The sequence below is a fragment of the Scytonema hankhaensis NUACC26 genome (assembly GCF_045865695.1).
In the GTDB taxonomy this organism is placed as follows: domain Bacteria; phylum Cyanobacteriota; class Cyanobacteriia; order Cyanobacteriales; family Nostocaceae; genus Scytonema.
The window spans coordinates 1-57,671 of sequence record NZ_BAACAP010000188.1; the positions used below are offsets into that span (position 1 = coordinate 1).

The following is a 57,671-nucleotide window of genomic DNA, read 5'->3' on the forward strand; positions in this document are numbered from 1 at the left end:
TATTGCCTTCACCGTTCAGGGAAACCAACTGTCTATTGGTAGTACCGAATTAGGTGATGTTAGAGTTGCACAATCTTTTTAGAGATGTGAGACTTAAAAGTAGCACAGGACTTTCATGATATATTAAGAAAGTCAGTACAAGACTTGAAAACCTACTCCCGGACTGGGAGAAAGTAGACGCCTGAAACAACCTTGAGGAGATATCACTACGCTCTATGAGCAAACGTGGTGAGCCTAGGAACCCCTGATGGGGATATTAAGACTGAAAAGTCTTAAGAATCTCTGACCGTTTACGGCAGAGAGTGTCAAAGAAGGAGTTGTCTACGTGACATCGCCCTTGCGCTTTGAATCCATGCCGAACCGCATGGCGATTTGATTGGTTGGTTGTGGAATTACAAAATTGCAACTCCAGGTGTTAGACTAGGCGATAATCATACTGTACGTCTGGATTTAGAGAATCAACCACAACCTGATGCAGTCCTACTTATTGATTCAACCTTGGGAGGACTATTTTTCTTGACCTGTAGACGATGATAGTGTAATACGAAGTCGAGTGTTTCCTGGTTTATGGCTAGCTGTGAATGATTTGTTAGCAGGCAACATGACACAAGTTTTGACAGTTTTACAGGAAGGACTGGCTTCTTGCGATCGGGCTGCATTTTTAGCGCGTTTGCATGGGGAAACCAAGCAATGACATTAGACCGAGTAAGAATCATCTTAGTAGAGCCATCAGGACCTATGAATGTGGGATCGGTGGCGCGAGTCATGAAAAATTTTGGGTTTCATCATCTAGTGTTGGTCAATCCTCAATGCGATCCGCTTTCACTAGAAGCACTGCATATGGCGGTTCATGCCAAAGATATTTTACAATCATCTCAAACCGTAGCAACTCTACCAGAAGCTTTACGGGGATGTCAGCGAGCGATCGCAACAACTGCTCGCGTGCGTGACTGGGGAACACCTATGGAGAATCCTCGCGTAGCGTTACCTTGGTTGCTTGAAAACCCACAACATTCAGCAGCGCTTATCTTTGGTAGAGAAGATCGGGGTTTAAGCAATGAAGAACTGAACTACGCTCAACGATTTGTTCGCATTCCTACAAGTTCCACTTATCCATCCCTCAACTTGGCAACTGCTGTTTCTCTATGTTGTTACGAATTGGCAATTTTTAATACTGAAAATCAAGAGAATACGGAGAGCGAACAACTCATCGCGTCAAAAAATGTCTCGGATGACCTTGCTTCTTTGGATGTTGTGGAAACATATTACCAAGAACTAAAATCCCTTCTTCTCAAGATTGGTTATCTTTATGCCCATACATCATCGAGTCGCATGGAAAAGTTCCGACAATTGTACAATCGCGCTCGACTACAAACTAAAGAAGTTGCTATGTTGCGAGGTATTTTAAGGCAGGTAGAATGGGCTATTGGGAACCTTCACAACCGTGAAAAATCATAATTCATTATGTTTAGGAGACTGACACGTAAAAAAAATCTTTTTTGCTTGTAATTAGGGATTAGTATGTAATTGCAAGCCTGCTGTAGCGTTTACCTTTTATAAAAGCCAATTATAATATAAAATCTTATCATTATTATATATTATGAATACAAGAACTCGTATAAAAGTTATCCCACAGCGTCAGTCTCCTCCTCGTCGTCCCGATTTACGAAAAGTCCAAAAGCTTCCACTGAATAAGGCGGTGGCACGTAACCAGCAACGTCCTCCCCAAAAAAAACCAACATCGACAAGTGTAAAAGTTATTCCACCATTAAAACCTGCCACTGTACCTAGAAGGCAACCAAAAAAAGTTGCACCACCTCAGCACTCTGCTACTTTTAAAGGAAGAATTCCTCCTTATAACCCCAACGTTGTACAGTTAAAAACTGCTCATTTGCAAAAGCATCCGGTGATGAAACGACCTTCTCGAAAAACGCGGTTAAAGCCGATGGCAAGAACAATTTTGTATGCCATGCGGTTGTTAATTGTTGGAGTTGGTATAGGTGCGATCGTAGGTACTATTTTATCTGTGTTAGATCCCGCTACTCGTCTTGCTACACCACCAGGTGCATCACCCGATACAACTGTCGAACAACAAGCACAATCTCAACCAACTCCAACACCAATACAGACAGCTTCTAACGTGTCACTATCCCAAGAAAATGTTCCCCTAAAGTCGGCTATACAAAGTTTGGCAGCATCAAATCCAAATTTGACGCCGGGAGTTTTCTTAATCGATCTAGATAACGGTGGTTATGTAGATTTGAATGGGGCTGCAAGTTTTGCTGCTGCTAGTACAATTAAGATTCCAATTCTGGTTGCTTTCTTTCAAGATGTCGATGCACAAAAAATTCGTCTTGATGAAAGTCTAACTCTGTCCAAGGAAATGGTAGCAGGCGGTTCTGGGAATATACAGTATAAATCCGTAGGAACCCAGTTTACAGCGCTTGAAGTTGCTACGAAAATGATGACAATCAGCGATAACACAGCAACTAATATGCTGATTGCTCGCTTGGGTGGTATTGACGCCCTCAATCAACGGTTTCAGAGCTGGGGATTAACAACGACTGCAATTCGCAACCTTTTACCAGATTTGGGAGGTACGAACACAACCAGTCCCAAAGAGTTGGGTACTGTGATGGCAATGGTAGGGAAAGGAAATTTGGTAAGTATGAGATCGCGCGATCGCATCTTGGATATCATGCGCCGAACTGTGAGAAATCAGTTGTTACCAGCTGGTTTGGGTTCGGGAGCCACCATTGCCCACAAAACTGGTAATATTGGGACAATACTGGGAGATGCAGGTTTAGTGGATGTGCTCAGTGGCAAGCGTTATGTTATTGCTGTAATGGTGCAACGTCCAAGAAACGACCCCAGTGCTGAAACACTGATTGTCTCCATTTCTCGCCTTGCTTACCAACACCTCAGCCAAAGTGCTCCCGTTCCTAACAATACGGGAAGCAGCATACCAACCACAAGCTATCAGCAGCCACCAGTTATAAGTCCGCCACCAGCCATAAATCAACCGTTCCCTAATGGCACGAGCAACATACCACCAACTGGATACCAACCTCCAGTGATGAATCCACCCTTACCCAATGGTCTCAGTACTAACGTACCGCAAACTGGGTATCAAGCACCTGCGATCGCTCCACAAGTAGCACCGCAATACTACTACAATCCATACCAAAGATAGTTTTCCAATTCCATGACATCTAAAACACCATCAATTCAATTTTTTTCTGGCGTTTTTGAAGAACTGAACAACGTCAGCTTGCGCCGTAACCTTCGTTCTGGTAACCGTATTATTGTGATGCTTTTTAAGCAAGTGAAAGCTTTAAACGGATTGAATAGCTTCACAAAACAATCTTTGAATTCCATGCTATTAACCGATGAAGAAGGAGAAATTCGCGTTACACCATCTTCGACTCAATTTATTTTTGGAGGTGCAGAAGGAGATGAACTGCAGAGAGTAGAATGTAAATTTGAAATTGAGCAAGACGACCAGTGGCAAAGATTCATGCGTTTTATGCAGCGATATGCTGAAGCTAACGGTCTAGCCTATGGAGAATCATAAATTATTAACCTATAGGTAAATGAGCAATGATTTAGAGATGATTGCTTGCCAACCTTACCCTGTTAACAGCAATGGTTTTAATACTGATGATGTCTAACTGGGTATATCAAAGTCCACAGTTACCATAGCGTTAGTTGTAAATCTTGAATTTGTTGTTTTGGAGTTTCTAAAGCAATTAGTTTAGGAATAGCAGTATGGCTCATCTCATAATACTCTAAATTCCGCTCAATTCCTATGCAGCAAACGCCTACAGCTTCCGCTGCTGCTACTGTCGAACCAGAACCCATAAAAGGATCTATAACTACGCCCTCACCTAAAGGCAATGCTGCATAAACAATCTGTCAAAGAAAAGACTGCGGTTTAAGACTTGGATGATTAGCAATAGCTCGTTCTTTTTGAGAAGTTCGTTCGCTAGGAATAACATCACCCAAGGCTGTACCATCTGGGTTTCGTCTTAACCCACCAGTTTGGAATTGTCGGAGACAGTCACTTAGCTTCATTCCTGAAGGTATGGGCGATCTAAAAACACCCCAAGGTTCATAACAACCTCGTAACATAGAGGAAACATAGGGAAATTCATCTTCAGCATTTTTGGGTCGATCCCCACCGCGAAGTGTTCTCACAAGGCGAATTAATTCCCCACGAAATTCTAATCCTCCTTCAACTAAAGCAGAGAAAACTTGCTGGGAAAGAAAAGCATTACTTGCTATTAAAACATGACCACCGGGACGAAGTACGCGAACTATTAACTTTGCCCATTCTACGAAAAAATCTTTTAATACTAGACGCTCTTTTGCAGTCAGTGCTGTAAATCGTGGCAAAGGTGAGCGTTGATGCCCATCAAATGATGGTGGGATTCTCCAAATACCTCCATTTCCGTTTGCTCTTTTTTGTAACTGGTTAAAATCATACTCTTTCACACCATAAGGTGGATCTGTAACGACTGCATGAATGCTATTTTCAGAAATCCTGCTCAACCACTCAAAACAATCTGCATATAAGATAACAGATTTACCAATTTTTTCAAAATTATATTCATAGGTAAATTTCATCACGATTTTCAGCGATTTATTTTACGATCTAAATTACAATTTACTGCTTGAGTATAGCAATTTTAAATTAAATGGTGATACCGCATTCCAGGAAGTTGTGAAACTAAACCCATTAATTCCAACTGTAGTAAAGCACTAGATACTAAACCAGCAGTCATACCAGTTTGTCGAACAATAAAATCGAAGGGTAATGCTTCTGAAGAAAGTACCTTCATAACTTGTTCGAGTTCTAGGGGTAAATCGGGTAAAGTTAATTGCTGTGGTGGAGAGACGGCTTCAACAGAATCAAGTTCTGGTATTGCTCCTAGCATTTTGAGGAGTTCGTCTAATTCTCTGAGAATGGGAACAGCGCCTTGGCTAATCAATTTTAAACATCCTTGGGAAGGGTAGTCATCCAACCTTCCTGGTAATGCATAAATATCTCGCCCAAATTCATTAGCATAACTAGCAGTAATCAAAGCACCCGATTTAATTGGTGCTTCTAATACTAATACGGCGCGACTCAAACCAGCTATTATCCGATTGCGACGGGGAAAGTGAGTGCGATCTGGTGGAGTTTTTGAGGGGTATTCACTCAAAACTAATCCATTAGGCAAAATCTGTTTGTAAAGTTCTTTATTTTTAGATGGATAAACAACATCTACCCCTGTACCAAGGACTGCGAGTGTACGTCCTCCTGCTTTAATAGTGGCGCTATGGCTTTCCGTATCAATCCCGTCTGCTAAACCAGAAACAACTGTAAAACCATTTTTAGCTAAAGCTATACTAATTTGACGAGTCCAACGCAAACCATACTCTGAGGGTTGGCGCGTTCCGACAATACCAACCGTTGGTTTGTGTCCGATATTTTCTCGCAAATCGACTTCGCCGCGATAGTACAAAACAGGAGGTGGGCTGGGAATCTCTAGCAGCAACCGAGGATACTCTGGATCGGCTGGCGTCCAAAACTGAGGGTTTTGTTGTTGGTGTTGTTGGAAAAATTCTTCTGGATGCAAACGCGATCGCTGTTGTATAACCTTAGATAATGTTTGAAAACCAAAACCTTCCACCTCTTTCAACTGAGCCTCGGTTGCTTGCCAAGCTGCTGCTAGCGTGCCAAAATGCTGTTGTAATCGTCCTAACAAGATAGGACCCACTCCCGAAATTTGCGACCACGCTACCCAATACGCACGTTCTTTTCCCACCAATTGCCCATCCTCTGTATCTCTCTGGGTTTATTGTTCCCAAATTGCAAGAGGTTAGGAATAAAAAACCGGGAGTTTTTCATCTAAGAGGACGTTTGAAAAGCCATGATTGATTTATCAAATATTTTTACCCCACCCTAACCCTCCCCTTATCAAGGGGCTAAGGTGTACACACATCTTTCAAGATCCCCCTAAATCCCCCTTAAAAAGGGGGACTTTCAAGATTTTCCCCCCTTTTTAAGGGGGGCTAGGGGGGATCGAAAATGCAAGAAAGCACTTTTAGAAGACTTGTGTGTACACCGTAGTTATCAAGGGGAGGGAACTAGATTTTTCTTATTTCCCCCCAATACATCGGGGGGATAATGGGGGGTAATAATGTGATTCAAATGAGAGCCAGCTACTTTTCAAACATCCTCTAAAATAATGTAAACTTGAATTATACTCACTGGTGATTTAGTCAATAAAATATCAAAAATCAAAAATTTAGCTTTACAGATTTATGCAAATACAAACCTCAAAAAAAATTACACCTGAAGAATATCTAGTGCTTGAGGAAAAAGCAGAATATAAAAGTGAATATAGAGATGGACAAATTGTACCTATGGCTGGTGGAACAACAAATCATAATGAAATAGCAGGTAATTTTTATTCCAATTTAAAACCAGCAATTAAAAAATGCAATTACCGCGTTTTTATGGGGGATGTACGTTTGTGGATACCTCGTTATCGGCAATATACATATCCTGATGTTATGGTTATTCAGGGTCTGCCTGTATACACGGGAACTAATACTACTACAATCATGAATCCTCTGTTAATAGTTGAAGTTTTATCTAAGTCAACTAAAAACTATGACCAAGGAGATAAATTTCTCTTTTATCGCTCAATTCCTGAATTTCAAGAATATCTTTTAATAGATCGATACCAATATCATGTCATGCAGTACGTTAAGACCGCTGAAGGTAAATGGCTCTTGACTGAATATGAATCAGAGAATTCTAAATTAACGCTCCAGTCGGTAGAATTTGAAATTGCCTTTAGCGATCTTTACGAGAATGTCAATTTTGCAGAGAGTGAAGAATAAAATATCTTTAATCTCTAGCTATGCCAAAAAATAAAAAATTACGTTGCTTGCCTAGTCTTTAAATACTCAAACACAGACTTATCTCCGATATCTGGAGGAATTGCTTGCACTGCTTTCCGCACGGCAAAGATCGCAAAAAGAACTGCCCAAAGTCCTAATAAAACTTTTTCCCCTTGAATTGGTAACACTCCAACTAAATGTCCTAGCAAAAGCAAAGGAACTATGGGTGTAAGAAGTTTAGTCTCAAAGCGATTGAAACAAAATGCTTCTTTAAAATAGATCCCAGTCAACGCTGCAAAAGTAAATCCTATCCCTAGTAAAGTCAGAGGTTGAGTATAAACAGTCATAGCTAATGGTTCGCTACTATACAACGCCAACACTATTGCACTTACACTGCCAATTACCCAAAAAACTTGCAACAGTCGGTGCAGCACTGCCATATAGATATGAATCGTGAGTAAACTAACACCCAAAGCTATACTAAAACAAGCATATAAAAGTGTAAGCACCGAGAAAATTTCTGGATTCTGGTTAAACAAAACCAAAGCAGTACCCGTAGCAAAGCTAAGTGCAGCCACCATAAGCCCTGTACGGTAAACAATAACACCCTTGCGATCGCTTTGAGTAATCGTAAACTCCCCAAATTGACCTTGATAAACTTCCGGTGCAGATAAAATTTGCTGAGCCATAGCAATCAAAATCCAAAAATAAATATTATCCTTCCAACCCTATTCTATCCGCGTGCATCCGCGTGAAGGGTGAGGTTCCATTCCTCATTCAAAATAAATGACAACCCGATCCCCCAACTCCATCTGCAACTGCGATCGCGCACTCCCATTGTTAACCGCAACTTCCACCCAACCGTGACTGCCAATCAGAGCGATCGCCTCACCAATTTTAACATCGCTATAAGTTCCACAGTAGGGAATAGTAACTCCCGCAACTTCCACACTCCAGCTTTTACCCAACACATCGCATCCTGGAATATTCGTCACCAAATTACCAAAGCGATCGATATATTGAACGTTGCCAACTATACCAGTTTCTGTCGTCGTACATTCAGCAATCTCCAACTGTACCAGAGATGTCACATCGATAGAGACACCCAACTGTTTGAGAGAAACACCACTAGAAAGATAAGCTGCAACGGGTGCAAAAATGTCCCTTCCGTGGAAAGTGCTGCTAGGTTGAGGAGTCCTCCAATACTTGGGGTTTGTCAGTTCCACTGCTGCAAGCGCCGGATTTTCACTCAAAACCCCACTAAATATACCGTTATCAGGTCCCACCAAGTAACCCCTAGCAAATTCTACGGCGATCGCTCGTCGCGTACTACCCACACCTGGATCGACAACAGCTAGATGCACTGTACCAATCGGAAAATAGAGGTAAGCATCCATCAAGCAGAACCTAGCAACCGCAACGTCTTGCGGTGGAACCTCATGTGTCAAGTCTACTACTGTCAGTTTTGGGTTGATTTGGGCGATCGCTCCCTTCATCACCCCAACGTAAACATCACGGGTTCCAAAATCAGTCAGCAAGGTAAGCATGGGGTTGTAAAGCTTCCACAGCAAGATATTGCCGCATAATAATATATATTAAGTTTATTTTTTCTGTAGCAAAAGTTACGAAATATTTGCTATGTTAGGAAAGTAAGACATTTATATGAATAAATTCAAGAGGCAAATTGTTAAAATGGGCAGAAATCGATTAGAATCCGTGAAACAGGCACGGGAAACCCACAGACTAAATATTAGAAGAACTCTAGAACATCGCTTGAAAGTCGCCAGAGAAAAAGGCGATGAAAGTTTAGTTCGCCAATTGGAAGCTGAAATGAACTATTTCAGTTAAAAATAAAGTTTTATTGTTTTAGTTCATAGTTTTGTTGTGTGTTAACCCGCCTTGGCGGGTTTTCGTGTTTTAACGCTTATGATTTAGGCTTGAAAGTTGAAGCAACGTGCAACTCTTTAAGCTGCTTTGCATCCACTGTTGAAGGTGCATCTGTTAACAAGCAACGTGCTTGTTGAGTTTTTGGAAAAGCAATCACATCGCGAATAGATTCTTCTTGAGAAAGTAACATCACCAAGCGATCTAAACCGTAAGCAATTCCACCATGAGGTGGAGTCCCATATTCAAAAGCATCCAAGAGAAAACCAAATTTATTGTGGGCTTCTTCTGGAGAAAGTCCAACTGCCTCAAAAACTTGCTCCTGCACTTCGCGTTGGTAAATCCGCAAGCTACCACCACCAATTTCAAAACCATTTAACACCAAGTCGTATGCTTGTGCTCGTGCAGTTTTTAAATCGCTAATATCTTCTGGATTGGGTGCGGTGAATGGGTGATGTAACGCTTCTAGACGTTTTTCATCAGCATTCCATTCAAACATCGGAAATTCTGTTATCCAAAGTAAGTTAATTTTCTCTGGATTTATCAGTCCAAATTCTTTAGCAACAACTTGTCTCAATCTGTCTAGGGTTTTGTTGACAGTGGCAGTATCCCCCGCACCAAATAGTAATAAATGACCGGGTTTTGCATTTGTACGACGTAAAATTTCCTGTTTTTGTTCTTCAGTGAGGTTAGTTTTGATGGCGTTGATCGTGTCGATGTCACCATCTTCTCGGACTCGAATGTAAGCTAAACCTTGAGCACCTGCATCAGCTGCTTCTTTAAAAACATCCCCGCCCGGTTTAATTCGCACATTTGAGATAATATCTCCGTTGGGAATCGGCAGAATTTTCACGACTCCACCATTGGCTACAGCGTCCTTAAAAACTTTAAAACCACAGCCTTTCAAAATATCAGAGACATTTACAAGTTCTAAACCGTATCGCGTATCTGGTTTGTCACTACCGTAACGTTCCATCGCCTCTGCATACGTCAGACGTGGGAAAGGACGTTGTACCTCAAAATTTTTAACCGTTTCGAAGATGTGACAAACTAACTTTTCATTGAGTTCGATAATTTCCTCATGGGACATGAAGCTCATTTCCATATCCAACTGAGTAAATTCCGGTTGTCTGTCAGCACGCAAGTCTTCATCTCGGAAGCAACGAGCAATTTGATAGTATCTGTCAAATCCAGATACCATTAATAATTGTTTAAAAAGTTGAGGTGATTGTGGTAAAGCAAACCATTCACCAGGGTTAGCCCGACTCGGTACGAGATAATCCCGCGCACCTTCAGGTGTAGAACGAGTCAATACGGGAGTTTCGATTTCTACAAAACCTTCCACATCTTCTAAGTAACGACGAATGGCTTTGACAACTTGATGTCGTAATTGTAAGTTGTTTGCCATGCGATCGCGTCGCAAATCCAAGTAACGATACTTCAACCTTAATTCTTCCCGTACCGGATCTGCATCTGCGGTAGAAACTTGGAAAGGCAGTTGTTTGCGGACAGCATTGAGCAGTTTAATATTATCGGCGTATATTTCAACTTTGCCTGTAGGTATGCGAGAATTGAGAGATTCTTCGGGACGTTGCGTAACCCTACCCTTAATTTCTACTACATACTCATTTCTGAGTGTATTTGCATCTTCGTAGGAATCAGGAGTGCGTTGAGGATCGCTAACAATTTGAACTGTGCCACTGCGATCGCGTAAATCTATAAATATCACGCCTCCGTGATCGCGGCGACGGTCTACCCATCCGTACAAGGTAACAGTTTCTCCAATATGTTCTTTTCGGAGTTCGCCGCAATAGTAAGTTCGCATAATGAATTATAGAGCTAGGGAGTCAAAGTTAATGTTAAAGCTTTTCCATTATCTAGCATCTCTAGCAATTCTAGTAATTCGCTTCAAAAAAATCATCCAAAGCCAAGTCAGTGCTTCAGCTAAGGATTTTTTCAATTAAACAACATTTATGATTTTGCTTTGTGGGACAGGCATCTTGCCTGTCCTAATATAACGGGCAGGATGCCCGTTCCACAACTTAGCATCCACTAATAGGGATAATTCCCCAAAGTTTACTAAGAACGAGGGCGAGGAGCGTTAAAAGCATCCCATGCTGCTTTTGCAGCATCTTGGAAACGATCGCCCAGTTCGGCAAACTGCTTCCAAAACTCATGCCAGTTTCTCTCAGCATCCTGTTGAAGTATTGTAAATGCGTTTTCTATGCGATCGCGCTCTATGAGTGTTTCACCTTCAATGGCTTGTCTTGCACGCCGGACTGCATCTAGAAAAGTTTCCCGCGTTAGAGTCCCTGCTGATTCTGCTTCTGCTTGAGCGCGTCTTCTGAGGGCTTCAATCAATGCTTTAGTTTCATGCTTAATTTCATCGGTTTCGCCCGCCATCTCGGTTTCTACCATTTCATTAGTTTGAGGGCTAACTCGTACCACAACTACGTTGTCTTCACCGTTTGCATTGTATGTCATTGTTTTTCCTCCTTGTTAGGAATTAGGGGTTAGGGGTTAGGGATTAGGAATTGGAAACTTTCTTCCCAGTCGCCAGTGGCTAATCCCCAGTCCCTTTAACGAAATGAGAGTTCAGAACTTCTAGATGATGGTTGTTGTTCTAACTTTAGCAACGCCTCTATTCTTGCTTCAGTAGGCGGGTGACTGGAGAACAGGCTGCTCAGGAACTGTCCGGAAAACCCATTGGTAATTAAAAGTGGTTCAAAAGCAGGATTAGCATTTAGAGGTAATTCCCTTGCAGTAGCTTCCAAACGTTGTAATGCACGGGCTAAAGCACGAGGATTACCTGTCAGTCTTGCAGAACCAGCATCGGCTGCAAACTCTCGCGTCCTCGATATTGCTAGTTGAATAATTGTTGCAGAAATTGGAGCAAGCAGTATTGTTAATAATAAACCTATGGGATTTAGACCGTTTTCGCGATCGCTCCTTTGATAGGGTGCATACCAAACGCTGTAACTGACAATTTGGGCTAGAAAAGAGATGGCTCCAGCAATTGTAGCTGCAACCGCTTGTGTCAGGGTGTCGCGATTAGCGACGTGAGTTAATTCGTGAGCGATGACACCCTCAAGTTCGTCTTCTGGCAGTGAATTTAGAATTCCTTCTGTGACTGCAACTGCAGCGTGTTCTGGATCGCGTCCCGTAGCAAAAGCGTTAGCGGCTTGTTGGGGAACTATATATATACTGGGCATTGGTAGACTAGCGCGATCGCACAATCGCTGCACCATCATATATAACCCCGGTGCTTCTTGTGCTGACACCGGCTGAGCGCGATATGCAGCTAAAGCAATCTTATCTGATTGATACCATGAAAATAGATTGGTTAGTGCCGCGATCGCAATCCCCATTAATATTCCACTGGTTCCGCCTATAATCCAGTAGCTTATAGTGATTAAAATTGCACTTAATAAAGCCAGTAAAGCTACAGTTTTTAGTTGATTTCTCATGTTTTGGTCTCCTTATAATACTGCACTTTCAAGTCCAAAGCTTGTTCATAACAGCATTACTTAAACCACAATTTGATTTTATCAACCCGAACATAGATTTTCGAGGTAGAAATTTACGCCTTTTGATTACGGTTTTCTCACTTCCTCTTTCTTACTTCATCCGACCTCTTAAATACTTCTTCCTTGAGATTGATTTAACCTTGGTATGCGAGGTAATCTGTGTCCTAAAAGTAGGAAAGGTAAGAAAGGCAATTTCTATTTACTCTTATTTTTCTGCTTAGTAGGTAAAGTAGGAGAATTAAAGCAAAAAATAGGAAAATAGCTAAAAAATAGTATTATATATCTAAAGATTAATAACAAGATTTAATTTTATAATTTTTGCAATAATGTATACAATTATCCTTATATAGCAATCCTACCTGATTTGTGAAAAAATCTAATTATCGTAGTAGGGTGGGTAATGCCCACCCCCAAAAGCTTTATGTAGTGGGCAATGCTCACCCTACTACGGTACTAGAAGTGTTTACAAATGATTTAGAACTGCTACAAGAGTAATTTTTAAAATTCAACAGCGAATTTTTTACAAAATTACTCATTATTAAGTAGAGTTTCTAGTTGCGGGGTCAACATCTCTGAGGAGAAATCTAATGGCACAGAATATAAACAGAACAAGTTTGTTACAGAAGGTTATAAAAAGCTTACAGGAAGTTGCAGAGTTTATTTTCAGCCCTTGGTTACATCGTACATCTGTTAAATCATTGCAACGACGAGTCGAATACTTAGAAAAAAGAGTCTTTGAAGGTGTACCTAATACAGAAGAATGGCTAGACTTGCTAATTCAGCATTGGCAACACCAGTTCGACTTACTGCAAAATCAAGCAAAAAACCAGTTAGATAAGCTTGTAGAATACGATATGCGTCAACAAGTACTAGAAGTACTCAAAGAGCAGACACATACAATCGTTCAAACAATAAAACCTAGTATAGAAGATTTAGTATACGAGATTGAAAGGAAAAAAAATTTAGAAGACAATGAAAGCTCGGCGAACATTCAAGCAAAACAACAAAAGCTACAAGAATCTTTAGCACAAATTCAACAATTAAGTGCTTTGTTACCACATATAGAAGCACAGACAGCAGCTAGCCTAGAAGCTGGACACTGGCTGCTAGCTACTAAAGAAGAATTGGCACAAGACATAGCATACGAGTTATTGGATTGGCAACATCCTCAGATAGAAGTATTTCGTACCCAGTTGAGTAGATACTTCAAGCTCCTAGGCAGTTGTTTGGAAAATAGCATCGAACCTCGTTTGTTGTATCAGGGAATTATTAGCCACGACCAACCATCAACTGAAATTTACCTAGAAGCATTTAATATCATTAAAGCTCGGTATATACCGGAGTGGGAACACGCATCACGAATTTCCCCAAAAGCGGCTGAGGAGTTGAAGAAGTATTTCAATTACTTGACAGACTACCTAGTTACAGCTTTGCTATGAACTGAAACATCTACCCTCATAGCTGCTCTCCAAGTATGTTACAAAACCTTAACCTTCGCAATCCAATGGCTGTAAGTTTGGGTGCTGTAGCAGGAGCGCTATGTCGATACTACATTACACTGTGGTTTGCACAACGCTTTGGTCTGAATTTTCCCTATGGGACTTTCTTCATTAATATAAGTGGCTGCTTCGCTATGGGTTTTTTTACAACTCTAGCTCTCAATAAAGTAGCTCTTATTTCTTCAGAAGTCAGGTTATTAGTAGCCACAGGGTTTTTAGGAGCTTACACAACTTTTTCCACTTACGGTTTAGATGCGATCGCCTTGTTGAATCGTGGCAATTTGTTAAAAGTTAGTTTCTACTGGGCAGGCAGTGCAATACTAGGTGTTGTTAGCGTTCAGTTAGGAACAGTTCTAGCCAGATTATGGAGGTAAAGAGTTGTTATGGCAGTTTGGAAACAACTCACAATATACATTGGCAAATCAGATCGGTGGTACGGTCAACCATTGTATACAGCTTTAGTTGGACTTGCGAGAAAGCGAGGAATAGTTGGTGCAACAGTGACACAAGCAATAACAGGGTTTGGGAAACAAACCTCTTGCCATACGTGTGAATTATGGGAGTTGTCCTCTGATGTACCGATGGTAGTAACGATGATAGACCGAGAGGGTGCTCTCTTGGAAATATTGCCATATATTAAGGAAATGGTAAGAGATGGGTTAGTGACTATTCAAAACGTTGAAGTTCTTCACCACGCACCGAGCGCATCAAGCTATCACTCTCTCAATTGAGTGCTACTTGCTTTGAGTATTAAAATGAGTGAATTAGAAATTTGCTCTACTACTTTAAAATCAATGACTATTTCTAAAGTTGAAGCAAAGCAGTTGCTAGAACGATTAATTTTTGAGGATACACCTTCTCAAGAGTGGGTGCAGGATGTTTGGGAATTCAGTCCAACCCTGGGAGAGGGTGCAGCAAAGTTGTTAGAGGTGTACGAAGCATTGATTGATTGCTGTTCGGAAGAGCAGTTGGATAATTTGCTGCAAAGCTACTATCAACAACGGCTTGAATGAACTGTTATAAAGTGTTAATATAGGTAAAAAATAATGTTTGGAGAGGTGGCAGAGCGGTTGAATGCGGCGCACTCGAAATGCGTTTTAGGGTGACCTAACGGGGGTTCGAATCCCCCCCTCTCCGTTTTCATACTACACAAGGCTTTCAGCTATGCTTAGCTTCCTAGAAATAGTTGAAGTTATGGTTAGAAAGCTGGTTTTTGAGATATACTAACGCCATATTTTGAGGAGTGCAACTATGGTAAGCCAGCGCTTGGGCAAACTGTGGTCTTTTGGCTTTATCAGTTTGTGTTTCTGCTTGGGTATTAGTATAGGATTATTCATTCGCTTTGGACAATTACAGCGATCGCAAGCCGCAACAACCACAGATACATTACCTTTCTCCGTACCAGATTTCTCAACATCAGATACAATCCTCATCCAAGCTGTTGGAGACATTATTCCCGGAACAAACTATCCTAACTACAGGTTACCAAGCGATCGCGACCAACTGCTGCCAAAATCCGTGCGAGCATACTTACAAAGAGCAGACATTCTCTTTGGTAACTTTGAAACTAGCTTAACCAACCACCCCTATAGCGCCAAAGACATCAGTCGAGGACAAGTTTTTGCCTTTCGTTCTCCACCCTCCTACGCTCAATTATTTGCTGATGTTGGATTTGATGTAATGAACATAGCCAACAATCATGCGCGAGATTTTGGTTTAATAGGATTCCGAGACACAGTTAGGCACCTTAAAGAAGTTGGCATAGACACATTAGGGCATAAAAATCAAATTCTTGTATTAGAACTTGATAATATTCGAGTCGCAATGATTGGTTTTGCTCCCTACGAACATTACAATTCCATTCACGACCTAGATACAGCTAAAGCACTCGTAGGAGAAGCCAAAAGAAATGCCAACGTAGTTATTGTGTCAATGCATGCGGGTGCAGAGGGAACAAATGCATTACACCTCAAAAACAAAACAGAGTATTTCTACGGAGAAAATCGAGGAAATTCCATTCAGTTTGCGCGAACAATGATTGATGCAGGAGCAGATTTAGTCTTCGGACACGGCCCCCACGTTCCGCGAGCAATGGAAATTTATAATGATAAACTCATAGCATACTCTTTAGGAAATTTTTTGGGATATCGAACGCTATCCACAGTAGCCCAAACAGGGTACTCCATGATTTTAGAAGTCAAGCTTAATTCTCAAGGAGATTTGGTAGGAAGTAAAATTATCCCCGTTCGTTTAGATCGGCAAGGAATTCCCCGGATTGACCAGCGCTTCCGTACTGTAGGGCTTTTACGTCATTTAATTAGTAAAGATTTTTCCAACCAACAAGTCAAGATTAATAAGAAAGGCGAAATTGTTGTAGAAAATGGCGATTTAGTGGCAGAAAAAGAATAATCCAATTTGGGATTTTAGATGGTGTGTAGGTTGGGTTGAGGAACGAAACCCAACATCCATAAGTTGCGGAACGATCTTGTGGAACATTAATAATGTTTTGTGGAACGGGCGTCCCGCCCGTTTTACGCAGGCGAGGACGCCTACCCCACAAGAATTGAATTGACTAAGGCTGTGTAAGTTATGAACTTATCAGCTTACCTGTTGTAAAAGCTCTCGATTTAACACCTGATTTAACTTTCCACTGCGAAAACCTTCCAAATCAAGAGTGACGTACAAAAAACCAAATCCTTGAAAAGTAGACACTAGTGACTGCAAATCTGTCTTCACAACAAATTCTTTAATTTCTTCTGGTGGTAACTCTATCCGTGCTGTGTCTCCTTCAGAACGAACACGTAAGCTGTTGTAACCCAACTTTCTTAAATATATTTCTGCCCTCCCGACTCGTTGCAGCTTAGCTACAGTTATCTCTTCACCGTATGGAAAGCGAGAACTAAGGCAAGGTTGTGCGGGTTTATCCCACCAAGGTAAACCAAGTTCTTGGGAAAGTTGCCGCACTTGGGCTTTCGTAATACCAACTTCTGCTAGAGGAGAACGTGCGCCTCTTTCCTTTGCAGCCTGAATTCCCGGACGGTAATCACGTAAATCATCGGCATTCACTCCATCCACGACATAAGGATATCCCAATGCAGTCGCAAGCGGTTTGAGCGTATCGTGCAGTTCGCTTTTACAAAAATAGCATCGGTTGACGGGGTTAGAAGTGTAATTGGGATTTTCCATTTCGTGTGTCTGGACAATTTTATGAGAAATCCCAATAGTTGCCGCTTGAATTTTAGCGTCCTCCAACTCCTCTGGTAACAGTGAAGGGGAAACTGCTGTGACAGCTAAAGCACGTTCACCCAAAACATCACAGGCAACTTTAGCTACCAAAGTACTATCAACGCCACCAGAGTAGGCAATCAATGCCTTTTCCATCTCTAGAAATATGCTTTTTAATGTCTCAAGTTTTTCTGCAAGCATTTTGTTCGACATCCCCCAAGGTAGCACCTAATAAATCTCATTGTAAAAGGGGGCTGTCTTCCGTAATCGCTCGCTTATCGCCGCTTCGATTGGAAAGAATGACTTGGGTGCTCAAATGCAAGAGAGCGATTGCCATGCAGGGCGGGTTCGTGGATGAGCTTCGCACACCAACATTTTCATTTGCTTTCACTTTCGCGCTTTGTCTGTTCCCTCGCCCTGCCTCAAATAAGCTATTGACAAAAGTCTCTCGCCCGAAAAAGAATGCTGCATCTTCCTCACCAAACGCAGATAGTCCTTGGTATGGATTCGGGGGAATAACCTCTACTTCTTTTAGCTCCTATTACGTACAAAATTACAACTAACTTTTGTTACATTTTAAATAAATATAAAGGCTGATTTTTTTTAGGTTTATTTAATACTTTAGGCAGATGCCCATATTCGCACCTGTAATTTGAAGTGAATTATGCTTATTGTTGGTTGTTCAGCACCTTTTGTCAGCAAGCAAAGGGAAGCTTCTGCCATTCCCAAAAAGTCAGGACTTCTTGATAATATAGCAATTATACTTACTAATAAAAGTTAATTTGATAGCATTCCTTAAAAGATAATTAAAACTTAATGCAGGCATTTTTCATCGGTATGCACGGCACAAGCAAATCGATTTAAGGCAGAGTCAGTAAAGGGAATTTGCTCTAAACTGCCTAAGGATGCGCGACAAATTCTCATGCCCACAAGAAATCAGCGTTCTGGTATTCCGCATTATTTTTGCTAGATTTTTAACATAGTAGTAATTTTTTTTTAAATTTCAAATATTTCAGTGTAAGTACTAATTTTGTTTATCGAAAGAATATTGAAAAATCATTACATAGAGGAAATTTTTGCCAGTGACAAAATCTTGTTAAGTACCACAATTAGTAGCAGGCAATGTAGTTTTTACATACTGATAAACTGTGGTGACAGTTAAATTTGTGCAAAATTAAATGATTGAAATTAGGATGCTAGAAATGAAACAAGTCTTTGCATTAGTTGAAAAAATGTGGCAAAAATTGGCTCTGTTACGGTAGAAAGAGTTTCTGATAGACATTCATAGTTGGTTTTGATTAATAAAGAGTTACTGCACATATAAGTAGAGAATTGTAATGATTGCAAAACCGATATGTTTTCCTCGGATATCGCCACCAGGGTATAAATATCTACAGAAGGAACCAACTTACGACCAAGAGCATCATTTGGCTTTAGAAAAGCCTGAAAAAATCTACCAGTTGGCTGAGCTTGGCTATCACGAGACAAAACTCGACAATCTTTGTAAAAAAGGCGGTTTAACTTGTCAATAAGACAAGGAACTTGAAAATAATCCGACGAATCTTACCCCCACTATAAGTATGCGTGTAGCCTCCACGATTACTTGTGGGGGAAAGTTGTCACCTAACGCGGACAAAAACAGCAATTCTCCACTCCTGCGCGTAGTTTGTCGCTGCACCTGTAGTCGCAGCGATCGCGAATCCGGCTCAATTAGTAAGAGGTTGACTGCTGAAATACTTTCTACATAAGTGTTTTAGCCGATTCGTCTGTTACGGTTTCAATCCTACTCATACACATATGTCAACAAACAAAGCTTTGAATTTGTTCCTCAATGCGTTAACAACATAACCAATTTTGACCCAAAAATACTAAAAGGAAATTGAGATGACACAGTTGCAAACATTTCACCTGCCAGAATCCATCGTTGGAACACAATCTGATATTGATATAGCACACAAAATGATTCAGGCATGGAAAACTGACGGAATCTTTCAGGTGGCAATGAACACAATACAAGCTCGAAAAACCGAGAAAGCGTTTGAAGCCAGCAAGCGATTCTTTCGCCTGCCTCTGGATCTCAAATATCAATGCATCAGCGATCTTACTTACAGCGGGTATATCGCTTCAGGCGAGGAAGTCACTGCTGGGGAAGCCGATTATTCCGAGATCTTCACGGTCTGCAAAGATGTTCCACTACACGATCCGTCTGTACAAGCACAATGGCCATGTCATGGACCAGTGCCTTGGTCTGATGAGGAGTACCACCAAAGCATGAAAGTTTACATGGACGAACTTAGTTCAATTGGCGAGAAATTGCTGAAACTGACAGCCTTGGGCTTAGGGCTTTGTAACATTAACGCTCTGACGGAATTGACTAAGAACGGTTGGCACCATATGCGCGTATTGCGATTCCCGGCGTTATCTCAAAAATCAAGGCGGGGAATTGGCGCACATACTGATTACGGACTATTGGTAATTGCGGCACAGGACGATGTAGGTGGTCTCTATATACGTCCACCAGTCGAAGGGGAAAAGAGAAATAGAAATTGGCTGCAGACTGAAAGCTCGGCTGGTATGTATGAAAATGAAGATCCCTGGACATTTGTGAAGCCTGTGCCGAAAGTTCTAACGGTATTCCCAGGCGATATTTTGCAATTCATGACGAATAACTACCTGCTTTCAACCCCGCATAAAGTCAAGCTGAACACTCAGGAGCGATTTGCGCTAGCTTACTTCCACGAGCCTAATTTCAATGCTTGTATCTACCCGTTGTTCGATCCGTCAAGCGATGAATTTATCCACTACGGCACGCACTTTACAAATATGTTTATGAGGTGTTATCCAGATCGAATCACCACACGCCGTATTCTTGACGAAGATCGCTTGTCAATTTTAGCTCTTTTAAAAAACGAGGCTCTTTTTCGTTTGCCACAACAAGTAAAAGATGCCACAAAAAATCGTCATAACTTGGGGCAGATAAGCGCGAAGCTGTCACCAGTATCAGCCGGATGATAATTTGTCCGGGTGACACAGACCAAAGCTTTACTTTAACCGGGATGTGCAAGTTGAGTATGGGGTAACCCGCGCTGCGAAAAACCTTATCAAACTTATCCATTAATGGTTAAATAAATAGGTGAACCAACAGCGCTTGTTTTTAAGTGAGTATTAGGGGTACTCTGTACATACAAGGTTTTCCTATTCTCTTAGAAAATAGTGTTTGCCGTAGCTTGCCCTGTAACAGACAGTTAGTCTGTGCCTATTTTTGACCAGAACCAGTCTGGCGACCGAACTTGTACGTCTCGACCCTAATCGATCCTCTGGTCTTTCAGGGTAGGGATGGTGCAAGCATCGATACTTATGTGTTCAATTTTAACACAATTCCACAACTTTAGTCATCTTTGGAGAATTTTGAACAAAAAAGTTGTTACTTAGTGATAGCCGATCAAATTATGAATTTACAATTTGCTCAATTGATTGTTAACGGTATTGCTGTAGGAAGCATTATTGCTTTAGCAGCAGTTGGACTAACGCTGACTTTGGGAATTTTACGGTTGTCTAACTTTGCTCACGGTGATTTTTTGACTTTAGGTGCTTATTTGACATTTATACTAAATACATTATTTAAGATAAATATTTGGTTATCTATGGTAATAGCAGCAGTCGGCACAGTTGCGGCAATGCTCTTATCTGAGAAGTTACTGTGGTCGAGAATGCGCTCTATCCGTGCTAATTCCACAACTTTTATTATTATTTCTATTGGGTTAGCGTTGTTTATCCGCAATGGTATTATCTTTATCTGGGGTGGAAGTAACAAAAATTACGATTTACCTATTAGTTCTGCTATAGATGTTGGTGGTTTAAAAATACAGCCCAATCAACTGTTAGTTTTTGTTTTAGCTATATTAATTATTTTGGTGCTGCACTACGTTTTGCAAAATACCAAAATTGGTAAAGCAATGCGAGCAGTGGCTGATGATTTGGACTTAGCTAGAGTATCTGGTATTAATGTTGACCAAGTTATCTTATGGACTTGGGTGATGACTGGTAGCCTAACATCTCTTGGTGGTAGTATGTATGGCTTAATTACAGCCGTGCGTCCTAATATGGGATGGTTCTTGATTTTACCATTGTTCGCATCAGTTATTCTGGGCGGTATTGGCAATCCTTATGGTGCGATCGCTGCTGCTTTTATCATCGGAATTGCTCAAGAGACCAGTACGCCTTTACTAGGTTCTCAGTACAAACAAGGTGTAGCCTTACTCATCATGATTTTGGTGCTACTCGTTCGCCCTAAAGGGTTATTTAAAGGCACGATATGAAAGGGATTGGGGACTGGGGACTGGGGAACTCGGGGCCCCCTCCTTGTTGAGGGGCAATGGGGATTAGGAAATCCAATACCCAATCTCCAGTCCCTAGTCCCTTTCATCTACTTAACGTCTTAGACCAGAATCCGAAAATAAAAGGCAGCAACAAGAAAATTAATTGCTAACAGTAGTAACGCCCAACCTGTACGGAAAGGGTAAGGCGCTTTTGCTCCGGTTTTGGCAACATCTTCGCCTACTTTTTTCTGAGCTTCACCAGCCATTGCATTCTCTCCTAATTTAAAGACTTATTAACAGATACCAAATATCTGTCATATTTAGCAAAATTCGTTAGAAATATTTGTCCTACTTCTTAATTATCCCCCGCATGATAGGAACTTCGCACAAGGGGACCGGAACGAACGTGGCTAAATCCCATATTTTGAGCGACTCTGCCTAATTCATCAAATTCTTCTGGAGTCCAATACTTTTGTACTGGTAAATGTTCTAAAGACGGACGCATATACTGACCGATAGTTAAACGATCGCATCCGACTTTCCGCAAATCTACCATTGTTTCAATAATTTCTTCTCTCGTTTCTCCGTGTCCTAGCATTAACCCTGACTTTGTGGGAATGGAGGAGTCAATGTCCTTCACCACTTGTAGGACAAAAAGCGAGCGATCGTATTTCGCCCCCCGACGAACTGGACCTTGTAAACGTCGTACTGTTTCAATATTGTGATTGTAACAGGCAGGTTTAGCTTGCACTATTGTGTTGATGCGATCGCGCTGACCTCCTTCGCCCGCACCCGCACCACCCCAAAAATCTGGTGTCAGCACCTCAATTTGAGTTTCTGGGTTCATTTGGCGAATCGTCTCCATCGTCTTCACAAAGTGACCCGCACCTTGGTCTGGCAAATCGTCACGAGCAACAGAAGTCAGTACTACGTAGCGCAAATTTAAAAGCTTTACTGCTTCTGCCACCTTTTGTGGTTCCTCCAAGTCAACAGGCATAGGCGCGTGACCTTTATCTACTTGACAAAAAGCACAAGACCTAGTACAAATAGGTCCCATCAGTAAGAAAGTAGCAGTTTGTTGGGCATAACACTCACCCCGATTTGGGCAACGTCCTTCCTCACAAATGGTATGAATTTGACGCTGTTTAATAATTCGTTGTACCGTTGAGATTTCGCTAGCTTTACCAATGGGACGGCGTAACCATGAAGGCATTGCCATAATTTCAGTCTTGATTTGGGATGGCTCTAAAGAAGTCATAAATAATTCAAAAGTTTTATTAACCTAGTTGCCCTAAGTATTACTGTGCCACAATCAGAGAGCTAAGAACGGTATTGGTTGTATATGACACTTCAAGTATTGTCACTTCTACCGGAAATTACTCTCCCCCGATCTAGAGAAATGTTGGGTATAGTGGGAGAATTCTTGACGCCCAAGGGCGCAACTACCGTAAAACCTAAAGTTTCTATTAGAGCAAACAGTCGTGACAAGTAACAAAATTTTAGTTATCGATGACACCACAGTTGTCAGGGTAAAAGTACGAGAAATGTTACCACCAGGGAACTTCCAAGTTTTGGAAGCAAAAGATGGTCTGGAGGGATTGAATTTAATTCGTCAGGAAAAACTGAGCCTGATTATGTTAGATTTCCTACTACCCAAGAAAACTGGCTGGGAAGTGTTTCAAGAAATCCAAGCCAATAGTGACTTGAGGAAGATTCCTTTAGTCATTATGTCTGGTCGTAAAGAAGAGGTGACAGAGAAAATCTCCGAACCCTTTGAATATTTTGAGTTTCTTGGAAAACCTTTTGACCAAAAGCAACTCATTGGCGCAATTAAGTCCGCTATGACCAAGGCTAAACAGCCACGTCCCGAACCCGCACAAGTAGCAGTAGCAGCTACTTCCAACGGAGTAGCACCTATCTCTAACGGATTTGTTGCATCTTCTAATGGTAATGGAACTCATGCAGTTGTCTCTACTGAGTCCGGGGCTTCAGCTGCTGAAATCCAAGCCTTGAATGAAAAAATTGCCAAAATGCAGGCAGAAATTGATGCTTTGAAAAAACAACTCAGTCAGGTTGTCACTTTTATCAAACAAAAAGTTAAGTAGGCGATCGCAAGTAAGGCTAATTAGTTAGATTGTCATTTGTAAGGGTTTTAGCTTTGTTTTACCCCACCCTAACCCTCCCCTTGGAAAGGGGAGGGAACTTATTTTCTTGTTTTCCCCTTTCCACGGGGAAGCAGAAATCCAATTTCCCCCCTTTCCACGGGGAAGCAGAAATCCAATTTCCCCCCTTTCCACAGGAAACCAGAAATCCAATTTCCCCCCTTTCCACAGGAAACCAGAAATCCAATTTCCCCCCTTTCCAAGGGGGGATTAAGGGGGGTAATCTAATTTTAAATACACTTTTTTCCTCAAAAATGATACAAACAAAATACCTTTGGGAATACTCAATAGAGAGTATACTATTGCGAGTATTTGTGTAAATGTTTGTGCTATCAAATACAGTTGTTGTTCCCGGTTATCGCATCACTCAAGAAATTTACTCTGGAAGTAAAACGCTGGTTTATCGAGGTGTTCGAGAAGAAGATCGACAACCAATCGCGATTAAATTCATGCGTAACGAATACCCAACTTTGCTTGAGATTGCTCAGTTCCGCAATCAGTACACAATTACTAAAAATCTTAACTGTACGGGTATTGTTAAATCTTATAGTCTGGAAAGTTATCGCAATAGCTATGCTCTGATTCTAGAAGATTTTGGTGCGATTTCTCTTAAGGATTACTTAACAAATGTGGAAAATACAGGTGGGGTGTTGTCACAGAGTACAATGTCTCTACAAGAATTTTTTCCTATTGCGAGCGCAATTACCTCTGCTCTTGCTGAATTACACTCTCACTGCATTATTCATAAAGATATTAAACCTGCCAATATTTTGATTAACCCTACGACTTTTGAGGTCAAAGTCACTGATTTTAGTATCGCAAGTCGTTTGCCAAAAGAAATCCAACAACTGACAAATCCCAACTTTTTAGAAGGTACTTTAGCCTACATTTCTCCCGAACAAACAGGGAGAATGAATCGTGGAATTAATTATCGCAGCGATTTTTATTCTCTTGGTATCACATTCTTTGAACTCCTGACCGGACAGCTACCCTTCACAACAACTGACCCCATGGAGTTGGTGTATTGCCATATTGCAAAACTTCCACCAAAAGCGAGTGATGTTAATTCAAGTATTCCTTCAATATTATGTAATGTTATTAGTAAGTTAATGGCAAAAAATGCTGAAGACCGTTATCAAAGTGCTTTGGGAATAAAGCATGACTTGGAGATGTGTTTGCACCAATGGCAAGAAACTGGAGAAATTTCTCCCTTCCTATTGGGACAAAAGGATGTTCCAGAACTTTTTTTGATTCCAGAAAAACTTTACGGTCGCCACCAGGAAGTGGAAACCTTACTCGCCGCTTTTGACCGAGTTGCAGGTGGTACGGCGGAAATGGTTTTAGTTGTAGGTTCTTCCGGTATCGGTAAGACTGCAGTTGTTAACGAAGTTCACAAACCTATAGTTAGACAGCGCAGTTACTTTATTAAGGGGAAGTTCGATCAATTTCAACGTGACATTCCCTTATCGGGATTTGTGCAAGCGTTTCAAGATTTAATTGAACAATTGTTAAGTGAAACTGATGCTGTTCTTCAACAGTGGAAATCTAAAATTTTGTTAGCATTGGGGGAGCAAGCTCGAGTTATTATTGATGTTATTCCCAAATTAGAAGCCATTATTGGAAAGCAACCACCAGTCACCGAACTCTCTGGTACCTCTGCTCAAAATCGTTTCAACTTACTGTTTCAACGCTTTATCAAAATTTTTACTACAAAAGAGCATCCTCTGGTTATCTTTCTTGATGATTTACAATGGGCTGATGCTGCTTCCTTGAAGTTCATGCAGCTACTGATGAGTCAAGCAAGTAATGCTAGTACAAATTCTTTACTGTCTCTCCCAACTTCTTCTCAGAAAGAAGATAGCGACATTAAGGATATAGAGAGAAGCAATGACACTGAAAATTACTTCTTGCTGATTGGTGCGTATAGGGATAACGAAGTTTCAACTGCTCATCCACTGTATTTAACACTCAGTGAAATTAGCAAAACAGAAGTTACGATAAATACGATTTTTTTAGAAGGTCTCAATCAAAGCGATTTAAATGATTTGCTTTGCGACACGCTTTGTTGTGAAAAAGCTACAGTTCTCCCTCTGGGTCAGTTAATTTTTACCAAAACACAAGGAAATTCCTTTTTTATTCATCAGTTTATTAAGTATTTGTATAATGAAGGAATCTTTAAATTTAATTCTCAGATTGGGTGTTGGGAATTTGATATTGCAGAAGTTAAGGCATTAGCTTTAACGGACGATGTTGTGGAATTTATGGCGCTTCAACTAGAGAAGCTACCAACTCAGACTCAAGAGGTTTTGAAACTTGCGGCATGTATAGGCAATCAATTTGACTTAAAAACGTTGGCAATTGTATATCAAAAATCTGAGCTAGAGACAGCAGCAGATTTATGGACAGCGTTAGTTGAAGGATTAGTTTTACCAGAAGCGTCTAATTATAAAGTTTTTCTAGATTCGGGAGAATTGGAAGTTGAACATCACGGAGAATTTAAATACAGTTGTGAATTAACTAAATACAAATTTATACACGATAGAGTACAGCAAGTAACTTATTTTTTAATTCCTAACCATCAAAAAAAATCAATTCATTTAAGAATTGGTCAATTGTTGAGAAGAAATATCTCTTTAGAAGAAGGAGAAGAAAAGATTTTTGAGGTTGTCAATCAGTTGAATATGGCAGTGGAATTGATTATCGAGCAAAGCGAGCGCATACAACTAGCTCAGATGAATTTGATAGCTGGGCGTAAAGCGATCGCATCAACAGCACACAGTACAGCACTTGAGTATTTAACCACTGGCATAGAATTACTATCTTATGATAGCTGGATAACCAATTATGACCTAACTTTAGCTTTGTATGAATTAGCTGCACAAGCAGCATATCTCAACGGAAGTTTTGATCGGACTGATGAATTTATAGAAGTTGTATTGGCACAAGCAAACACACTTTTAGATAAAGTGAAAGTCAGTGAAATCAAAATTCAAGCGTATGGCGCACAGGGTAAACAACAAGAAGCTGTTCATACAACTTTAGCTTTTTTGAAATCTTTGGGAATTGAGTTTCCTGAAAAACCAAATCAGTCTCATATTAGTCTAGCAATATCTGAGATTGTATCAAATCTAGCTGAAAGAAACATCTTAGATTTAGTCCATTTACCAGAAATGACAGAAGCACTTCCACAGGCTGCTATGCGTCTTCTATCTAATGTAACTGCTTTTGCTTATCAAGTCGTTCCAGAACTATTTGCACTAGTTGTTATTAAACAAGTTAGCTTGTCTCTTAAGTACGGTAATGCGTCTTTTTCTAGCTTTGCTTATGTAACTTATGCAATGGTATTGAGTGGAGTGTTAGAAGACATTGAATCTAGCTATAAATTTGGAAAATTAGCTCTTAAATTGTTAGAGACATTTAACACTAAACAACTTGAAGGTAAAATTATTCAAACTTTCGATGCCCACATCAGACCTTGGAAAGAACATCTTAAAGAAGTTTTGAAGCCTCTGCTGGAAGCTTATTCTATTTCCTTGGAAACAGGAGATTTAGAATTTGCAGCTTATGCTCTTAGTAATTATTGCTTATCTTCATATTTAATAGGTAGCGAACTTAACAAACTTTCAGAAGAGATTGTGAAGCACACTCGTGCTTTAGAGCAAATCAATCAAGAATCAGCCTTAAACTGGAATAATATTTATCATCAAGCTGTTTTGAACTTGTTGGGAACTGTGAAACCTTCCTTATGCTTGTTTGCTCAGGCAAATGATGACCAAAAAGTAGTAGCGATTTTTCAAGAAGCGAAGGATGGGGTGGCACTTTTATATTTTTATTTCTGCAAACTCCATCTCTGTTATTTATTTCAAGATTATGATGAAGCTGTAGAAAATGCAACTAAAGCCGAACAATATGTAGAGGGAAGAGTTAGGCTAACAATGATTCCTTGTTTTTACTTTTATGATTCATTGGCAAGACTGGCAATTTACTCTACTTTGAGCGATTTGGAACAGAAAAAATTTTTAGATAAAATTCAAGCCAATCAGTCTAAAATGAAGCATTGGGCAGAGCACGCTCCCATGAATTATCTTCATAAATTTTATCTTGTAGAAGCAGAAAGATATCGGGTGCTTGGTGAATACTTGCAAGCTATGGATAATTATGACCAAGCTATTACCTTAGCTCAAGAAAATGAATACATTCATGAAGAAGCTTTGGCAAACGAACTGGCTGCAAAGTTTTATCTAGAAAGGGGTAAGCTCAAGATTGCCCAAACGTACTTGATTGATGCTTACTATGGTTATATTCGTTGGGGTGCAATCGCGAAAATTACTCATTTAGAACAGCACTATCCTCAAATACTAACTCCTATTTTAAAAGAGACAAAACATAGCAAATCTTTTAGCGAGAAGAACACTAGTTCTAGTAGTACAATTCTCTCTGTAGATAGAAACAACCAAAGTATTGTCAGTAGATCGAATACGAGTATTTCAGATTCTCTAGATTTAGAAGCAGTTATTAAAGCATCTGTGACACTCTCTGGAGAAATTCAGTTAGAGCAACAGATTTCCACGATTATGCAAGTTGTAATGGAGAATGCAGGTGCTTCCAAATGCGTTCTCATTTTGCATGAAAATCAGAATGGTTATTTAACGATTGCTGCAGTTAGTTCTACTTCAACTCATACACCTATCCACATTGAGTTTCCTTCAACTCCTTTAGAATCGAGTCGTGATGTACCTATTACATTAATTAACTACGTTAAGCGAACGCGAGAAATATTAGTTCTAGACGATTTAAAAGATAAGCCTTTTTTAATAGATGATAAGTATATTTTAGCTCAACAACCCAAGAGTTTATTAAGTTTACCAATTATTAACCAAGGTAAGTTGTTAGGCATTCTTTATCTAGAAAATAATTTAACAGCAGGAGCATTTACTCACAATCGTGTAGAGCTTCTCAAGTTAATTAGCACTCAAGCAGCAATTTCTCTTGAAAACGCTATGCTTTATCAGAATTTAGCCCAAGCAACAGAGCGTTTAGAGGAATACAACCATACATTAGAAGAGAAAGTTGCTGAGAGAACGCGAGAAATTCATAAGAAAAATCAATCTTTAAAAAAAGCTCTAAAGGAACTGCGGAATACTCAAACTCAATTGATTCAAAGTGAAAAAATGTCTTCTTTAGGGCAAATGATAGCAGGAATTGCTCATGAAATCAATAACCCCATTAATTTTATTCACGGTAATGTCAGTCATGCGCGTGAATATGTCCAATCCTTGTTAGAGTTGATTGAAATTTATAGACAAGAAGTTGCCAATACTTCTCCGTTAATCAAAGAAAAAGTTCTTGAAATCGAATTAGATTTCCTCGTGAAAGACCTACCCAAGCTTTTAGATTCCATGTTCGTTGGAACTTCACGCATTCGGAATATTGTTTTAGGCTTACGCAATTTCTCCCGCCTAGATGAAGCCGAAATGAAACCTGTAGATATTCATGAGGGAATGAACAATACTTTAATGATTTTGCATCACCGTCTAAAAGCAAAACGCGAGCGCACTGAAATTACAGTTATTAAAGAATACGGGCAATTGCCTCCCGTAACTTGTTATGCTTCCGAACTCAATCAAGTTTTTATGAATATTATTGTAAATGCAATTGATGCTTTGGAAGAAGGACTGGGGACAAGGAACAAGGGACAAGGAATTATAAACTCCCAATCACCAATCCCTACAATTCTCATTCGCACATTAGCTACAGAAAAACAAACTGTAAAAATTCTCATTGCTGATAATGGGTCTGGTATACCTGCTAACGTGCAGCAAAGAATATTTGACCCATTTTTCACGACTAAACCAGTAGGAAGCGGTACGGGCTTGGGATTATCGATTAGCTATCAAATTATTGTAGATAAACATAAAGGGAACATTACTTGTAATTCCACCCTTGGCAAAGGTACTGAATTTCTCATTGAGATTCCTATGAAACAGTGACCAGTGACCAGTGACCAGTGACCAGTGACCAGTGACCAACACTGACTACTTTATGAGAGTGTTTTTAGAAGTAAAAACACCCCTGCTCCCTGTTCCCTTCTTTGATGAATAATTATTAACTTTTTGTAAGAAATCTAAAAAATCTGACTTTTGAGTTATGACATGATACAGAGATTATGGTTTGGGGAATACTAGACTGCAAGTATATCATTCAAAGCTTAATGTTAATGTTGATACACCAAGATCCCATTTTTGCTATTCCTGGCTATTATATAACTCAACAAATTTACTGTGGAAGCAAAACCTTGGTTTATCAAGGTATTCGCGAGAAAGACCGACAATCAGTTATTTTAAAGCTGATGCGGAATGAATACCCGACTTTTCATGAAATTGCTCAGTTTCGCAAACAGTATGCGATCGCAAAAAACCTCAATTTTCCAGGTATTGTCAAACCCTATAGCTTGGAAAGCTATGGCAATAGTTATGTTTTGGTCTTGGAAGACTTTGGCGGTCTTTCCTTAAAAAATTACGTTACTACTATAGAAACTACAGATATAGCTTTTCTAGGACAATTTTTTCACATAGCTATTCAAATTGCCTCTATCCTTCATGAGTTACACGGTCATCGCATCATTCACAAGGATATTAAACCTGCTAATATTCTCATCAATCCCACAACACTTGAAGTTAAACTGACAGATTTTAGTATTGCTAGTCTCTTACCGAAAGAAATTCAACAACTGACAAATCCCAACTTTTTAGAAGGTACTCTTGCTTACATTTCTCCAGAACAAACAGGAAGAATGAACCGTGGGATTGACTACCGTAGCGATTTTTATTCCCTGGGCGTCACATTTTTTGAACTCCTGACCGGACAGTTACCCTTCACAACAAACGATCCGATGGAGTTGGTGCATTGTCATATTGCAAAACTTCCACCTCTGGCTAATTCTCTGAATTCTAATCTTCCCTTAATTGTATCAGACATCATCAGCAAGCTTATGGCAAAAAATGCTGAAGCTCGCTATCACAGTGCTTTCGGGTTAAAACACGATTTAGAGAGATGCTCTCAGCAGTGGCAAGAAACTGGAAATATCATATCATTTCAGTTGGGAGAACAGGATGTTTCAGATCATTTTTTGATTCCTGAAAAACTCTACGGTCGTCAACAGGAAGTAGAAACTTTACTCGCAGCTTTTGAGCGAGTCACAAGTGGTACATCTGAAATAGTGTTGGTTGCAGGTCCCTCTGGTATTGGTAAGACGGCTGTTGTCAACGAAGTTCACAAACCAATTGTTCGTCAGCGCAGCTACTTTATTAAAGGTAAGTTTGACCAATTTCAACGCGATATTCCTTTATCTGGATTTTTACAAGCTTTTCAAGATTTAATTAGACAGTTGTTGAGTGAACCTGATGCTGTTCTTCAACAGTGGAAATCTAAAATTTTGTCAGCCTTAGGCGAAGACGCTCAAGCAATTGTTGATGTTATTCCCCAACTCGAAGTCATCCTTGGACCTCAACCACTAGTGACTGAACTTTCTGGAACTGCTGCTCAAAATCGGTTTAATTTCTTATTTCAGAGGTTCATTAAAGTCTTTACCACAAAAGAACATCCTTTAGTTATCTTTCTAGATGATTTACAATGGGCAGATACAACTTCTTTAAAATTTATTCAATTATTGAGCAGTCAAAATACTTCTTTGGAAGAGCGACCTAAATACTTCGGGAATCAAGAGAAGCAAACTATAGCTGAGGGAGCTTTTTTATTTATAGGTGCATATCGAGATAATGAAGTCTCTCAAATGCATCCCCTGTATTTTACTATAAATGAACTAGAGAAAGCAGGTATTTCAATAAATCAAATTGATTTAAAAGAATTAAGTTATAAGAGTTTAATTCATTTAATTCATGATACGCTTAATTTTCAAGAATTTACAGCTATTTCTCTAACAAAAATTGTTTTTACTAAAACAAAAGGTAATCCATTTTTCACTCATCAATTTCTTAAATACTTACATAATCAAGCCATATTAAAATTTGATTTTTCTCATCGGCTTTGGCAGTACAATATTAACGAAGTTAAAGCCATAGCTCTCACAGATGATGTTGTAGAATTTATGGCGCTTCAACTAGAGAAGTTGCCGAGCCAAACTCAAGCAGTCTTAAAACTTGCTGCATGCATAGGTAACGAATTTGATTTAAGAACTCTTGCTATTATCTATGAAAAATCTGAAGTCGATACAGCAGTAGATTTATGGCAATCGTTACTTGATGGTCTTGTTTTACCTGAAGCAGGTTATCAGTTATTAGTTAATGACAGCGAACTCTCATCAATTCCTAAGGAGGGGTTACACAAATATAAATTTTTACACGATAGGGTACAGCAAGCTGCCTATTCTCTCATTCCTAGCGATCGCAAACAGTCAATTCACTTGAAAATTGGGCAATTGCTGCTCAGCAGTCTTCCTCTCGAAGAAAGAAAAGAAAATATTTTCATTTTAGTCAATCAGTTTAATATAGCAACAGAACTGCTTGTAAATCAAAGCGAACGCAATGAACTGGCACAAATGAATTTGATTGCTGGTCGCAAAGCTTTAGCATCAACAGCTTACATGGCTGCAGTTCAATATTTAACTACCAGTATTCAATTACTAGCAAGCGATACCTGGGAAACCAATTATGATTTTACTCTTGCTTTGTATGAAACAGCCGTAGAAGCAGCATACCTAAGTGGTAACTTTGAACTAGCAGAGCAATTGATAGAAGTGGTATTGGTACAAGCAAAAACACTATTAGATAAAGTGAAAGTTTATGAGATTAAGATTCAGGCTAATGGAGCACAGAATAAACCGCGACAAGCAATCGATGTTGCACTGGGGTTTTTAAAACTTTTGGGTATTGAGTTTCCAGATAGCCCCAACCAAACGGATATTCACTTAGAAATGGCAGAACTTACATCAAATTTAGCTGGCAGACGTATTGAGGACTTAATCGATTACCCGGAGATAACTGAACCTCATTCACTAGCAGCTATGCGTATTCTATCTAATGTCGCTAGTTTTGCCTATCAAGCTGTACCTGAGTTGTTTCCTTTGCTCGTGTTTAAACAAATCAATCTCTCACTTAAGTATGGCACTTCTCCTCTGTCTGCCCTTGTCTATACTCGTTACGCAATAATACTCTGTGGAGTTGTGGGAGACATAGAGTTTGGCTACCGATTAGGCAAACTATCTTTAGATCTGTTGGCTAGATTCCAGGTTAAAGATACCATACCACAGGTTGTTATGGGATTTAATGGAACTATCAGACTCTGGAAAGAGCATATTCGAGAAATATTGCCTTCTCTGTTAGAAGTTTATTCTATTAGTTTAGAAACAGGAAGTTTAGAATATGCAGCTTATGCTCTTTATTGTTACTCCTACTATGCATATTTCATGGGTGGGGAACTTTCACTGCTCCAGCAGCAGATAGAAAATCACAGCCATGCCATTGAGCAAACAAATCAAATAATGGTGTTAGGCTGGAATAATATCTACCTGCAAACTGTCTTAAATTTATTAAATAAGCGGGAAAATCAATTTGACTTAATAGGTGAGTCTTATAATGAAAGAGAAATGATAACATATCATCAGCAAGCCAATGACAGTCTTGGGCTTGTACATTTATATTTATGCAAGCTTCAACTGTGCTATTTACTAGCTGATTACGATCGGGCAGTTGAAAATGCCACCAACGTAGAGAAATATATAGACGTTGCAGTCGGGCATTTAGTTCTTGTTGAATTTAATTTCTACGATTCCCTGGCACATCTGGCAGTATATCCTAAAGCTAATAAATTAGAAAAAGCAAAAATTCTGGAAAAGGTAGCTATTAATCAAGAAAAAATTCAGAAATGGGCAGATCATGCACCCATGAATTATTTGCATAAATTTTATTTGGTAGAAGCAGAGCGGTATAGAGTTCTGGGTCAATATCTTGAAGCCGTGAATAGTTACGAGCAAGCAATTACCCTTGCTCAAGACAATGAGTATGTACATGAAGCGGCTCTTGCGAACGAACTAACTGCTAAGTTCTATCTGGAGTGGGGCAAACTAAAAATTGCGAAAATTTATTTAATAGATGCTTATTATGGCTATATTCGTTGGGGAGCAAAAGCGAAGGTCGAAGATTTGGAAAAGCATTATGCTCAATTCCTTGCTCCAATTCTTCAACAAGGAAAACTAAATACCGAACCAGGAACGAATGGCTCTATTGAGAGTAGCACATCCCGATCCACCAGTAGCTCCGATCGAACTGTTCTTGGTTCAAATACCAGTATTTCCGATTCATTAGATTTGGCATCTGTTGTAAAAGCTTCTATTGCTCTGTCTGGAGAAATTGAACTCGAGCAGTTGCTATCTACTTTAATGGAAGTGGTGATGGAAAATGCAGGTGCTTCAAAGTGTGCTCTCATTTTAAGTGAAGGCGATAAGCTGGGTACAGCTTGCGCCAAGGGCGAACGCGTAGCAACGGACGTGCATCTCACGGTTTCTGCAGTCAGTTCAAATTCAACAAGTGTGGGGAGCGACACAGAGTTTCCCTCAATCTGCATAGAGTCAAGCAGTGACGTTCCCGTGACTTTAATTAACTACGTCAAGCGAACACAGGAAATCTTAGTCATTGATGATTTAAAAGATAAACCTGTTTTAGGTGCCGATCGCTACATCGTTCGCGAGCAACCCAAAAGTCTCTTATGTATCCCAATAATCAACCAAGGTAAATTACTGGGTATTCTTTACCTAGAAAATAATTTAACAGCAGAAGCATTTACACGCGATCGCGTGGAACTTCTCAAACTCATCACCACTCAAGCAGCAATCTCTCTAGAAAATGCCATACTCTACCAAAATTTGGCACGAGTTAACGAGCGATTGGAAGAATACAACCGCACGTTAGAAGAAAAAGTGTCCGAGAGAACGAGGGAAATCAATGAAAAAAATCAGCATCTAAAGAAAGCTTTAGAAGAGTTACAAAACACCCAAACTCAATTAATCCAAAGTGAAAAAATGTCTTCCTTGGGGCAAATGGTAGCAGGAATTGCTCATGAAATCAATAATCCTATTAATTTTATTCATGGAAATATTACTCACGCTACAGAGTACGTGAAATCCTTATTAAATTTAATTACCATATATCAGCAAGAATTTTCAAATTCTTCCACTCTCGCTTCGGAAAAAGCGGTTGAAATTGATTTGGATTTTATAAAAGAAGATTTGCCCAAGCTTTTAGATTCCATGTTCGTTGGAACCTCACGGATTCGGAACATTGTTTTGGGCTTACGCAACTTCTCTCGTTTGGATGAAGCAGAAATGAAACCTGTAGATATTCATGAGGGCATCGATAACACTTTGATGATTCTGCACCATCGATTTAAGGTAAAAAGCACGCTACGCGATACGGCTGAAGCCCGTAGGCAGCTGGCTTATCGCTGTGAGATAGAAGTTACCAAAGAATACAGTCAGCTTCCTTTAGTTGAGTGCTACCCCGGTCAACTCAATCAGGTATTTATGAATATTATTGCCAATGCAATTGATGCTTTGGAAGAGTCATTGGTCGTTGGTCATTTGTCATTTGTAGGGGATGAAGAACAAAGGACAAAGGACAAAGAACAAATGACTACTCCCACAATTCGCATTCGGACTGAACTAGTTAACAACGATTGGGTTTTGATTCGGATTGCTGACAATGGTGCTGGGATACCTGAGGATGTACGTCAGAAAGTCTTCGATCCATTTTTTACCACTAAGTCAGTCGGTACTGGTACGGGGTTGGGATTATCAATTAGCTATCAGATTGTTGTGGATAAACACAGGGGTAGTTTAACTTACAATTCTGTTCCCGGTGAGGGAACAGAGTTTGTAGTCCAAATTCCGCTAAGACAGTGACCACCTGACCAGTAACCAGTGACCAGTGACTAATGACACTTGACCAATGACCTAACGTCTACGAAGCAAGACGACGAAACTTAACCCTAAGACCATCATATGGGTATGGTGTGGGAAACTGAACGAAATTTAAATTTTGTCCCGGTTCGAGTTCCCACTCATACTCGCGTAGCAACATTGCTGCCAACAGTTTCATTTCCAACTTGGCAAACTCCTTACCGGGACATTCTCGTAGCCCACCGCCAAAAGGTAAATAACTAAATGGTTTTGCTTTATCCTCAGCCCTTTCTGGTGCAAAACGTTGTGGGTCAAAACACTCCGGTTGTTTATAGACAGAAGTGTCTTGATGAGTTCTTTTAAAGTAGTAAACTACAGTCCAATCTTGGGGAATGCGATAACCGTTGAGTTCAAATTCCTTCGTGACTCTGCGGAAACCAAAAGCACCAGGGGGATTTACTCGCAAAACCTCTTTAAGAACTTGCTCGAGATAGTTCATCTGCTTTAGACGTTCTACTGTTAGCGGTTCCTCCAACCCCAATTGTCGTTGTTCTGCACGGGCATTTGCTAAAACTTCCGGAGACTGTGCTAGAAATATACACATTGATGTTAGCGTTGATGCCGCTGTATCATGACCTCCAAATAGAAATGTTAAGACTTGTTCTTTCACTTCTTGCAAACTTAATTTATTTCCATCTTCGTCTTGCGCTTGCAACAGTATCCCCAAAAGATCTTGACCGGGATGCTGTTGCGACTGACGCTCTGTGATAATTTTCTCAATGCGTATCAGTAGTTGCTTGCGACAGTGTAATGCTCGACCGAACTTAGTCCAAGGTAAAGATATTGGTATTGAGAATAGACCATCTCCCCACTTCTCAAACAATTTACTGAAATGCTCATCGTTAAAAGTATCCAAACTTATGAGAAACTTGCAGGCAACATCAAGAGAGAATTTGCTCAGTTCTGGAAACCAGCTTAATGTACCCATGCGTTCCCATTTGTCTAAATAACTGCGAGAGATACTTTCTATGCTGGAAAAGGACTGTTCTATAATTTTTGGTTGGAAGACTTTATGAAAAATCTTGCGTCGATTTTGGTGCGCGTTACCTGTTTGGATAAGTAAAGACCCCGTCCCTAGCAACGCCTTGGTACACTCGGGCCATCTACTAGTAAGATGCATTTTTTCCTGGGTAAACAATTGGTGATTGGTTTCTGCTCCAATCGCGATCGCTGTAGGATATCCAAATAAGCTAGTTTTGAAAATCGATCCGTATTGCTTCTGTCGCTTTTCAACATAATGTGTATCGTACAGAAAGTTAAGCGTTTCCCCAAGTAAAGGTAGACCTAAGTTACCAGGAGGTAAAGGTAGCGATCGCTGGCTAATGGTTGCTGTCATTTTAAGTATCTTAGTATTTAACTGGTTCCAACATTTCTACACTTTGATAGCGATCGGTATAAGAATACCAATCGAGATTGCCACGTATCCAAGTATGCATTATAGATATATATTGCGCCAACTCTGTATCCAGTTTGTTTCCAAAAACTGGTATAGATGCTTCTAGGCTAATAAGAGACTCCATTTCTTCATCGTGCATGATAACAGCACGTTCAAGAGCAGTTTCTAAAGAAAGCTGTTGTTGATAATGCAGTACCAAGACTATGTTATGTACATCACCACTCGCCATTTCTCTGGAGGCTGAAAAGACATCATTACACCAAGCTAGAACGTTGATTGTCATTAGCTTGAGCTTGTCTACAAAATCGTGGTTTCGTAAAAAATCGCTGAGCATGAAGTTATTACAAAATTCACTGACTGTCAGGAAAAGATTTCCCCCTACACTCGCTCGGCGTATCATCATATAAGTGTCAACGTCAGGCACAATGTTTTGTGCGCGGACTGCTGCTTCTTCAACGCATCCTTGAAAGTATTCTTCAAAGCAAAGGAGGAAGTGACGAAACCATTCCTTGCTCGCTCTTTGAACCGTCCTCTGTCGCAGATCGTACAGGGCATGAGTTAGAGGTACATCATTGCTTGTCAGTTCTGCTCCATTTAAGATTTTCAAAAATCTTTTGTGATAAACCTTCAGAGCTTCAGGTTGTGTTTTCAACTCTGATAAATCGCATAGATCGTCCCAAATAAACACCCAACTTAACCAATCATTTCCAATTTTCAATTCTTCCAATGGGCAGTTTGGGTATGCACGTGCAGCTAGTAAAAAGAATTTTGATTTAGAAAACCGACGGTAAGTTGATTCCTTAGCCAGTAAATTGAAGCGCGACACCCATTCTAAGGAATAATCACCCATCGCATCAACATATTTATTGATTTGAGATGGAAGTGGACAGTGTAATTTAGGGAAAGTTAATTGAGTCATTAAAACCTCTATCTGTTACAGAGACACAGGAAAAATTCCCCCAACCTGAAGTCAGTGGGTTTAAATAACAATTGAAAGTGGCAGCTAATTTCTCATAGCTAGTGGCTAATCGCGTTCTTACACAGCAACTTACTGCTGGAAGTAACACGACACTTTGGTTTTAGACATATCCTAATGAAGATTTACAAGGAGTAACCTTTTCTCAAGAAGTAATGCCAGAAATTAAAAGTCATTATTCTTTTGATTCGATACTTGCAAATTCACCAAGCTTTACGGAAGAAGCTAGAGCAACATCATGCCCTTTTCCATCAATACAATGACTTATTTCAATATCGATTTCCTCAAGATTTTTTATCTTTTGTTTTTTGAACAACAATGGCTAAACTACGACACGTTTTACAGGATTTGAATATTAAACTCAGCCTATATTTTGTAGTGATTCAGATAATTACTGTTGCTTCAAAACACTTTCTTTTATAGAATTTTTGTTTTTTTTAATATCGATCGCAACCGTAAATCTCTATGTTTACAAATTTAATGAATAACTAGTAGAACAATGTATTTTCTCTTAGTTTATATAAAGGAATTATAAAGACAAAGCTTGTTCATTGTGGAAAATACATAAGTTTTCTGTTGTCAAGCCTAAAGCTGTACATTTACTTCAGTATTTTATTAAAAATATCAGTTATTATAATCATTTATAATTAGATATATTTACTGAATTATCAGAAAAATTTAATTTGATAAGACTGCAAAATATATTTGCTTTTTCGGAAATCAAGAGAAATAACTTTATATGGTTGTTCAATAATCTAAGTACAGTGTTAGATGTTAGTTGCAGCACAATTGTGGGCAATCTAACTGGTGTAACCACAGCAAGCACGGCCTAATCGGAGTGGTTGACGCAGCACCTAAGCAAACTTATATAAATCTCCAAGTAGAAAAATTTAACTACAGCGCTTTGCATCTGAATGAGGTACACCCCCCTTTCATCCCCCCAAGGCATCGGGGGGACAGAGGGGGGTAATTTTTGTACCTCACCAAGTTGAAATCTGCTGTAAATGGTGGTATCGGCGAAATGATAAAGAACGCTCATCAAATAGTTTATTAATGAGGTTGATTATTGGTGGTACGACTTTAATAGTGAGCGTGTCTGCTTATTACAGCTATCAAGTGTTGCGTAACTTGATTTTGGATAATTTAAAGCAAAATGCCTTTTTAAAAGTGCAGCAAGGCGTTGACGAAATTGATGCTTAACTTGAAACCCGTAATACTGAAGTACAAACACTTGCCAATACTGATATTGTGCGATCGCGCTTATTGGTCTGTTGCAGGTCCTTTTACAAAGCTGAATCAAATATTTGTTGAGCAGTCAGTTTTAACTGGGGGAATGCAGGAGAAATAATGAGGTCGTTACCTCGAAATTGGGTCATTTGATATTCTCCATCCACAAGCACGCATACAAAAATTGCCGGTTGTTTGGGATTGCCAAGAAACTTACGACCTCCAAGACCAGCATAATCAACAATCCAATATTCAGGAATTCCCATTTCCTCATAGTCACCAAATTTTTTATAATAGTCATCGCGCCAGTTAGTACTTACAACTTCAATGACTAGAGGAATGGATTGAGGTAATTGAACTGTGGAATATTTTGACCATAGCTCTTCATTTTGTAAGCTAGGACGGTTTAATACTAATACATCTGGGGAGTAAGTACAGTCAGATTCTTCTTTGGAAATTGCTACTAATGCAGTTTTTGGTATGTTGTAGGGAAGGTTTAATCGAGTTAACTCAACACTCAGTTGAATTGTTAAAAATCCTGTTACATTTTCATGTTTACCTGTGGGTTGTGCCATCTCAACAATTGTCCCGTTATGAAGTTCGTAACGACCCTCAGGTTTCTGTTCTAGAAATTCTTGAACGGTTAGTAGTTTTTGCGTTGTTAAAGTTTGTATCATATTACTATGTTCTGAAATACTAAGAAAAAATACTGAGCGAATATAGCGGTTTTAAGTTAGCTGCAATACATAAAAAGAGTCTTGTGGAACGGAGAGCAGCGCCGTGCGGGGGTCTCCCCCCTTGCCCCTTATCCCCACTCCGTGGGGGCCCCGAGTTCCCCAGAGGGGACCCCAAAGCCCCCCGTTGAGGCGACTGCGGGGCGTCCCGCCCGTTTTACTCCCGAACCGCCAGCTATATTACCCAAACACGTAGGGTGGGCAGTGCCCACCATTTGCGCTTTGGTGGGCACTGCCTGATGGAATTTTCTTCTACTGAGCTAGGGAGAATTTCCGCTTTTGTGGGGCGGGCCGAAAAGCCTGCATAAAACGGGCGGGACGCCCGTTCCACAAGACCATAAGGGGATCTAGATCCACTTAAGTGTCAACAAAATTAACGGTTGAGACTGATGGAATTTTCTTCTACTGAGGTAGGGGGAATTTCCGCTTTCACAGTTGGATGTGTAATTGATTGCAAAATAGGAGTATTTGCAACCGAATTGTTAGCCAATGTGAAGATGGGATTTGATAAAATTCCAATAACGGAAGTGGCGATTAATGTTGCAATTAATCCTACCTGCATTGGTCTGTAACCAGGTAAATTCCAACGCACGTCTGGATAATTCTTAACAGCGTCAGACATCTCATGAGGTTCCTTAACTACCATCATCCTGACAACACGGATATAATAGTAGATGGAAACTACGGTTGTGATTAAGCCAAGTAAGACTAAACCGTACTCTCCGGCTTGCCAACCAGCCCAGAATAAGTAGATTTTCCCGAAAAATCCGGCGAGAGGTGGAATACCACCTAATGATAGTAGGGCTATACTCAATCCTAAAGTCAGGAGTGGGTCTTTCTGGTACAAACCAGAGTATTCTACGATTTGGTCTGTTCCTGTTCTTAAAGAGAAGAGAATTACGCAGATGAAACCGCATAAATTCATGAACAGGTAGACAAACAGGTAGAAAATCATACTGGCGTATCCCGCCTCAGTACCTGCTACCAAGCCAATCATGACGAATCCGGCTTGAGCAATGGAAGAATAAGCCAACATCCGTTTCATGCTGGTTTGGGCTAGAGCGACTACGTTACCCAAAATCATGCTTAAAACGGCGAGGGCTGTGAAGACAAACTTCCACTCTTCGGTCACTAAGGGGAAGGCGGTTGTTAGTAGGCGGATAGCTAGGGCAAATCCAGCAGCTTTAGAACCAACCGATAAGAAAGCAATTACTGGAGTGGGTGCGCCTTCATATACGTCCGGCGTCCACTGGTGGAAGGGGGCGGCTGAAATTTTGAAACCAACTCCTGCAATAACAAATACCAGGGAAATGACTAAGCCTAGAGATTGACCGAATCCGTAGGTAGCAATTCCATTAGCGATCGCATTCAATTGTGTTTGTCCGCCGGATAAGCCATACAACAGCGAAACCCCGTACAAAAATACTGCCGTACTGGAAGCGCCAATCAACAGATATTTAAGTGCTGCTTCATTAGAACGGGGGTCTCGCTTTGTATAGCCTGTGAGCAAATAAGAGGAAATACTTAGGGTTTCTAGGGCGATGAAAATCATCACTAGCTCGCTAGCCCCTGATAAAAACATTCCTCCGAGGGTAGCGGTTAGCAAAATCGCTATGAACTCCGCTAAAGCAGTACCGCTTTGTTCGACATAGCGAATCGACATCAAAATCGTTACCGCAGCAGACAAAGCGATGATACCGCGAAAGACGATGCTGAGGTCGTCGCTATTAAAAGCACCAAGAAAGGAACTGGGATCTGTGTTGTCCCATTGGAAATACAGGGCGACTATAGAAGCAAACAAACCCGCGATCGCAAGATATCCAATCGAGCGCGAGGATGTCCGCCCTACAATCAAGTCAACAATCAAAACCCCTAAGAGGGTTAGAATGACAATTCCCTCTGGCAAAATGGTTCCAGCATTTAACTGGGAGGCAAGATTAGCAAAATCCATGAGCTATGTAGGTTTTGGTTATGAGACGTTCAGATCCTACTGTGTTCATTCTATTGAATCATTGCTATCGTTGCACCAACAGTTATTAGCTCGTGCGAATTGGCTATGGCTATCATTAAGTTAAATTATGTTTAAGTTTCAACAGACAGATAAAATGTGCTATCTTTCTCGTACAATTTGTGCTTGTTCCTTGTCAGCACCCCGTACTGGCAATAGGCTTATGTAGAACCTTGAGGGGGATTTTGAAAACAGCACTCGTCAAAAACGCCAATTGTAAGTTAAAGATTAAAATAACTGGAAATTCAAACCCCATGCAAACTAGCCTCTCCCCTTGGGATCGGCTTTGCCAGCAAGCAGGTCTGAAATTTCACTTCCAAAGACGGTTTGTGTCAGGATTAGATGCATAATCCCAGAGCTAATGGTTTAAGTTAGACCGATACGCTCTTCATAATTTCTTTCAATTGATTATTTAAGCGAACAGCTATTCTTTTTTTGTAATTTCCATGTCAACTCTCGTCATCGTCGAATCTCCGACCAAAGCTCGTACCATTCGCAATTACCTTCCCGCCGATTACCTGGTGGAAGCGTCGATGGGACACGTGCGCGACCTACCCCAATCAGCTAGTGATATTCCCGCTAACGTCAAGGGGGAAGCATGGGCGCAACTCGGGGTAAATGTAGACGCCGACTTTGAGCCGCTCTATGTTATCCCTAAAGATAAGAAGAAAGTTGTTACTCAACTTAAAGACGCTCTCAAAGACGTAGATGAACTGATTCTGGCAACAGACGAAGACCGGGAAGGTGAAAGCATTAGTTGGCACTTATACCAATTGCTCAAGCCCAAGGTTCCTACAAAGCGGATGGTGTTTCATGAAATCACTCAAGACGCCATTAAAAAAGCTTTAAAAAATTGCCGCCATATTGACGAACAACTCGTTCGCGCTCAAGAAACGCGACGGATATTGGACAGGTTAGTAGGTTATACTCTGTCTCCCTTGCTGTGGAAAAAAATTGCTTGGGGACTGTCAGCAGGGCGAGTACAATCTGTAGCGGTGCGGCTATTGGTGAAAAAAGAACGTCAGCGCCGTGCTTTCCGTCAAGGTTCTTACTGGGATTTAAAAGCAACGTTAACCCCCCCTGCTTCAACATCAGGAGCAGCATTTGCCTCTCAACTCATTACACTAGGAGGGGTTAAGGTAGCCAATGGCAGTGACTTCGATGCAGCCACAGGAACAATTGCAAGCGATCGCAATGTCGTTCTGCTCAACCAAGCCCAAGCCGAAACCCTCAGAGAAAGACTGCTAGAAAAAACCTGGAAAGTCACAGAGGTAGAAGAACGCCCCGTAACCCGCAAACCCTCACCACCATTCACCACCTCCACCCTACAGCAAGAAGCCAACCGCAAATACCGTATTTCAGCACGAGATACCATGCGGACAGCCCAAAGTTTGTACGAGCAAGGTTACATCACCTATATGCGTACAGACTCAGTACATTTATCAGACCAAGCCATTGCTGCTGCTCGTCAATGCGTGGAAACAAGGTACGGAAAAGAATACCTCAGCCCTCAACCCCGACAGTACACGACAAAATCCAAAGGAGCACAAGAAGCACACGAAGCCATTCGTCCGGCGGGTAGCACCTTCCGTACCCCCCAAGAAACGGGTCTAAGCGGTCGAGAATTACAGTTATATGACTTGATTTGGAAGCGTACAGTTGCTTCCCAAATGGCAGATTCTCGCCAAACCCAAATCGTCGTGCAGTTACTAGTCGAAGATGCGGGTTTCCGTTCTTCTGGCAAACGCATCGATTTTCCAGGTTACCTCCGCGCTTACGTTGAAGGTTCTGACGATCCAGAAGCAGCCCTCGAAGACCAAGAAGTTATTCTACCGAATTTAAAAGTCGGAGATAGCCCAAACTGCCAAGAATTAGAAGCCGTTGGGCATGAAACTCAACCACCCGCTAGATATACTGAAGCAACCTTAGTAAAAACTTTAGAAAGCGAAGGAATTGGGCGTCCCAGTACTTATGCCAGCATCATTGGTACAATTATTGATAAAGGATACGCTCAGTTGGTGAGTAATGCCCTTGTCCCTACTTTTACTGCTTTTGCCGTAACGGAGTTGCTCGAAAAGTACTTCCCCGATGTCGTCGATCCAAGCTTTACCTCCAAAATGGAGCAAACATTGGATGACATTGCAACAGGTGAGGCGCAATGGCTACCTTACCTGCGATCGTTCTACTTGGGAGACAAAGGTTTGGACACCCAGGTTAAGGAAAAAGAAAACCAAATTGATGCCAATTCAGCCCGAACAGTAGAACTAGAAAATTTAGATGTCAAAGTTCGGATTGGAAAGTACGGTGCTTACATAGAAAAAGAAAATGGAGAAGAGGTCGTTACAGCCTCAATTCCCAAAGACTTGACTCCCGCCGACCTCGATCCGCAAAAAGTAGAAACAATCCTGCGACAAAAAATTGTCGGTCCCGACGAAATAGGAACTCATCCAGAAACAGGCGAACCCATTTACCTGAAAATTGGACCCTACGGACCTTACGTTCAGTTGGGGGACAAATCGGAAGAAAACCCCAAACCAAAACAAGCATCCCTACCCAAAGGAGTGACATCCGAAAATATTACCCTGGAAGTAGCGATTGGTTTATTAGCTCTACCCCGAAAATTAGGACCGCATCCAGCCACTGGAGCAGAAATCCAAGCGAACCTAGGACGGTTTGGACCTTATGTCGTTCACAATCAAACTGGGGAGAAGGAATATCGCTCCCTAAAAGCTGGTGATAATGTCTTGACAATAACGTTAGAACGTGCATTGGAATTACTATCAGAACCCAAAAAGGGGCGTAGTTCTTCAGGTAGCAAATCTAAAGCAGCCGAAAAGGAATTGGGTTCTCATCCAGAAGATGGCGAACCAGTCAATATCTACAAAGGTCCTTACGGGCTATATATTAAGCACGGTAAAACCAATGTGCGAATCCCAGAAGGACAATCAGTAGAGGATATGTCCCTAGCTTCTGCCTTAGAGCTATTAGCAGCCAAAGCTTCAACTGGAAAATCTGGAAAATCTACTCGCAAAACCACAAGTAAATCAACCACTTCTGGTTCTAAGTCTTCTACCAAGTCCTCAACCACCTCTGGCAAAAAAACAAAGAAAGCTAGTTAGTGGTCACTGGTCAGGTGGTCACTGGTCAGGTGGTCACTGGTCAGGTGGTCAGGTGGTCACTGTTTAACCACCAACCAAATTTTTCTGATAAAATAGCAACACAGCCAAAAATCGGGGCGTCGAGTACGTAAAATACAGGCTACATCCTAAGATGGCGCATACCTAATTAGATAGGTATGGGAGAAACTTATCTATCAGCCAAAAGGGCAAAGATACTCCAGTTTCTCCGTGTAATAATAAACATATTGAATGAGTAGCTTAGGAGCGTTCAGTTCAATGGATTATATAGAAAATCTGCTAGAAAAACTTAGGGAACTGGCACAAAAGTTGATAGAAGCCCTTTTAGGCCCAGCTGCAGAGCCAGAGCCGGAATTGATTCCAATTCCAGTAGACGATCGCTCGCGCCGTAGATAACAATAACACAAGGTGCAAGGCTTGTCATCTACCGTCCTGAGTATTCTAGTATTGCACGGCCCTAACCTGAATCTCCTCGGACAGCGAGAGCCAGGAATTTATGGTTCGCTGACACTAACCGAAATTAATCGGATGTTGGAGGATGAAGGTGAAAAAGTGCAAGCAAAAATTTATCCAAGACAATCAAACCATGAAGGTGCTTTAGTAGATGCTATTCATGAAGCACAGGGGCAATATCATGGAATTTTGATTAATGCTGGCGCATACACCCATACAAGTGTGGCTTTGAGAGATGCGATCGCTGCTGTTGATTTACCGACAGTGGAGGTGCATCTGAGTAACATCTACCGCCGGGAAGAGTTCCGCCATCACTCGTATATAGCTCCAGTTGTTATTGGGCAAATTAGCGGATTTGGTGTAAGAAGCTATACGCTGGGTTTACAAGCGTTAGCTGACCATATAAGGAAATTATGAATTATAAATGATGAATTATGAATGGTAAATCATTTAGCATTCATAATTCACAATTCATAATTGTTTTATGCGTTATTCACTTCTAAATCGCTGTCATGGGGTTTTCTTAGGGGCAATTATTGGGGAAAACATAGCTTTAAAGAATAATAAAGATTTTTCTGAGGATGCATTCGTGCATTCGGAAAATTTTTCGCATTGGAGTCAAATAGCAACCTCTTATACCGAAAGTTTGATAGCAATCTCGCGTCTAGAAGAGAGCGACACCAGGTGCAAGCAAGAGCAAAGGATACAACTGGCGGATAATTTGTTGGTGATTCCCGCCGTTTTACCAGTGGTGCTATTTTTTCATGAAAATTTAATAAAGTTGCGCCAAAACTTAATGGCGATTTCAGAATTTTGGCAAGTCGATGCAATTATAAGAGACGGAATGCTAGCGGTAAGTTACGCGCTCGCTCAATCGCTCACAGAAAAGCTGACTCAAGCTACCCTCATACCCCAAACAATTTCCTTTCTGGGAGAAACATCAACGAGTTTGCCACAACAATTATTAAAAGTTAAAACTTTAATAGATAGTGGAGCGGGGTTGGACAGCGCACAAGCTGAGTTAACCAGAGCAGAAAAGCCAGGAAGCGCCATAGCTATGGCATTGTACTGTTTTCTTAGTACTATAGAAGACTTTCGGCTTTCAATTTTACGAGCACAGAGGTTGAATCGTTACTCAAAAACGATCGCCTTACTAACGGGTGCGTTATCAGGAGCATATAACAGCACAACAGGTATTCCCATGACTTGGCAAATTTCACTCTTAGATTCAAACTTACCTCAAAAGTGGGAAATAACTAGTTCCTACAATATGTTAAGATTAACAAACACACTTATGGCGGTGTGGTCAGGAGTGTATGATATTGCTCGTAATTCAAATAAGTTTGGGGAAGAAAAGAGTTTAGTGGGGTCGAGTTACTGTTCGTCCTCACAAGCAATAGCAGCGCCTCGCGTCATCCGGCTGCGCTAATGCTATTTCCATAATTTTTTTACTGTAATGTGCATATTAATATAGGGATAATACGTTAGTATTTAATCCCTAACCGAAAAACCAAAATCGTAATTCCTTGGGAGCCATTGTGATAAATCTGCTTGAAATGTGTTTCCGATCTGGATGGTCTGGTTTTAATCTAATAACGTAAGGAACTGCGGTCATAGCAAATGAAAACGCAGCAATTTTTTCTGTCAGTGACCCAGAAATTGGTTGAATGGCGGCAACAGTACAAAGAGTTACGCCATCAGTCTTATATGTTAGATGAAAGTGAGACAGACAAACACCAAAAGTTAAGCTCTGTAAATTTAAAGAAAAAAACGGTTAAACGCGATCGCAAGGTTTATACAATTATTTTAAGTTGTTTTAATGGCAAACATTCCCCTGTTTTGTTTGCGATCGCGGTTTTATCCCTGACAGGAGTTTTAGGACAAAAATTATATAATCAACCTCAGTTACAAATCGGGGCTACCGCACTACAGACCATCAGAGCACCCGAAGAAGCCAGAATTGAAGACAAGAAAAAAACAGAAGAACAGCGCCAAGCAGCAACTACAAGTTCAGCGCCAGTTTTGATGGTGAACCCACAAATTAGTGAAGAAATTCAACAAAATTTACAACAAGTTTTGAGTGAAGGCAACAGCATTCGCTCATCTCTAGGAAGTTTTCCATTTTTTGATACTTTTATTTTATCCGTATCAACCCAACGTTACGTGCGATCGTGTTCTCATTGGGAATGGCAAGCGCTACTACTTGCGATAAACAACGCTAAAAAGCACAAGCAAGGGCTATTAAATAAAGATAATCATAACCTGGAAACAGAGGATTTAAAAGCTAACAATTTGTTCCGCAATCCTGACTTTGCCCAAGCCGCGCAAGAATTAGAAACCTACTATTTATCAACTTCAGAGCAAAACCTATCTTCTCTCATTGCTCAAATTGTCAAAGTCCGTCAAGGGTATGCCCAAGCCAATACAAAACTTTCAGACTTGATAGGAGCTAAACCCGAAACAGCCTACAATGCAACATCCTTTCTTAACCTCTCAGATGATGCTTGGGCAAAGACACAAGTAGGAATTCAGCAAACTTCACAAAGAATTCTTACCCAAGGCATACCCCCTGGGCTTCCTCCTTACATTATTAAAGATGCAGTCACTTTACACGTACAGACTTTAGTACCCAAAGAAGCCGAACCTTTAGCTGTCAAACTTCTGTTATCAGTGTTAAAACCCAATCTACAAACTGATAAACTACGAACGCAACTGATAGCAGCAAAAGCGGCGGCTGGTGTTAAACCTGTAATGGTAACTGTGCGAAAAGGGGAGTTAATTGTTCGCAAAGGAGAAAAAATTACTGCATTAGATTTTGAAGTTTTGGAGCATTATCGCCTCATCCGTCGGGAGATTAACTGGCAAGGATTGATACAACTCGGAATTGTGGTAACTGCAGCAGTTGGCTTTTTTGCTCTTTTGGAACGTCGAAGTCGATGTAAACTAAGGCAAAGCGATCGCTTGCTTATATTACTTCTCACTCTCAGTACACCATTAGCAATAACTCTAGGTACGCCACACACAACTTGGAGTGCTGTAGGTTTATTATTGGGTAGCTTTTACGGACCTTCTTTGGGAATTGCAGTCATAGGGCTACTGTCGATAGTGCTACCAATAAGTTTAGATATTAGTAAAGCAAGTCTTTTAGCAGGAACAGCAGCAGGGATTTTAGGCAGTTGCATGGCGCAAAAGCTCCATTCTCGTGAGGAACTAGCGCTTTTAAGTGTGGCGATCGCATTAACTCAGGGTGGTGTTTATCTAATTCTTAGATTACTACTGAGTGCGGCATTAGGTGTTTTTCCATATTATACAGTCGTCCAAAATGCTGTATTGTTTGCCTTATCCAGTTTAGCTTGGAGTATTGTGGCATTGGGGTTAAGCCCGTACTTAGAAAAATTCTTCGATCTAGTGACTTCAATCCGCTTATCAGAATTAGCCAACCCCAACCGTCCTTTGTTGAAAAAACTGGCTACTGAAACACCAGGGACTTTTCAACACACGCTACTGGTTGCTACTCTTGCCGAAGCAGCTGCCAAATCTTTGAAATGTAATGTCGAGCTTGTTAGAGCCGGAGCACTGTATCACGATATTGGGAAAATGCACGACCCCATGGCATTTATTGAAAATCAAATGGGAGGTCCCAACAAACACGATACAGAAGTCAAAGACCCTTGGAGAAGTGCAGAAATTATTAAAAAGCACGTAAGTGAAGGGTTAGTGATAGCAAGAAAACATAGTTTACCTTCACTAATTCAAGCATTTATTCCAGAACATCAAGGAACAATGCACATTGCTTATTTCTATCACCAAGCGCAACAAATGGCGCAAGCAGACCCCAATTTAACAGTAGACGAAGCTGATTTTCGTTACGAAGGTCCCATCCCTCAATCTAGGGAAACAGGTATAGTCATGCTAGCAGATTCTTGCGAAGCCGCTTTGCGATCGCTCAAAGAAGTTTCCCCAGAACAAGCTTTAGTCATGCTCAACAATGTACTTCGAGCAAAGTGGCAAGACAAACAACTAGAAGCATCAGGATTAACACGAGAAGAAATGTCTCAAATTGCGGAAATTTTCCTACAAGTTTGGCAACAATTTCACCACAAACGCATTGCTTATCCTAAATCGAAATAAGACCTATTTGGAATTTAAGATTTTATAGCGGTTTTCAATTGGGTACAATACATAAAAAAAGTTGTGTAACCGCAGATGAACGCAGACGGACGCAGATAAGAGACGATTTATACAGTAGGTTGGGTTGAGGAACGAAACCCAACATTTTATCGAATTATTGGGATCGTTGAGTTCTATCCAACCCACACAATACATTTGGCGATTTAAGATTTACTTGATAAATGACCTCTAAATCTGTACTTCATTCAACTGAAAACCGCTATAAATTTTGGATTAAAAAAATTTCCTTGAATTTTGCCGATATTCAGTTCATTCTTGTTTTCTACTTTGTCAAAGAAAAGTTAGTGCGCTTTGTGATATGATATTGCTGTTTTAACGTGAAAATCCCTCTTCCCTTATCTCTAGAGGGAACCTCAAGTTCCCTACTCCCCACTCCCTACTCCCTATTTTCAAGAAGAGAGTAAGGTCTATTGAACTTACGTTGTTTTAAAGAGGCAAAGCAAAACGTGAAATACATTTGTGTATTTTGTGCTTCTAGAAGAGGAGCACAACCTACTTACAAACAAGCCGCCCAACAGTTAGGTGAATTGTTAGCAAAACGACAGCTAGGTTTAGTTTACGGGGGTGCTAAAGTAGGACTAATGGGTGCGATCGCTGATGCCACTCTTGCAGCAGGAGGAGAAGTTATCGGTGTTATTCCAGAATTTATGGTCGCCAAAGAAATTGCTCACGATAGAATTACACAGCTTCATATTGTCAATTCCATGCACGAACGTAAAACCATGATGTCACAGATTGCCGATGCTTTTGTAGCACTTCCTGGAGGGCTGGGAACTCTCGAAGAGTTTTGTGAAATCTTAACGTGGTCGCAATTAGGATTGCATAAAAAGCCTTGTGGCGTGCTGAATATAAATGGTTATTACGATTCTTTGCTAGCCTTTTTTAATAAAGCAGTGACTGAAGAATTTTTACGACCTATCCATCGTGCTTTATTTTTAGAAGCATCAGAACCAGAAAAATTACTGGATATGCTAGCAGATTATTAACCTCAAAATGTAGAGAAGTGGAGGGGGAAAGAAGTCAAACCCTAATGCTCAAAATTTACTTCGATAAAAGATTATAAAGAAGTAGCAATTGGGATTGAAGGTGGTAACATGTGGGAATGTTTGATAACGTTTGTAAATTCCTAGCAGAAACTTTCTCCACTGACTTTGCTTCTTGGCTCATTGGAGAACCAATTGCTTTAACCGAGTTAAGTCCAAACGAACTCTCTCTCGAACCAATTCGTGCCGATGCACTAATTCTATTAGAGTCGCCAGAGGTGATACTTCATTTGGAGTTCCAAACAAACCCGGATAAAGAGATACCATTTCGCATGATAGATTACCGAGTGCGAGGGTATCGTCGCTTTCCTCAAAAGCGGATGTATCAAGTGGTCATTTACTTGAAACAGACAGACTCAGAAGAGGTTTATAAAAACACGTTTTCGATTCCTGGCACTCTCCATGAATTCAACGTCATTCGTCTTTGGGAATAACCAAAAGAAGTGTTGTCACAGTATGTAGATTTATTACCGTTGGCAGTGTTATGTCAAGCAGACGAAGGCGGGCGCGAAGCGACACTCAAGCAAGTGGCAAGAGAAATAGACAGGATTGATGACCGACGACAACAAAGCAATGTGGCAGCAGCAGCAGCTATCTTAGCTGGTTTAGTATTGGATAAGGGGTTAATTAAAAAAGTACTGAAAAAGGAAATTATGAAAGAATCTGTCATTTATCAAGATATCTGGGATGAAGGTATCGAAGAGGGGGTGCGGCGAGTTGCTGTCAATTTACTAAGAAACGGCATCAAGCCTGAAGATGTCGTCAAATTTACAGGCTTAACTCTCGAAGAAGTACAGTCTTTGCAATCGCAATTGAAGTAATCGCAGAAAGAGACAAGCTTTGAGATGAATTTTTTCTGTTTGTAGTTGCGCTATCTTTTGACAATAGCGCCGCTACAAGCCAAATATCTAGAGATAATAATTGACAACAAGTTTAGTATTGGATAAGGGGTTGATTAAAAAAGTACTGAAAAAGAAAATCATGAAAGAATCTGTTATTTATCAAGACATTTAAGATGAAGCTAGAACCAAAGGTTATGCCAAAGGTTATGCCGAAGGTATCAAAGAGGGAGTTCGGCGAGTTGCTGTTAATTTACTGAGACATAGCATCACACCTGAAAATGTCGTCAAATTTACAGGATTATCTCTTGAAGAGGTAGAGTCTTTGCGATGCTGCAAAGTAGCCGCTTCGCGAACGCAATTGAATTAATCTCAGAAAGAGGTAAGCTTTGAGATGAATTTTTTCTGTTTGTAGTTGCGCTATCTTCTCACAATAGCGCAGCACAAGCGTGATAACTACGAGTAATAAGAAAAAGAAAATAACTCTTTCTTTCCTAGTCCCCAATCTCCAATCCCCAATCCCCAATCGCGTTCATTGACTAAACAATAAAAGTACTGTCTGAAATAACCCTACAACAAAGCCCAAAACACCACCTAAATTGACAATTGCTTGCAATTCATTTTTGACAATTCCTTCAATTGCCGCTTCCAAATCAGCAGGAGACGTAGACTTTACTCGGTCAACAATCACTTGGTCAATTGACAAAATGGGTATTGTCTGAGCCACTATAACTTCTAAATCTCGTTCCAAATACCTCTCTAAAATCAGAGCGAGTTCCTTACTGGCAACTTCTAAGGAAGCATTTACAACAGATGAACTGCTGAGGCGGTTAACTAATAACATAGCTATATGCTCCCAATCCACAGAGCCACTTAATCCTTGGAGTAAATCGCTACCTCTTGTTTGTAAATAATGGCGAACACTATCGCGTGTCGTTTTTCGTAATTGTCGCACCGTACCGACTGGCAAGTTTTGTAATGATAAGTTTTGTAAAAATTTCTTGAGGCGATCGCGCACTTGTAGTTCTCGCATCAATTCCTGCAAACGAGCATTGGTAGCATCTTTTTCATCCAAGCAGTAAGTCCGCAAACGGCTAAGAGTATTCCGCAAGCCAAATAGATTTGCTACCACCCAATAAGTCCCGCTAGTTTTCTCGCGAAAGCTTTCATCTATGGCTTGAATGGTGCGATCTGTCAGAAAGTCAATCACCGCTTGTCGCAAGATATCTGGAGGAATAACCACTTGTAGCAGCCAATCAGCGAGACGAGTTGCTTGTTCGTCAGTTAATTGAAATTCCAGTAAGATCTGGTCAAAAATTTGATTAATTTGCGCTTCCAAAAAGTCTTCTCGCCGTGCTAGTACCTTAAGCAGGCGTGGTAAAGATTCTCCTAGCAAATCTCGCAATATTCCTGACAAAATCTTAGCTGTTTTTTGCTCGCGATCGGATTTGATTTGGTCAAGTGCTAAGCGCAGCAGCCAAAGAATTGCACCTTGTACCCGTTCGGGTTGCAACAATCGTCGCGCCAGATTTTGCAACTCCTCTGGAGTCAGCAGCGACCCCATAATTGTGTTGGAGATATTCTTAGCAAGCCGTTCTTGGTTGCGAGGAATTAATCCAGGGGTAAATGGAACTCTTCGTCCACCGATGTAAATTGCTCGGTAAGGACGAAACAGCATTTTGATGGCTATGTCGTTAGTAAAATAGCCAATAATTCCACCTGCAACAGGGGGAGAAATATAAAGCCAAAGATGAGACCAATCCATTTAGTTACTAGTTATTAGTTAGTAGTTAGTAGTTATTAGCTAGCGATCGCTAACCACTCATTGGTTATTAGTTGTTGGTTGGTAGTGACTAACTAACAACTAACAACTAACAACTAACAACTAACTTTTCATAAGCACTAACACTCCCATCATACCGTTCATAAGAGAGTAGTGTGTGACATATGTAAAACCAACTTGACGACCAATCTCCACTTGTTCTGCTCCTGTGGGAAATCGGTCAAGGCTAGGACTAATATAAGCGTATTCGTCCTTAACTCCCAGGTGGCTTGCTATAGGAACCACAAGATTGTCCAAATACCATTGCTGAAAAGCCCGCATTTGAGGATTGCTCGGACGGTGAAAGTCTAAAATCGCTGCTTTTGCACCTTTTTTCAGGACGCGATGTATTTCTTTTAAGCTCTGAGGAATATTTGTTACATTTCTTAATCCATAACCCATTGTTGCGGCATCAAAGTAGTTATCTTCAAAAGGTAAATCTAAAACATCAGCTTCTACCCAAGTTATGGGACGAGAAGACTGACTTTGAGCGCGAGATTTTGCTACTTCTAACAATTCTGAAGAAAAGTCTACCCCAAAGACTTGCCCCGTCTTTCCCACCCGCCTTGCAAGCACAAAAGATAAATCTCCACTCCCACAACACAAGTCAAGACTTGTATCCCCCGGTTTAGCTCCACTCCATTTCACCGTCATGTCTTTCCAAATGCGATGCTGTCCCAAACTCAACCAGTCATTAAGGCGATCGTAAACAGGAGCAATCCGGTCAAAAATAGTACGAATGTCATTATTGGTCATTTGTCAATGCTCAAGAGTTCATCTCTAAGAAATTTTCACAAATTTATAGGTTTTGGATATAGGTTTTCGCACTATTGATGGTTTATAGTACCGAGTGAGTGGCAAAAAAGTCAGCCATGTTTCAATGTGGGAGGAAATGCTTCACAGTATGAGGACAACTAACCTTCTAGTACCATCATCTAAAAACCTCTAGGAGCATGGAAACCTTAATTATTTGAGTAAAAACAATCTTCTTTTCAGTTTAAACTGAAAGTCCGTCTTCAAGGAATACCTATAGCTTTACAATAAGCAATCATGTCTAAGGTTCTTGTCTCCGATCCAATCGATCAAGTTGGGGTTGATATCCTATCCCAAGTTGCCACAGTAGATGTTAAAACAGGGTTAAAACCCGAGGAACTCATAGAAATCATTGGTGAATACGATGCACTCATGATTCGCTCTGGAACCCGTGTCACGCAAGAAATTATTGAAGCAGGCACCCAGTTAAAAATCATTGGTCGTGCTGGTGTTGGTGTTGACAATGTTGATGTCCCTGCAGCTACGCGAAAAGGAATTGTAGTCGTCAATTCTCCTGAAGGAAATACGATCGCTGCTGCAGAACACGCACTAGCGATGATGTTATCCTTGTCCCGACACATTCCTGATGCTAATGCTTCGGTAAAACACGGAGAATGGGATCGCAAAACTTTTGTTGGTGCTGAAGTTTACAAGAAAACTTTAGGTATTGTAGGTTTAGGCAAAATTGGTTCCCATGTTGCGGCTGTTGCCAAAGCAATGGGAATGAAGCTGCTAGCTTATGACCCCTTCATCTCTGCTGAAAGGGCAGAACAAATTGGCTGTCAATTAGTAGAGCTAGATTTGTTATTGCAGCAAGCAGATTATATTACCCTGCACATACCTAAAACACCAGAAACCACCCATCTAATCAACACTGAAAGATTGTCAAAAATGAAACCTAGCGCTCGCATTATTAACTGCGCTCGTGGTGGCATCATTGATGAAGAAGCTTTAGCTGCTGCTATTAAAGAGGGTAAAATCTCTGGTGCCGCACTAGATGTATTTGAGAAGGAACCCTTGGGTGAATCATCCTTAAAAGCATTAGGCAAAGAAATAGTTCTAACCCCCCATTTGGGCGCTTCTACAACAGAAGCACAAGTGAATGTGGCGATAGACGTTGCCGAACAAATTCGGGATGTGTTGTTAGGGCTACCCGCACGTTCAGCCGTGAATATCCCCGGACTCAATCCTGATGTCATAGAAGAACTCAAACCCTATATGCAGCTGGCAGAAACCTTGGGGAACCTGGTGGGACAGTTAGCTGGCGGACGGGTGGAATTGCTCAATATCCGACTCCAAGGCGAACTCGCAACCAACAGAAGCCAGCCATTAGTTGTGGCATCCTTGAAAGGATTGCTTTACAAAGCACTAAGAGAACGGGTAAATTACGTAAATGCTAGTATTGAGGCAAAAGAGCGGGGAATCCGCGTGATTGAAACGCGAGATGCGGCGGTACAAGATTACGCTGGCTCTTTGCATCTAGAAGCGACTGGTTCTCTGGGTACTCATTCTGTGACTGGTGCTTTGTTAGGTGATGGAGAAATCAGACTCACCAACTTGGATGATTTCCCGATTAACGTCCCCCCCAGTCAACATATGTTGTTCACCCTGCACCGAGATATGCCAGGGATTATTGGCAAACTGGGTTCCCTATTAGGCAGTTTTAATGTCAATATTGCCAGTATGCAGGTAGGTCGCAAAATCGTTCGCGGTGATGCTGTCATGGTTCTTAGCCTTGATGACCCCCTACCCGATGGGATTTTGTCTGAAATTACCAAAGTCCCTGGAATTCGGGATGCATATACGGTAACACTTTAAAAAGGGATTGGGGATTAGGGATTGGGCATTGCGTACCTAGTCCCCAGTCTCTAGTACCCAATCTCTCGTATAGTATGGCAAACACTTGGTGGGAAGTACAAATTCAATGCGAACCGACGCTAGAAGAGTCTATCTTTTGGCGATTGGAAAATTTTGGTTGTCGTGGAACGGCTAGCGAACACAAAGGGAGCTATTCTTTAGTACGTAGTTATTTGCCTCAGTTCCAAGCGCATCTTCTGGATTTAGCTGCTTTGTCGCTGTGGTTGCGACAAGATGCTCTTTGTATGGAGCTTCCCATACCTGTAGTGAATTGGGAGTTGATTGACGAGCAGGATTGGGCAAGTAGTTGGAAGCAATATTGGCAACCACAGGAAATTGGCGATCGCATTTTAATCAATCCTGCATGGATACCAGTACCGGAAAATTCCGAGCGGTCGATCATTCTTTTAGATCCTGGCGTAGCATTTGGTACGGGAAATCATGCGACAACTCAGTTATGTTTGGAATCTTTAGAAATGCGGTTGAGCAGTCTGCCTCAATCTTTCACGAGTCAAGAGCAGGCAAAAGAAGATGTGGTCATTGCGGATGTTGGTTGTGGTTCCGGTATCCTTTCTATAGGAGCGCTGTTACTAGGAGCAAAGAAAGCTTATGCAGTGGATACCGATCCCTTAGCAGTTAAATCGACTTTAGAAAATCGCGCTATGAATGGTGTGAGCGAAGAAAGTTTAATCGTAGCGGAAGGGAGTGTGGATGTTTTAACAAAACTAGTTCCACAACGTGTAGATGGTATTGTTTGTAATATTTTGGCAGACGTTATTATTAGTTTGACACCAGAGTTTAGTGCGATCGTTAAACCCAGTACGTGGGGAATTTTCAGTGGAATTCTACTCGAGCAATCTAAAGCTGTTGCTGATGTTTTGGAGAAACATGGTTGGGTTGTAGCTACTCTTTGGAAGCGCAAAGAATGGTGTTGCTTAAACGTGCGGCGTTCTTAAGATTATATTGAAAGTAATTTTTTAAAGTATTATTTAAGTAAATAAACAATACCATGCTCTTGTGGTACAAATACCATGCTCTTGTGGTACAAATACCATGCTCTTGTGGTACAAATACCATGCTCTTGTGGTACGGGCGTCCCCGCCCGTACATTCCAAAAGGCGGACGAGGATGCTCGCCTCACAAGATGTGCTATAGCGATTCCCACTTTCTTGAGGTACTCTAAGAAATAATTAACCGCAGCCTGTAGCAGATGGACGCGGATAAAATCTATGTCTCAGCAGATTAGGAAAGGCTATATTAATCTTAAAATAGCTGTAAAGTAGGATGTTTAGCTATGGTTGTTAGTAAGCGAGAATTTTCTGTTCTCATTGAACGAGATGAAGATGGACAAGAAGTTTTAATCTCGAGCGTTTTGTAGCTTTTGATGAATAGCAGCCTCAATTTTTGAGTCGAAATCAGGATCTCCCACTTTCGCAATAACCTTAGCATTCCTTCTACGTCGCTCCAAATATGCTTGGAATGCAGTTTCATCCTCACGATGCTTAAGGAAGTACCGCTTCAGTTCCCGATCTGACATAGCAGCATAATCAACTTGACTCATTAAAACACTTCTCCTTAGGTAAGTCTATCATTAAATTAATACATCACAGCAGGTCTAGAAATGCCGAAAGCGCGGTATGAAGGATATTGTATAAACAATCCTACACAATTAGTACGAGAAAAATTTGGTGATA

47 protein-coding genes, 1 tRNA gene and 1 pseudogene (1 of these 49 running past the window's edge) are annotated in these 57,671 nt (G+C 40.7%); 29 read left to right on the forward strand and 20 right to left on the reverse strand.

Translation table 11 applies throughout. The features are described 5' to 3' along the window. The first annotated feature begins 553 nt into the window (after nt 1-553). The 4 genes from ACKTT2_RS19050 (at nt 554) to psb28 (ending at nt 3,574) form a co-directional block, all read left to right on the forward strand. Nucleotides 554-694, forward strand: a complete 141-nt coding sequence (locus ACKTT2_RS19050) for a hypothetical protein (RefSeq protein ID WP_407889752.1) — start codon at nt 554-556, stop codon at nt 692-694. After that, nucleotides 691-1,458, forward strand: a complete 768-nt coding sequence (locus ACKTT2_RS19055; protein WP_407889754.1) for an RNA methyltransferase — start codon at nt 691-693, stop codon at nt 1,456-1,458. Before ACKTT2_RS19050 ends, ACKTT2_RS19055 begins: the two co-directional genes overlap by 4 nt. Before the next feature lie 142 nt (nt 1,459-1,600). Next, nucleotides 1,601-3,193 carry a serine hydrolase gene (locus ACKTT2_RS19060; RefSeq protein ID WP_407889756.1) on the forward strand — a complete coding sequence of 531 codons (1,593 nt, stop codon included), beginning with the start codon at nt 1,601-1,603 and terminating at the stop codon, nt 3,191-3,193. A gap of 12 nt (nt 3,194-3,205) precedes the next feature. Next, a complete protein-coding gene (gene psb28 / locus ACKTT2_RS19065; RefSeq protein ID WP_407889758.1) occupies nt 3,206-3,574 on the forward strand; it encodes a photosystem II reaction center protein Psb28 in 369 nt (122 codons plus the stop codon). 119 nt (nt 3,575-3,693) lie between these two features. Here the strand turns inward: psb28 and ACKTT2_RS19070 are convergent, their stop codons facing one another. From ACKTT2_RS19070 to dprA, 3 genes are read right to left on the reverse strand one after another with little or no spacing between them, the layout of a single operon-like run. Next, a complete protein-coding gene (locus tag ACKTT2_RS19070) occupies nt 3,694-3,897 on the reverse strand; it encodes a DNA methyltransferase (RefSeq protein WP_407889760.1) in 204 nt (67 codons plus the stop codon). An 18-nt stretch (nt 3,898-3,915) separates the two neighbouring features. Beyond that, nucleotides 3,916-4,629: a hypothetical protein gene (locus tag ACKTT2_RS19075; protein WP_407889762.1), complete on the reverse strand. Its 714-nt coding sequence runs from the start codon at nt 4,627-4,629 to the stop codon at nt 3,916-3,918. A 59-nt stretch (nt 4,630-4,688) separates the two neighbouring features. Next, nucleotides 4,689-5,810: a DNA-processing protein DprA gene (dprA, locus tag ACKTT2_RS19080; protein ID WP_407889846.1), complete on the reverse strand. Its 1,122-nt coding sequence runs from the start codon at nt 5,808-5,810 to the stop codon at nt 4,689-4,691. 499 nt (nt 5,811-6,309) lie between these two features. Between dprA and ACKTT2_RS19085 the strand changes: the two genes are divergently transcribed. Beyond that, the gene (locus tag ACKTT2_RS19085) at nt 6,310-6,894 is read left to right on the forward strand and encodes a Uma2 family endonuclease (protein ID WP_407889764.1); all 585 of its coding nucleotides are present in this window, start codon (nt 6,310-6,312) and stop codon (nt 6,892-6,894) included. A gap of 38 nt (nt 6,895-6,932) precedes the next feature. On the opposite strand, the gene ACKTT2_RS19090 is transcribed toward ACKTT2_RS19085, so the two are convergent. Next, nucleotides 6,933-7,583 (reverse strand): DUF2301 domain-containing membrane protein, encoded by a 651-nt coding sequence (locus ACKTT2_RS19090; RefSeq protein ID WP_407889766.1) that lies wholly within the window; start codon nt 7,581-7,583, stop codon nt 6,933-6,935. Nucleotides 7,584-7,667: 84 nt separating this feature from the next. Beyond that, entirely contained in the window at nt 7,668-8,441 is a 774-nt protein-coding gene (locus ACKTT2_RS19095; protein WP_407889848.1) for an SAM hydrolase/SAM-dependent halogenase family protein, read from the reverse strand. 145 nt (nt 8,442-8,586) lie between these two features. Between ACKTT2_RS19095 and pirA the strand changes: the two genes are divergently transcribed. Continuing rightward, a complete protein-coding gene (gene pirA / locus ACKTT2_RS19100) occupies nt 8,587-8,742 on the forward strand; it encodes an arginine synthesis PII-interacting regulator PirA (protein ID WP_500691388.1) in 156 nt (51 codons plus the stop codon). A 76-nt stretch (nt 8,743-8,818) separates the two neighbouring features. Here pirA and aspS read toward each other — a convergent pair whose 3' ends face one another. From aspS to ACKTT2_RS19115, 3 genes are all read right to left on the reverse strand, one after another. After that, nucleotides 8,819-10,603, reverse strand: a complete 1,785-nt coding sequence (gene aspS, locus ACKTT2_RS19105) for an aspartate--tRNA ligase (protein WP_407889768.1) — start codon at nt 10,601-10,603, stop codon at nt 8,819-8,821. 254 nt (nt 10,604-10,857) lie between these two features. Then, complete coding sequence (locus tag ACKTT2_RS19110) at nt 10,858-11,262, reverse strand: hypothetical protein (protein ID WP_407889770.1); 405 nt, start codon at nt 11,260-11,262, stop codon at nt 10,858-10,860. Between the two features lie 95 nt (nt 11,263-11,357). Next, the gene (locus ACKTT2_RS19115; RefSeq protein ID WP_407889773.1) at nt 11,358-12,245 is read right to left on the reverse strand and encodes a M48 family metalloprotease; all 888 of its coding nucleotides are present in this window, start codon (nt 12,243-12,245) and stop codon (nt 11,358-11,360) included. 647 nt (nt 12,246-12,892) lie between these two features. Here ACKTT2_RS19115 and ACKTT2_RS19120 point away from each other — a divergent pair. The 6 genes from ACKTT2_RS19120 to ACKTT2_RS19145 all read left to right on the forward strand — a co-directional run bounded on the left by ACKTT2_RS19120 (nt 12,893) and on the right by ACKTT2_RS19145 (nt 16,213). Continuing rightward, nucleotides 12,893-13,744, forward strand: a complete 852-nt coding sequence (locus tag ACKTT2_RS19120) for a hypothetical protein (RefSeq protein WP_407889775.1) — start codon at nt 12,893-12,895, stop codon at nt 13,742-13,744. 35 nt (nt 13,745-13,779) lie between these two features. Next, nucleotides 13,780-14,178, forward strand: coding sequence for a fluoride efflux transporter CrcB (gene crcB, locus ACKTT2_RS19125; protein ID WP_407889777.1), 399 nt, complete (start codon nt 13,780-13,782; stop codon nt 14,176-14,178). Between the two features lie 9 nt (nt 14,179-14,187). Then, on the forward strand, nt 14,188-14,535 hold the full coding sequence (locus ACKTT2_RS19130; protein ID WP_407889779.1) for a DUF190 domain-containing protein: 348 nt from the start codon (nt 14,188-14,190) through the stop codon (nt 14,533-14,535). Nucleotides 14,536-14,598: 63 nt separating this feature from the next. Further along, complete coding sequence (locus tag ACKTT2_RS19135; protein ID WP_407889781.1) at nt 14,599-14,817, forward strand: hypothetical protein; 219 nt, start codon at nt 14,599-14,601, stop codon at nt 14,815-14,817. A 39-nt stretch (nt 14,818-14,856) separates the two neighbouring features. Then, nucleotides 14,857-14,941, forward strand: a tRNA-Ser gene (locus tag ACKTT2_RS19140). Between the two features lie 114 nt (nt 14,942-15,055). Then, nucleotides 15,056-16,213, forward strand: a complete 1,158-nt coding sequence (locus ACKTT2_RS19145) for a CapA family protein (protein ID WP_407889783.1) — start codon at nt 15,056-15,058, stop codon at nt 16,211-16,213. Between the two features lie 189 nt (nt 16,214-16,402). Here the strand turns inward: ACKTT2_RS19145 and larE are convergent, their stop codons facing one another. Both larE and ACKTT2_RS19155 read right to left on the reverse strand, forming a co-directional pair. Then, nucleotides 16,403-17,230 carry an ATP-dependent sacrificial sulfur transferase LarE gene (larE, locus tag ACKTT2_RS19150; protein ID WP_407889785.1) on the reverse strand — a complete coding sequence of 276 codons (828 nt, stop codon included), beginning with the start codon at nt 17,228-17,230 and terminating at the stop codon, nt 16,403-16,405. Between the two features lie 37 nt (nt 17,231-17,267). Then, nucleotides 17,268-17,546: an nSTAND1 domain-containing NTPase gene (locus ACKTT2_RS19155; RefSeq protein WP_407889850.1), complete on the reverse strand. Its 279-nt coding sequence runs from the start codon at nt 17,544-17,546 to the stop codon at nt 17,268-17,270. 820 nt (nt 17,547-18,366) lie between these two features. Between ACKTT2_RS19155 and ACKTT2_RS19160 the strand changes: the two genes are divergently transcribed. From ACKTT2_RS19160 to ACKTT2_RS19170, 3 genes are all read left to right on the forward strand, one after another. Beyond that, complete coding sequence (locus tag ACKTT2_RS19160; protein ID WP_407889787.1) at nt 18,367-18,561, forward strand: hypothetical protein; 195 nt, start codon at nt 18,367-18,369, stop codon at nt 18,559-18,561. A 352-nt stretch (nt 18,562-18,913) separates the two neighbouring features. Then, nucleotides 18,914-20,041, forward strand: a complete 1,128-nt coding sequence (locus ACKTT2_RS19165) for a 2-oxoglutarate and iron-dependent oxygenase domain-containing protein (RefSeq protein WP_407889789.1) — start codon at nt 18,914-18,916, stop codon at nt 20,039-20,041. Nucleotides 20,042-20,478: 437 nt separating this feature from the next. Further along, nucleotides 20,479-21,348: a branched-chain amino acid ABC transporter permease gene (locus tag ACKTT2_RS19170; protein WP_407889791.1), complete on the forward strand. Its 870-nt coding sequence runs from the start codon at nt 20,479-20,481 to the stop codon at nt 21,346-21,348. A 119-nt stretch (nt 21,349-21,467) separates the two neighbouring features. Here the strand turns inward: ACKTT2_RS19170 and ACKTT2_RS19175 are convergent, their stop codons facing one another. Further along, complete coding sequence (locus ACKTT2_RS19175) at nt 21,468-21,614, reverse strand: photosystem I protein PsaX (RefSeq protein ID WP_407889793.1); 147 nt, start codon at nt 21,612-21,614, stop codon at nt 21,468-21,470. Nucleotides 21,615-21,703: 89 nt separating this feature from the next. Then, on the reverse strand, nt 21,704-22,606 hold the full coding sequence (lipA, locus tag ACKTT2_RS19180; protein ID WP_407889795.1) for a lipoyl synthase: 903 nt from the start codon (nt 22,604-22,606) through the stop codon (nt 21,704-21,706). A 223-nt stretch (nt 22,607-22,829) separates the two neighbouring features. Between lipA and ACKTT2_RS19185 the strand changes: the two genes are divergently transcribed. From ACKTT2_RS19185 to ACKTT2_RS19195, 3 genes are all read left to right on the forward strand, one after another. Continuing rightward, complete coding sequence (locus tag ACKTT2_RS19185) at nt 22,830-23,453, forward strand: response regulator (RefSeq protein WP_407889797.1); 624 nt, start codon at nt 22,830-22,832, stop codon at nt 23,451-23,453. 377 nt (nt 23,454-23,830) lie between these two features. Further along, nucleotides 23,831-29,500, forward strand: a complete 5,670-nt coding sequence (locus ACKTT2_RS19190; RefSeq protein ID WP_407889799.1) for an ATP-binding sensor histidine kinase — start codon at nt 23,831-23,833, stop codon at nt 29,498-29,500. Nucleotides 29,501-29,727: 227 nt separating this feature from the next. Beyond that, nucleotides 29,728-35,424, forward strand: a complete 5,697-nt coding sequence (locus tag ACKTT2_RS19195; protein ID WP_407889801.1) for a trifunctional serine/threonine-protein kinase/ATP-binding protein/sensor histidine kinase — start codon at nt 29,728-29,730, stop codon at nt 35,422-35,424. A gap of 58 nt (nt 35,425-35,482) precedes the next feature. On the opposite strand, the gene ACKTT2_RS19200 is transcribed toward ACKTT2_RS19195, so the two are convergent. The 3 genes from ACKTT2_RS19200 to ACKTT2_RS19210 form a co-directional block, all read right to left on the reverse strand. Continuing rightward, complete coding sequence (locus tag ACKTT2_RS19200; RefSeq protein ID WP_407889803.1) at nt 35,483-36,817, reverse strand: cytochrome P450; 1,335 nt, start codon at nt 36,815-36,817, stop codon at nt 35,483-35,485. 10 nt (nt 36,818-36,827) lie between these two features. Beyond that, entirely contained in the window at nt 36,828-37,796 is a 969-nt protein-coding gene (locus tag ACKTT2_RS19205) for a terpene synthase family protein (protein WP_407889805.1), read from the reverse strand. 232 nt (nt 37,797-38,028) lie between these two features. Further along, a complete protein-coding gene (locus ACKTT2_RS19210) occupies nt 38,029-38,172 on the reverse strand; it encodes a hypothetical protein (protein WP_407889807.1) in 144 nt (47 codons plus the stop codon). Between the two features lie 734 nt (nt 38,173-38,906). On the opposite strand from ACKTT2_RS19210, the gene ACKTT2_RS19215 reads away from it, so the two are divergent. Next, on the forward strand, nt 38,907-39,053 hold the full coding sequence (locus ACKTT2_RS19215) for a hypothetical protein (protein WP_407889809.1): 147 nt from the start codon (nt 38,907-38,909) through the stop codon (nt 39,051-39,053). Nucleotides 39,054-39,136: 83 nt separating this feature from the next. On the opposite strand, the gene ACKTT2_RS19220 is transcribed toward ACKTT2_RS19215, so the two are convergent. Continuing rightward, nucleotides 39,137-39,757, reverse strand: coding sequence for a Uma2 family endonuclease (locus tag ACKTT2_RS19220; protein ID WP_407889811.1), 621 nt, complete (start codon nt 39,755-39,757; stop codon nt 39,137-39,139). 430 nt (nt 39,758-40,187) lie between these two features. Then, nucleotides 40,188-41,765 carry an NAD(P)H-quinone oxidoreductase subunit N gene (locus ACKTT2_RS19225; protein WP_407889813.1) on the reverse strand — a complete coding sequence of 526 codons (1,578 nt, stop codon included), beginning with the start codon at nt 41,763-41,765 and terminating at the stop codon, nt 40,188-40,190. A gap of 503 nt (nt 41,766-42,268) precedes the next feature. Between ACKTT2_RS19225 and topA the strand changes: the two genes are divergently transcribed. The 7 genes and pseudogenes from topA (at nt 42,269) to ACKTT2_RS19260 (ending at nt 51,467) form a co-directional block, all read left to right on the forward strand. After that, entirely contained in the window at nt 42,269-44,941 is a 2,673-nt protein-coding gene (topA, locus tag ACKTT2_RS19230; protein ID WP_407889815.1) for a type I DNA topoisomerase, read from the forward strand. A 276-nt stretch (nt 44,942-45,217) separates the two neighbouring features. Next, entirely contained in the window at nt 45,218-45,355 is a 138-nt protein-coding gene (locus ACKTT2_RS19235; protein ID WP_407889817.1) for a hypothetical protein, read from the forward strand. Between the two features lie 12 nt (nt 45,356-45,367). Continuing rightward, the gene (gene aroQ / locus ACKTT2_RS19240; protein ID WP_407889819.1) at nt 45,368-45,829 is read left to right on the forward strand and encodes a type II 3-dehydroquinate dehydratase; all 462 of its coding nucleotides are present in this window, start codon (nt 45,368-45,370) and stop codon (nt 45,827-45,829) included. Between the two features lie 67 nt (nt 45,830-45,896). After that, complete coding sequence (locus ACKTT2_RS19245; protein ID WP_407889821.1) at nt 45,897-46,841, forward strand: ADP-ribosylglycohydrolase family protein; 945 nt, start codon at nt 45,897-45,899, stop codon at nt 46,839-46,841. 191 nt (nt 46,842-47,032) lie between these two features. Beyond that, nucleotides 47,033-49,543 carry an HD family phosphohydrolase gene (locus ACKTT2_RS19250; protein WP_407889823.1) on the forward strand — a complete coding sequence of 837 codons (2,511 nt, stop codon included), beginning with the start codon at nt 47,033-47,035 and terminating at the stop codon, nt 49,541-49,543. 506 nt (nt 49,544-50,049) lie between these two features. Further along, entirely contained in the window at nt 50,050-50,589 is a 540-nt protein-coding gene (locus ACKTT2_RS19255) for an LOG family protein (RefSeq protein WP_407889825.1), read from the forward strand. A 116-nt stretch (nt 50,590-50,705) separates the two neighbouring features. Continuing rightward, a pseudogene (locus ACKTT2_RS19260) lies at nt 50,706-51,467 on the forward strand (Rpn family recombination-promoting nuclease/putative transposase). 550 nt (nt 51,468-52,017) lie between these two features. Here the strand turns inward: ACKTT2_RS19260 and ACKTT2_RS19265 are convergent. Both ACKTT2_RS19265 and ubiE read right to left on the reverse strand, forming a co-directional pair. After that, entirely contained in the window at nt 52,018-53,250 is a 1,233-nt protein-coding gene (locus ACKTT2_RS19265) for a DUF445 domain-containing protein (protein WP_407889828.1), read from the reverse strand. A gap of 120 nt (nt 53,251-53,370) precedes the next feature. Further along, a complete protein-coding gene (gene ubiE / locus ACKTT2_RS19270) occupies nt 53,371-54,063 on the reverse strand; it encodes a bifunctional demethylmenaquinone methyltransferase/2-methoxy-6-polyprenyl-1,4-benzoquinol methylase UbiE (protein WP_407889830.1) in 693 nt (230 codons plus the stop codon). Nucleotides 54,064-54,357: 294 nt separating this feature from the next. Between ubiE and serA the strand changes: the two genes are divergently transcribed. Both serA and prmA read left to right on the forward strand, forming a co-directional pair. Beyond that, nucleotides 54,358-55,938 (forward strand): phosphoglycerate dehydrogenase, encoded by a 1,581-nt coding sequence (gene serA / locus ACKTT2_RS19275; RefSeq protein ID WP_407889832.1) that lies wholly within the window; start codon nt 54,358-54,360, stop codon nt 55,936-55,938. Nucleotides 55,939-56,012: 74 nt separating this feature from the next. Beyond that, complete coding sequence (prmA, locus tag ACKTT2_RS19280) at nt 56,013-56,933, forward strand: 50S ribosomal protein L11 methyltransferase (RefSeq protein ID WP_407889834.1); 921 nt, start codon at nt 56,013-56,015, stop codon at nt 56,931-56,933. A 401-nt stretch (nt 56,934-57,334) separates the two neighbouring features. On the opposite strand, the gene ACKTT2_RS19285 is transcribed toward prmA, so the two are convergent. Then, entirely contained in the window at nt 57,335-57,538 is a 204-nt protein-coding gene (locus ACKTT2_RS19285; RefSeq protein ID WP_407889836.1) for a DUF6887 family protein, read from the reverse strand. A gap of 60 nt (nt 57,539-57,598) precedes the next feature. On the opposite strand from ACKTT2_RS19285, the gene ACKTT2_RS19290 reads away from it, so the two are divergent. Next, nucleotides 57,599-57,671: the 5' end (the start) of an SPL family radical SAM protein gene (locus ACKTT2_RS19290; protein WP_407889838.1), read on the forward strand. The gene runs 848 nt beyond the window's last position; only the first 73 of its 921 coding nucleotides appear in the window; its start codon is at nt 57,599-57,601; its stop codon lies beyond the right edge, outside the window.

What these genes read in the sequence shown, in the direction of transcription:
- aspS (WP_407889768.1), bottom strand. Translation starts at nt 10,603, where the DNA reads ATGCGAACTTACTATTGCGGCGAACTCCGAAAAGAACATATTGGAGAA.
- ACKTT2_RS19190 (WP_407889799.1), top strand. Translation starts at nt 23,831, where the DNA reads ATGTTTGTGCTATCAAATACAGTTGTTGTTCCCGGTTATCGCATCACT.
- ACKTT2_RS19285 (WP_407889836.1), bottom strand. Translation starts at nt 57,538, where the DNA reads ATGAGTCAAGTTGATTATGCTGCTATGTCAGATCGGGAACTGAAGCGG.
- ACKTT2_RS19195 (WP_407889801.1), top strand. Translation starts at nt 29,728, where the DNA reads ATGTTGATACACCAAGATCCCATTTTTGCTATTCCTGGCTATTATATA.
- ACKTT2_RS19205 (WP_407889805.1), bottom strand. Translation starts at nt 37,796, where the DNA reads ATGACTCAATTAACTTTCCCTAAATTACACTGTCCACTTCCATCTCAA.
- larE (WP_407889785.1), bottom strand. Translation starts at nt 17,230, where the DNA reads ATGCTTGCAGAAAAACTTGAGACATTAAAAAGCATATTTCTAGAGATG.
- psb28 (WP_407889758.1), top strand. Translation starts at nt 3,206, where the DNA reads ATGACATCTAAAACACCATCAATTCAATTTTTTTCTGGCGTTTTTGAA.
- ACKTT2_RS19250 (WP_407889823.1), top strand. Translation starts at nt 47,033, where the DNA reads ATGAAAACGCAGCAATTTTTTCTGTCAGTGACCCAGAAATTGGTTGAA.
- ACKTT2_RS19120 (WP_407889775.1), top strand. Translation starts at nt 12,893, where the DNA reads ATGGCACAGAATATAAACAGAACAAGTTTGTTACAGAAGGTTATAAAA.
- ACKTT2_RS19175 (WP_407889793.1), bottom strand. Translation starts at nt 21,614, where the DNA reads ATGGCTGGTGAAGCTCAGAAAAAAGTAGGCGAAGATGTTGCCAAAACC.
- ACKTT2_RS19055 (WP_407889754.1), top strand. Translation starts at nt 691, where the DNA reads ATGACATTAGACCGAGTAAGAATCATCTTAGTAGAGCCATCAGGACCT.
- ACKTT2_RS19225 (WP_407889813.1), bottom strand. Translation starts at nt 41,765, where the DNA reads ATGGATTTTGCTAATCTTGCCTCCCAGTTAAATGCTGGAACCATTTTG.
- ACKTT2_RS19085 (WP_407889764.1), top strand. Translation starts at nt 6,310, where the DNA reads ATGCAAATACAAACCTCAAAAAAAATTACACCTGAAGAATATCTAGTG.
- ACKTT2_RS19115 (WP_407889773.1), bottom strand. Translation starts at nt 12,245, where the DNA reads ATGAGAAATCAACTAAAAACTGTAGCTTTACTGGCTTTATTAAGTGCA.
- ACKTT2_RS19110 (WP_407889770.1), bottom strand. Translation starts at nt 11,262, where the DNA reads ATGACATACAATGCAAACGGTGAAGACAACGTAGTTGTGGTACGAGTT.
- ACKTT2_RS19245 (WP_407889821.1), top strand. Translation starts at nt 45,897, where the DNA reads ATGCGTTATTCACTTCTAAATCGCTGTCATGGGGTTTTCTTAGGGGCA.
- ACKTT2_RS19215 (WP_407889809.1), top strand. Translation starts at nt 38,907, where the DNA reads ATGAGGTTGATTATTGGTGGTACGACTTTAATAGTGAGCGTGTCTGCT.
- ACKTT2_RS19220 (WP_407889811.1), bottom strand. Translation starts at nt 39,757, where the DNA reads ATGATACAAACTTTAACAACGCAAAAACTACTAACCGTTCAAGAATTT.
- serA (WP_407889832.1), top strand. Translation starts at nt 54,358, where the DNA reads ATGTCTAAGGTTCTTGTCTCCGATCCAATCGATCAAGTTGGGGTTGAT.
- ACKTT2_RS19170 (WP_407889791.1), top strand. Translation starts at nt 20,479, where the DNA reads ATGAATTTACAATTTGCTCAATTGATTGTTAACGGTATTGCTGTAGGA.
- prmA (WP_407889834.1), top strand. Translation starts at nt 56,013, where the DNA reads ATGGCAAACACTTGGTGGGAAGTACAAATTCAATGCGAACCGACGCTA.
- ACKTT2_RS19145 (WP_407889783.1), top strand. Translation starts at nt 15,056, where the DNA reads ATGGTAAGCCAGCGCTTGGGCAAACTGTGGTCTTTTGGCTTTATCAGT.
- pirA (WP_500691388.1), top strand. Translation starts at nt 8,587, where the DNA reads ATGGGCAGAAATCGATTAGAATCCGTGAAACAGGCACGGGAAACCCAC.
- ACKTT2_RS19165 (WP_407889789.1), top strand. Translation starts at nt 18,914, where the DNA reads ATGACACAGTTGCAAACATTTCACCTGCCAGAATCCATCGTTGGAACA.
- ACKTT2_RS19160 (WP_407889787.1), top strand. Translation starts at nt 18,367, where the DNA reads ATGATTGCAAAACCGATATGTTTTCCTCGGATATCGCCACCAGGGTAT.
- ACKTT2_RS19265 (WP_407889828.1), bottom strand. Translation starts at nt 53,250, where the DNA reads ATGGATTGGTCTCATCTTTGGCTTTATATTTCTCCCCCTGTTGCAGGT.
- ACKTT2_RS19200 (WP_407889803.1), bottom strand. Translation starts at nt 36,817, where the DNA reads ATGACAGCAACCATTAGCCAGCGATCGCTACCTTTACCTCCTGGTAAC.
- ACKTT2_RS19130 (WP_407889779.1), top strand. Translation starts at nt 14,188, where the DNA reads ATGGCAGTTTGGAAACAACTCACAATATACATTGGCAAATCAGATCGG.
- ACKTT2_RS19060 (WP_407889756.1), top strand. Translation starts at nt 1,601, where the DNA reads ATGAATACAAGAACTCGTATAAAAGTTATCCCACAGCGTCAGTCTCCT.
- ACKTT2_RS19090 (WP_407889766.1), bottom strand. Translation starts at nt 7,583, where the DNA reads ATGGCTCAGCAAATTTTATCTGCACCGGAAGTTTATCAAGGTCAATTT.
- ubiE (WP_407889830.1), bottom strand. Translation starts at nt 54,063, where the DNA reads ATGACCAATAATGACATTCGTACTATTTTTGACCGGATTGCTCCTGTT.
- ACKTT2_RS19135 (WP_407889781.1), top strand. Translation starts at nt 14,599, where the DNA reads ATGACTATTTCTAAAGTTGAAGCAAAGCAGTTGCTAGAACGATTAATT.
- ACKTT2_RS19235 (WP_407889817.1), top strand. Translation starts at nt 45,218, where the DNA reads ATGGATTATATAGAAAATCTGCTAGAAAAACTTAGGGAACTGGCACAA.
- topA (WP_407889815.1), top strand. Translation starts at nt 42,269, where the DNA reads ATGTCAACTCTCGTCATCGTCGAATCTCCGACCAAAGCTCGTACCATT.
- crcB (WP_407889777.1), top strand. Translation starts at nt 13,780, where the DNA reads ATGTTACAAAACCTTAACCTTCGCAATCCAATGGCTGTAAGTTTGGGT.
- ACKTT2_RS19095 (WP_407889848.1), bottom strand. Translation starts at nt 8,441, where the DNA reads ATGCTTACCTTGCTGACTGATTTTGGAACCCGTGATGTTTACGTTGGG.
- lipA (WP_407889795.1), bottom strand. Translation starts at nt 22,606, where the DNA reads ATGACTTCTTTAGAGCCATCCCAAATCAAGACTGAAATTATGGCAATG.